Source organism: Stenotrophomonas sp. STEN030 (genome assembly GCF_056759995.1).
On the sequence record NZ_JBRREB010000001.1, the window covers coordinates 114,029 to 162,511 of the forward strand.

At 63.6% G+C, this 48,483-nt stretch carries 35 protein-coding genes, 1 rRNA gene and 1 pseudogene (1 of these 37 running past the window's edge); 24 read left to right on the plus strand and 13 right to left on the minus strand.

Annotated features, from left to right (window positions below; genetic code table 11):
- Both ACVOLR_RS00510 and ACVOLR_RS00515 read right to left on the minus strand, forming a co-directional pair.
- On the minus strand, positions 1–1,145 hold the 5' portion of the coding sequence (locus tag ACVOLR_RS00510; protein WP_481534702.1) for a M61 family metallopeptidase. It extends 757 nt beyond the left edge of the window; only the first 1,145 of its 1,902 coding nucleotides appear in the window; the start codon lies at positions 1,143–1,145; its stop codon lies off the left edge, out of view.
- Between the two features lie 48 nt (positions 1,146–1,193).
- Positions 1,194–1,829: a DUF938 domain-containing protein gene (locus tag ACVOLR_RS00515; RefSeq protein ID WP_481534703.1), complete on the minus strand. Its 636-nt coding sequence runs from the start codon at positions 1,827–1,829 to the stop codon at positions 1,194–1,196.
- Positions 1,830–1,982: 153 nt separating this feature from the next.
- Here ACVOLR_RS00515 and ACVOLR_RS00520 point away from each other — a divergent pair, with 153 nt between their 5' ends.
- The 10 genes from ACVOLR_RS00520 (at position 1,983) to ACVOLR_RS00565 (ending at position 17,275) form a co-directional block, all read left to right on the plus strand.
- Positions 1,983–3,611, plus strand: coding sequence for a TldD/PmbA family protein (locus ACVOLR_RS00520; RefSeq protein WP_481534704.1), 1,629 nt, complete (start codon positions 1,983–1,985; stop codon positions 3,609–3,611).
- 474 nt (positions 3,612–4,085) lie between these two features.
- Positions 4,086–5,720 (plus strand): TldD/PmbA family protein, encoded by a 1,635-nt coding sequence (locus ACVOLR_RS00525; RefSeq protein ID WP_481534705.1) that lies wholly within the window; start codon positions 4,086–4,088, stop codon positions 5,718–5,720.
- A 21-nt stretch (positions 5,721–5,741) separates the two neighbouring features.
- On the plus strand, positions 5,742–7,076 hold the full coding sequence (locus ACVOLR_RS00530) for a TldD/PmbA family protein (RefSeq protein WP_481534706.1): 1,335 nt from the start codon (positions 5,742–5,744) through the stop codon (positions 7,074–7,076).
- Positions 7,077–7,303: 227 nt separating this feature from the next.
- Positions 7,304–8,038: a DUF4159 domain-containing protein gene (locus ACVOLR_RS00535; protein WP_481534738.1), complete on the plus strand. Its 735-nt coding sequence runs from the start codon at positions 7,304–7,306 to the stop codon at positions 8,036–8,038.
- Positions 8,039–8,054: 16 nt separating this feature from the next.
- Entirely contained in the window at positions 8,055–9,038 is a 984-nt protein-coding gene (locus ACVOLR_RS00540) for an AAA family ATPase (RefSeq protein ID WP_481534707.1), read from the plus strand.
- A gap of 19 nt (positions 9,039–9,057) precedes the next feature.
- On the plus strand, positions 9,058–9,960 hold the full coding sequence (locus ACVOLR_RS00545) for a DUF58 domain-containing protein (RefSeq protein WP_481534708.1): 903 nt from the start codon (positions 9,058–9,060) through the stop codon (positions 9,958–9,960).
- Positions 9,957–11,105, plus strand: coding sequence for a BatA domain-containing protein (locus tag ACVOLR_RS00550; RefSeq protein ID WP_481534709.1), 1,149 nt, complete (start codon positions 9,957–9,959; stop codon positions 11,103–11,105). Before ACVOLR_RS00545 ends, ACVOLR_RS00550 begins: the two co-directional genes overlap by 4 nt.
- A complete protein-coding gene (locus ACVOLR_RS00555; RefSeq protein WP_481534710.1) occupies positions 11,102–13,261 on the plus strand; it encodes a hypothetical protein in 2,160 nt (719 codons plus the stop codon). Before ACVOLR_RS00550 ends, ACVOLR_RS00555 begins: the two co-directional genes overlap by 4 nt.
- Positions 13,258–14,988, plus strand: a complete 1,731-nt coding sequence (locus tag ACVOLR_RS00560) for a carboxypeptidase regulatory-like domain-containing protein (RefSeq protein ID WP_481534711.1) — start codon at positions 13,258–13,260, stop codon at positions 14,986–14,988. Before ACVOLR_RS00555 ends, ACVOLR_RS00560 begins: the two co-directional genes overlap by 4 nt.
- Positions 14,989–15,328: 340 nt before the next feature.
- Positions 15,329–17,275, plus strand: a complete 1,947-nt coding sequence (locus tag ACVOLR_RS00565) for an N-acetylmuramoyl-L-alanine amidase (protein WP_481534712.1) — start codon at positions 15,329–15,331, stop codon at positions 17,273–17,275.
- Positions 17,276–17,547: 272 nt separating this feature from the next.
- Here the strand turns inward: ACVOLR_RS00565 and ACVOLR_RS00570 are convergent, their stop codons facing one another.
- The 3 genes from ACVOLR_RS00570 to ACVOLR_RS00580 all read right to left on the minus strand — a co-directional run bounded on the left by ACVOLR_RS00570 (position 17,548) and on the right by ACVOLR_RS00580 (position 21,890).
- Entirely contained in the window at positions 17,548–19,428 is a 1,881-nt protein-coding gene (locus ACVOLR_RS00570) for a M61 family metallopeptidase (RefSeq protein WP_481534739.1), read from the minus strand.
- Between the two features lie 287 nt (positions 19,429–19,715).
- Positions 19,716–20,897, minus strand: coding sequence for an OmpA family protein (locus tag ACVOLR_RS00575; RefSeq protein WP_481534713.1), 1,182 nt, complete (start codon positions 20,895–20,897; stop codon positions 19,716–19,718).
- Positions 20,898–20,984: 87 nt separating this feature from the next.
- Entirely contained in the window at positions 20,985–21,890 is a 906-nt protein-coding gene (locus tag ACVOLR_RS00580) for a LysR family transcriptional regulator (protein WP_481534714.1), read from the minus strand.
- Positions 21,891–22,014: 124 nt separating this feature from the next.
- On the opposite strand from ACVOLR_RS00580, the gene ACVOLR_RS00585 reads away from it, so the two are divergent.
- The 5 genes from ACVOLR_RS00585 to ACVOLR_RS00605 all read left to right on the plus strand — a co-directional run bounded on the left by ACVOLR_RS00585 (position 22,015) and on the right by ACVOLR_RS00605 (position 26,465).
- Entirely contained in the window at positions 22,015–22,881 is an 867-nt protein-coding gene (locus tag ACVOLR_RS00585; RefSeq protein ID WP_481531031.1) for a pirin family protein, read from the plus strand.
- A gap of 172 nt (positions 22,882–23,053) precedes the next feature.
- Positions 23,054–23,743 carry an isochorismatase family protein gene (locus ACVOLR_RS00590; protein WP_481534715.1) on the plus strand — a complete coding sequence of 230 codons (690 nt, stop codon included), beginning with the start codon at positions 23,054–23,056 and terminating at the stop codon, positions 23,741–23,743.
- A gap of 89 nt (positions 23,744–23,832) precedes the next feature.
- Positions 23,833–24,129 carry a putative quinol monooxygenase gene (locus ACVOLR_RS00595; protein ID WP_481534716.1) on the plus strand — a complete coding sequence of 99 codons (297 nt, stop codon included), beginning with the start codon at positions 23,833–23,835 and terminating at the stop codon, positions 24,127–24,129.
- Positions 24,130–24,212: 83 nt separating this feature from the next.
- A complete protein-coding gene (locus tag ACVOLR_RS00600; protein WP_481534717.1) occupies positions 24,213–24,854 on the plus strand; it encodes a hydrolase in 642 nt (213 codons plus the stop codon).
- Positions 24,855–25,043: 189 nt separating this feature from the next.
- Positions 25,044–26,465: a short-chain fatty acid transporter gene (locus tag ACVOLR_RS00605; RefSeq protein WP_481534718.1), complete on the plus strand. Its 1,422-nt coding sequence runs from the start codon at positions 25,044–25,046 to the stop codon at positions 26,463–26,465.
- A gap of 155 nt (positions 26,466–26,620) precedes the next feature.
- On the opposite strand, the gene ACVOLR_RS00610 is transcribed toward ACVOLR_RS00605, so the two are convergent.
- Positions 26,621–27,553 carry a PIN domain-containing protein gene (locus ACVOLR_RS00610; protein ID WP_481534719.1) on the minus strand — a complete coding sequence of 311 codons (933 nt, stop codon included), beginning with the start codon at positions 27,551–27,553 and terminating at the stop codon, positions 26,621–26,623.
- A gap of 33 nt (positions 27,554–27,586) precedes the next feature.
- On the opposite strand from ACVOLR_RS00610, the gene ACVOLR_RS00615 reads away from it, so the two are divergent.
- Both ACVOLR_RS00615 and ACVOLR_RS00620 read left to right on the plus strand, forming a co-directional pair.
- Positions 27,587–28,036, plus strand: a complete 450-nt coding sequence (locus tag ACVOLR_RS00615) for a nuclear transport factor 2 family protein (RefSeq protein WP_481534720.1) — start codon at positions 27,587–27,589, stop codon at positions 28,034–28,036.
- Positions 28,037–28,207: 171 nt separating this feature from the next.
- Complete coding sequence (locus ACVOLR_RS00620) at positions 28,208–29,389, plus strand: DUF3667 domain-containing protein (protein ID WP_481534721.1); 1,182 nt, start codon at positions 28,208–28,210, stop codon at positions 29,387–29,389.
- A gap of 7 nt (positions 29,390–29,396) precedes the next feature.
- Here ACVOLR_RS00620 and rlmF read toward each other — a convergent pair whose 3' ends face one another.
- The 3 genes from rlmF to ACVOLR_RS00635 all read right to left on the minus strand — a co-directional run bounded on the left by rlmF (position 29,397) and on the right by ACVOLR_RS00635 (position 31,849).
- Entirely contained in the window at positions 29,397–30,386 is a 990-nt protein-coding gene (gene rlmF, locus ACVOLR_RS00625; RefSeq protein WP_481534722.1) for a 23S rRNA (adenine(1618)-N(6))-methyltransferase RlmF, read from the minus strand.
- Between the two features lie 181 nt (positions 30,387–30,567).
- Positions 30,568–31,230, minus strand: coding sequence for a dTMP kinase (gene tmk, locus ACVOLR_RS00630; RefSeq protein ID WP_481534723.1), 663 nt, complete (start codon positions 31,228–31,230; stop codon positions 30,568–30,570).
- Positions 31,231–31,306: 76 nt separating this feature from the next.
- Complete coding sequence (locus ACVOLR_RS00635; protein ID WP_481534724.1) at positions 31,307–31,849, minus strand: hypothetical protein; 543 nt, start codon at positions 31,847–31,849, stop codon at positions 31,307–31,309.
- Between the two features lie 158 nt (positions 31,850–32,007).
- On the opposite strand from ACVOLR_RS00635, the gene ACVOLR_RS00640 reads away from it, so the two are divergent.
- Together ACVOLR_RS00640 and ACVOLR_RS00645 are read left to right on the plus strand one after the other, a co-directional pair.
- A complete protein-coding gene (locus tag ACVOLR_RS00640) occupies positions 32,008–34,491 on the plus strand; it encodes a DEAD/DEAH box helicase (protein ID WP_481534725.1) in 2,484 nt (827 codons plus the stop codon).
- Positions 34,437–35,576 (plus strand): annotated as a pseudogene (locus ACVOLR_RS00645) (ribonuclease H-like domain-containing protein); the annotation flags it as partial. The gene ACVOLR_RS00640 and the pseudogene ACVOLR_RS00645, both read left to right, overlap by 55 nt.
- A 182-nt stretch (positions 35,577–35,758) precedes the next feature.
- Here the strand turns inward: ACVOLR_RS00645 and ACVOLR_RS00650 are convergent.
- From ACVOLR_RS00650 to ACVOLR_RS00660, 3 genes are all read right to left on the minus strand, one after another.
- A complete protein-coding gene (locus ACVOLR_RS00650; protein ID WP_481534726.1) occupies positions 35,759–37,594 on the minus strand; it encodes a M56 family metallopeptidase in 1,836 nt (611 codons plus the stop codon).
- A gap of 3 nt (positions 37,595–37,597) precedes the next feature.
- Positions 37,598–37,984, minus strand: coding sequence for a BlaI/MecI/CopY family transcriptional regulator (locus ACVOLR_RS00655; protein ID WP_481534727.1), 387 nt, complete (start codon positions 37,982–37,984; stop codon positions 37,598–37,600).
- A gap of 97 nt (positions 37,985–38,081) precedes the next feature.
- Entirely contained in the window at positions 38,082–39,197 is a 1,116-nt protein-coding gene (locus ACVOLR_RS00660) for a saccharopine dehydrogenase family protein (protein WP_481534728.1), read from the minus strand.
- A gap of 274 nt (positions 39,198–39,471) precedes the next feature.
- Between ACVOLR_RS00660 and ACVOLR_RS00665 the strand changes: the two genes are divergently transcribed.
- The 5 genes from ACVOLR_RS00665 to ACVOLR_RS00685 all read left to right on the plus strand — a co-directional run bounded on the left by ACVOLR_RS00665 (position 39,472) and on the right by ACVOLR_RS00685 (position 47,971).
- Entirely contained in the window at positions 39,472–39,792 is a 321-nt protein-coding gene (locus ACVOLR_RS00665) for a hypothetical protein (RefSeq protein WP_481534729.1), read from the plus strand.
- A gap of 203 nt (positions 39,793–39,995) precedes the next feature.
- Positions 39,996–40,382 carry an I78 family peptidase inhibitor gene (locus ACVOLR_RS00670; protein WP_481534730.1) on the plus strand — a complete coding sequence of 129 codons (387 nt, stop codon included), beginning with the start codon at positions 39,996–39,998 and terminating at the stop codon, positions 40,380–40,382.
- Positions 40,383–40,676: 294 nt separating this feature from the next.
- Positions 40,677–45,131: a glutamate synthase large subunit gene (gene gltB, locus ACVOLR_RS00675; RefSeq protein WP_481534731.1), complete on the plus strand. Its 4,455-nt coding sequence runs from the start codon at positions 40,677–40,679 to the stop codon at positions 45,129–45,131.
- Between the two features lie 135 nt (positions 45,132–45,266).
- Positions 45,267–46,712, plus strand: a complete 1,446-nt coding sequence (locus tag ACVOLR_RS00680) for an FAD-dependent oxidoreductase (protein ID WP_481534732.1) — start codon at positions 45,267–45,269, stop codon at positions 46,710–46,712.
- A 386-nt stretch (positions 46,713–47,098) separates the two neighbouring features.
- Positions 47,099–47,971, plus strand: coding sequence for a methylglyoxal synthase (locus tag ACVOLR_RS00685; RefSeq protein WP_481534733.1), 873 nt, complete (start codon positions 47,099–47,101; stop codon positions 47,969–47,971).
- 400 nt (positions 47,972–48,371) lie between these two features.
- Here the strand turns inward: ACVOLR_RS00685 and rrf are convergent.
- Positions 48,372–48,483 (minus strand): 5S ribosomal RNA (gene rrf / locus ACVOLR_RS00690); the annotation flags it as partial.

Below are 48,483 nucleotides of genomic sequence, written 5' to 3' on the forward strand. Positions count from 1 at the left end.
TAGTTGGCCTGCAGCTGTGCCAGCATCGCCATCGCGTAGTCCGGCTTCCACAGCCCGGAGCGCGCTGCCAGTACCACTGCCCAGTACTGGGTCTGGCCTTCGTACATCCACAACTCGTCGTTGTGCATCGGCGCGTTGTAATGCGGCACCCAGGTTGGGCGCGGGCGCCAGGCCTTGCCTACCCATGCATGGGCGTATTCGTGCGGCAGCAGGTCGTTGTCGAGGAAGGGCCGCTCGCCACGCAGGTAGCCGTCGTGCATGCCGTTTTCGCTGCTCTGCGCATGCTCAAGGCCGATGCCGCTGAACACGTCCGATACCGCCAGCAGGAAGTTATAGCGCGTGTAAGGACGCGAACCGAACACCGCGTCAGCTTCGCGAACCAGCGCGCGATGCGCATCCAGCACCTTGGCATCGGCCTGCAGGCCCTGCGGGTTTTCGCCGACCACGTCCAGCCACACCGGTTGCTTGGATGACTCGTCCAGCGCGAAGCGCTTGAAATACTGGCCTGCGAATACCGGCGAATCGATCAAGGTCATCAGCGACACCGGCGCGTACTGCTCATTGCCGCCGCTGCGCTGTGCAATATCCAATGCCGTGCCGCTCTGCCAGCCGTCGGGCAGGCGCAGGCTGGGTTTGACCTGGATGCCGCGTGCGTCATAGCCAGCCGGGTACAGCAGCACGCGATGCCACTGCAGATCGAGCATGTTCGGCGTCATCGCGACCCGGCCCTGATCGCTGGCGGTCGGTGACAGGTACTGGAACTCGATATCGAGCGTGCTGACGCCCTCGGGCACCTGCAGCTTGAACGCGTACATATCGCCGGAGTCGCGCGTCCACTGCAGCACCTGACCATTACCACGGATGACCAGTCCGGCCATCTGGTTGATCGGGCCGGTCGGCGCGTGATTGCCGGGGATCCACTGCGGGTACCACAGGGTCAGCGCACCTGCCGCTACAGGAATGCGCTGGTGCACGCGCTGGATACGGCGCTGGATGTCGCTGGCATCCACCTCCAGCTCGATCACGCCCGGGTAGCTTGCGTGCACCTGCATCGCTGCAGCCCGTGCATCCAGCGGCTGCGCCTGTACGCATGCCAGCGGTGCAAGCCCCAGCACCATCGCCACCAACCACTTACGTCCCTGCATCACGCCCCGCCCCTTGCCTGAAGTCTTCGCATCCTAGCCCGCCCGGCTTCAGCTGCGCATCCGTCGCCATACCAGGCAACGGTTGTTGGCCGGCATCGCCACGTCCTCATGCAAGGCCAACTGCTGCGCGCGTGCCAGGGCATCGACCGCCTCGAAATCGCGGATGCCCGAGCGCGGGTCCCGCGCCTTCAGCCAGCCGTCGAAGTTGCGGTTGCTGTCGCTGGTGTATGCGCCGTTGTAGTTGAATGGCCCGTAGGCGATGAACAGCGCATCGGGCGCCATCAGCGCCGGCAACCCGGCGAACAGCGCCTGCACCTCCTCCCAGCCCATGATGTGCAGGGTGTTGGCAGTGAATACGGCATCGAAGCCGGCCACACCGTCATGCACCGGCAGCAGCGGCAAGGGCTGCAGGCCTTCGCCAATCACTGCCTGCAGTTCCAGCGGCGCGGGCGTGTTCGGCAGCGCCGCCTCGTCCAGCCACTGGCGTATACCGGGCAGGTAGTCGCGGTGATCACTGGCTTGCCAGCGCAGCCACGGCATCGCAGCGGCGAAATGCACGGCGTGCTGGCCGGTGCCGCTGCCGATCTCCAGGACAGTGCGGGCCTGGCCCAGGTGCTGCTGCAGCACCTGCAGGATCGGTGCTCTGTTGCGTTCGCAGGATTCGGAGTACGGCTTGCTGGTCATCGTTCTGGGCCTTGGGACACGAAGCAGATTGTGCCGCAGTGCCTGTTTACCGCCATGCATGACCATGGTCACTTGTGCATGAACCCCCGCGCCGACGAGATTCAAGGGTCTTGTGCGATGCAGTGCGTCGCTGGCTCTGGAGTTTCGCCCGTCATGCAACGCCGTCAGTTTCTTTCGCTCTCCGGCCTCGGCCTCGCCGGCTTCATGCTGCCCAATGCCCAGCTGATTGCTGCCGAGGAGTTGCTTGCGCCGGCCGATGTGGCCAAGAAGAAGCTGCTGGCCGATACCGTGCTTGCCCTGGCCAAACAGGGTGGCGCCAGTTATTGCGATGTGCGCATCGGCCGCTACCTGAATCAGGCCATCGTCACCCGCGAGGACAAGGTGCAGAACGTCACCAACAGCGAGTCGGCCGGCGTCGGCATCCGCGTGATCGTCAATGGTGCATGGGGCTTTGCAGCCAGCAACCAGTCCACCACGCAGGGCGTGGCCAACGCGGTGGCGCAGGCGATTGCCATTGCCAGGGCCAACGCGAAGATCCAGACCAAGCCGGTGCAGCTGGCACCCACGCCGGGCGTGGGTGAGGTGCAGTGGAAGACCCCGATCCGCCAGAACGCGATGGCGGTGCCGGTCAAGGACAAGGTGGAGCTGCTGCTGTCGATCAATGCGGCGGCAATCAATGCCGGTGCCAACTTCATCAACTCTCAGCTGTTCCTGGTCAACGAGCAGAAGTACTTCGCCTCCAGCGATGGTTCGTGGATCGACCAGGACGTACACCGCATCTGGCTGCCGTTCACCGCTACCGCCATCGACAAGGCCAGCGGCAAATTCCGCACCCGTGCGGGGCTTTCGGCGCCGGCGGGCATGGGCTGGGAGTTCCTCGACGGCAATGCTGCCGACAAGCATCAGCTGCCCGGTGGAGTGGTTGCCTACGGTCATTCCTATGATCCGGTGGAAGATGCGATCGCCGCTGCCAAGCAGGCGCGCGCCAAGCTCACTGCGCCGTCGGTCAAGCCGGGCAAGTACGACCTGGTGCTGGACCCGTCCAATCTGTTCCTGACCATCCACGAAAACGTCGGCCATCCGCTGGAACTGGACCGCGTACTGGGCTACGAGGCCAACTACGCCGGTACCAGCTTCGCCACGCTGGACAAGCGCGAGGCCGGTTTCCGTTGGGGCAGCGACATCGTCAACTTCACCGCTGACAAGACCGTGCCGTACAGCCTGGGCGCGGTGGGTTATGACGATGAAGGGGTGAAGACCAAGCAGTGGGATCTGGTCAAGGACGGCATCCTGGTCAATTACCAGGCCACCCGCGATGAAGTGCATATCCTCGGTGAGAACGCCTCGCACGGCTGCAGCTATGCCGACTCGTGGAAGAGCGTGCAGTTCCAGCGCATGGCCAATGTATCGCTGGCGCCGGGCAAGACGCCGCTGACCCCGGCGCAGATGGTCAAGAACGTGGAGAACGGCATCTACATCCACGGCCGTGGCTCGTATTCGATCGACCAGCAGCGCTACAACGCGCAGTTCGGTGGGCAGCTCTGCTACCAGATCAAGAACGGCGAGATTGCCGGCATGGTCGAGGATGCGGCCTACCAGATCCGCACGCCGGAGTTCTGGAATGCCTGTAGCGCGATCTGCGATGAGCGCGATTTCCGCATGGGCGGTTCGTTCTTTGACGGCAAGGGCCAGCCGGGGCAGGTATCAGCGGTGTCGCATGGCTCGGCTACCACGCGTTTTGATGGGGTGAACATCATCAATACGGCGCGGTCGTTGGGGTAAGGCTTGAAGCAGGGGCAGAAGCAGGAGCTTGCCCTCACCCCCAACCCCTCTCCCGCGAGCGGGAGAGGGGCTTTCAAAGCAAAGCAACCGCTACCGCCAAAGGCGAAGGCAAAGCGAGAGCGAGAGCGAGAGCCAGAGCGAGAGCAAGAGCAAGAGCACACCCCTCCCCAGCCCTCCCTTTCGCTGCGCGAAAGGGAGGGAGCGGTCCGTGCAAGGGAGGGAGCAGTCCGTGCAATCGCGGGACTGCTGACGACCTTCGCTTGTGCTCCCTCCCTTTCGCGCAGCGAAAGGGAGGGCTGGGGAGGGGTCGCCTTTCGCAGGAAGTCTCAAGAAATTTGGCTCTTCCATGCCTAAAGTCACTACCGCTGCAAACACCTGACCGCAAAAATCGAACAGTTCGCAGATCACCGCGAAGCCACCGTCGTTTGTTGCCGTAGCGCCCGCCTCGCGGGCCTTGCCCCGTGGAGAGCAGCCTTGCAGAGACGTGACTTCCTAGCCCTGACCGGGCTTACCGCTGGCGGCCTGATGGTGCCGTCCTTTTTCGGCAAGGCCATCGCCGCCGAACAACTGTTGACCGCGCTCGATCCGGCCATCAAGAAGCGCCTCGCCGATGACGCGCTCAATGCGGCACGCGCCGCTGGTGCCACTTACTGCGATGTGCGCATAGGCCGTTACCTGCGCCAGTTCGTCATCACCCGCGAGGACAAGGTCCAGAACGTGGTGAACACCGAGTCCACCGGCACCGGCATCCGCGTGATCGTCAACGGTGCCTGGGGCTTTGCCGCCACCAATGACCTGAGCCCGGCCGGCGTGGTCAAGGCCGCGCAGCAGGCCGCCGCCATCGCCAAGGCCAATGCCAAGGTGCAGACCGCACCGGTGCAGTTCGCCAAGGCGCCGGGCTACGGCGAGGTCAGCTGGCGCACGCCGATCAAGAAGAACGCGATGGAAGTGCCGATCAAGGACAAGGCCGATCTGCTGTTGGGCGTGAACGCCGCAGCGCTCGGTGCCGGTGCCAGCTTCGTCAATTCGATGCTGTTCCTGGTCAACGAACAGAAGTACTTCGCCTCCACCGATGGTTCCTATATCGACCAGGACGTGCATCGCATCTGGGCACCGATGACGGTCACCGCCATCGACAAGGCCAGCGGCAAGTTCCGTACCCGTTCCGGTCTGTCCTCGCCGATGGGCCTGGGCTACGAATACCTGGATGGCGAAGCCTCCGGCAAGACCGTGCTGCCCAACGGCGTCACCGTCTACGGCCAGTCCTATGACATGCGCGAAGACGCCATCGCCGCCGCCAAGCAGACCCAGGAAAAGCTGAAGGCACCGTCGGTGAAGCCGGGCAAGTACGATCTGATCCTCGATCCGTCGCACACCTGGCTGACCATCCACGAAGCCGTCGGTCACCCGCTGGAGCTGGACCGCGTGCTCGGCTACGAAGCCAACTATGCCGGCACCAGCTTCGCCACGCTGGACAAGCGCGAAGCGCGCTTCCAGTACGGCAGCGACAAGGTCAACATCTTCGCTGACAAGGTGCAGCCGGGATCACTCGGCGCCGTTGCTTATGACGATGAAGGCGTGAAGACCAAGCGCTGGCCGCTGATCAGCGACGGCAAGCTGGTCGACTACCAGACCATCCGTGATCAGGCGCATATTCTCGGCAAGACCGAGTCCGACGGCTGCTGCTATGCCGACTCCTGGTCCAGTGTGCAGTTCCAGCGCATGGCCAATGTGTCGCTGGCGCCGGGCAAGACCCCGCTGTCGGTGGCCGACATGATCAAGAACGTCGAGAACGGCATCTACATCATCGGCGACGGTTCGTTCTCCATCGACCAGCAGCGTTACAACGCGCAGTTCGGCGGTCAACTGTTCTATGAAATCAAGAACGGCCAGATCACCCGCATGCTCGAGGACGTGGCCTACCAGATCCGCACGCCGGAATTCTGGAACGCCTGCAGCGCCATCGCCGACGAACGCGACTACCGCCTGGGCGGTTCGTTCTTCGACGGCAAGGGCCAGCCGGGCCAGGTCTCGGCCGTGTCGCACGGCTCGTCCACCGCCCGTTTCGACGGCATCAACGTCATCAATACCGCGCGCAGCCTCGGCTGATCGTCAAGGAGCTTTTGAACCATGATCATCTTCACCGAACAGGAAGCCAAGGCCATCCTGGACAAGGTCATCGCGCTGTCCAAGGCCGATGAATGCACTGCCACGCTGGCCGGCTCGGTCGACGGCAACATCCGTTTCGCGCTGAACAACGTCTCCACCAGCGGCATCGTCAGCAATGCCGAACTGGCCGTGCAGGTGGCCTTTGGCAAGCGTGTGGGCACTGCCTCGATCAATGAGTTCGACGACGCCTCGCTGGAGCGCGTTGTGCGCCGTGCCGAAGACCTGGCCAAGCTGGCGCCGGAGAACCCCGAGTTCATGCCGGCCATCGGCAAGCAGCAATACCGATCGAGTCCGACCTTCAGCGAATCGACTGCGGCAATCACCCCGGAGTTCCGCGCCCAGGTGGCAGCTGACTCCATCACCCCCTGCCGCGGCAACGGCCTGATCGCTGCCGGCTTCCTGGAAGACGGCAATGGTTTTGTCGCCATCGCCAACAGCAACGGCAACTTCGGCTACCAGAAGACCACCAACTTCAACTACACCTGCACCGTGCGTACCGAAGACGGTCGCGGCTCGGGCTGGGTGGGCCGCAATCTCGCCAATGCTGCCGACTTCAAGGCCGACCAGGACATCGAGATCGCCAAGCGCAAGGCCACCGAATCGGCCGAAGCCAAGGCGCTGGAGCCGGGCAAGTACACGGTGATCCTGGAGCCGGCAGCAGCCGCTGGCCTGATCAGCTTCATGATGAATTTCTTCAGTGCACGTTCGGCCGATGAAGGCCGCAGCTTCCTGTCCAAGAAAGGCGGCGGCAACAAGCTGGGTGAGCAGGTCTACGACAGCAAGGTCAACCTGTTCGCCGACCCTTGGCATCCGGATGCAGCAGTACTCCCGTGGGATGGCGAAGGCATGCCGCGCGAGCGCATCGCCATCATCGAAGACGGCAAGATCGCCAACCTGGATTACTCGCGCTACTGGGCGCAGAAGCAGGGCAAGACCGCCAAGGCCAGCGCTGGCAATCTGCTGATGGGCGGCGGTACCAAGTCGATTGCCGAGCTGGTGCGTGGCACCGAGAAGGGCATCCTGGTCACCCGCACCTGGTACATCCGCATGGTCGACCCGCAGACCGTGCTGCTGACCGGCCTGACCCGTGACGGCACCTTCTACATCGAGAACGGCCAGATCAAGCACCCGGTGAAGAATTTCCGCTTCAACGAATCGCCGGTGATCATGCTCAACAATATTGATGAGCTTGGTAAGCCGGTGCGTGTTGCTGGTGATGAGTCGAGCTTCGTGATGATGATCCCGCCGATGAAGCTGCGTGACTTTACGTTTACGTCGTTGTCGGATGCGGTGTAACTGCTTTTAGCTTTAGCTTTGGCTTTTAGCTTTGGCTTTTAGCTCTGGCTCTGGCTTCTAGCTTCGGCTTTGGCTTTGGCTTCTAGCTGTTTGCAGTTGCTTTATCCCTTCTCCCGCCCGCGGGAGAAGGTGCCCGAAGGGCGGATGAGGGGAAGCTTTTGCTCTACGTGTTTTAAGAGCGCCCTCACCCCAACCCCTCTCCCGTACACGGGAGAGGGGCTTTCAGCATTTCGAGACTTTCGCCTTTGTCCTCACCCCGTCTGACGCGAGCGCAATTCCTTCACCTGCTGCTGGGCGGCGCGGTGACGGCTGCCTTGCCGGGCTTGGCGCGGGCACAGGCCAGCCGTTACGACTTCTGGTTCACCCGCCTGCGCTACGACTCCGGTGACTGGGACGTGGACGCGCGCATGCCGTCCAACCTGATCACCTCGCTGGTCGATTACACCACCCTGCGCGTTGACCCCAAGGAACACGTCATCGCACTGTCCGACCCGAAGATGCTGGCCGCACCGTTCTGCTACCTGGCCGGGCACAAGCTGGTCGAGTTCAACCCGGAAGAGCGCCGCAACTTCGAACGCTACGTACGCAACGGCGGCTTTGTCTTCGTCGATGACTGCAACCACGACATCGACGGCCTGTTCGCCACCTCCTTCGAAGCACAGATGCGCAGCATCTTCGGCAACACCGCGATGAAGAAACTGCCCAACAACCACGCCGTCTACAACAGCTTCTTCAAATTCCCGGAAGGGCCACCCGCCACTGGCTTCGAGCTCAACGGCTGGGGCGACGACCTGGTCCACGACTACCTCAAGGGCATCGAGATCGATGGCCGGCTTGGCGTGCTCTACAGCAATAAGGACTACGGTTGCGAATGGGACTACGACTGGCGCAACAAACGCTTCCTGGCCGAAGACAACACCAAGTTCGGCGTGAACATCGTGATGTACGCACTGACGCATTGACCCCACAGGTGACCGCATGACCGCCCCCGATCTGGACTCTCTGCTGCCGCGCTTGAACGAGCTGCGCAGCGCGCTCGCACAGGCCGTGGTAGGCCAACACGATGTTGTCGAACAACTGCTGATCGGCCTGCTGGCCGGCGGCCACTGCCTGCTCGAAGGCGCCCCCGGACTCGGCAAGACCCTACTGGTGCGCTCGCTCGGCCAGGCGCTTGAACTGCAGTTCCGGCGCGTGCAGTTCACTCCCGACCTGATGCCCAGCGACATCCTCGGCACAGAACTACTGGAAGAAGACCATGGCACCGGCAAGCGCGCGTTCCGCTTCCAGCAGGGCCCGATCTTCACCAACCTGCTGCTGGCCGACGAACTCAACCGCACACCGCCCAAGACCCAGGCGGCGCTGCTGGAAGCAATGCAGGAGCGCACCGTCAGTTACGCCGGTACCACCTACACCCTGCCCTCGCCGTTCTTCGTGCTGGCCACGCAGAACCCGATCGAACAGGCCGGTACCTATCCGCTACCGGAAGCGCAGCTCGACCGCTTCCTGCTGCATGTCCGCGTCGACTACCCGACTGAAACCGAAGAGCGCGACATCCTTGCCCAGACCACCGGCAGCCATAGCGGGGTCGTGCCCAAAGTGATGGACGCCGAAGCAGTAAAGGCACTGCAGGCAGCGGTGCGAGAAGTACATATCAGCCCCGACCTGCTCAGCTGGATCACCCGCCTGGTCCGTGCCAGCCGCCCCGGCGATGCCGCACCTGCCGAAGTGAACAACTGGATCAAATGGGGTGCCGGCCCGCGCGCAGGCCAATCGCTGGTGCTCGCAGCAAAAGCGCGCGCCCTGCTGCAGGGCCGCTTCGCCGCCACCCGCGAGGACGTGCAGGCATTGGCTGCACCGGTGATGCGTCATCGCCTGCTGCTGTCCTTCGCTGCCGAGGCCGAGCACAAGAGTGCCGACGACGTGATAGCTGCCTTGCTGCGTGCGGTGCCGTTCCCGGCTTGATTCGCAACCTTCGAAGAACATGAGCGCTCCGACGCCACCACTGATTCCCGCCGACGTGCGCAGTCGCCTGCGCAGCTTGCGGCTGTGGCCGCAGCGGGCCAGCGGCAGCCGTGGCATCGGCGCGCACGCCAGCCGCAGCCGCGGCGCCGGATTGGAGTTTGCGCAGTACCGCGCCTACGAACCGGGCGACGAACTGCGCCAGATTGATTGGAAGCTGTACGCACGCTCGGACCGCTTTTTCGTGCGCGAGTCCGAACGCGAAAGCCCGATCACGGTATGGCTGCTGCTCGATGCCAGCGCCTCGATGGCTCAGGCAGATCAGGCACGTCCTGACTGGCAGCGCCTGGATGCAGCCAAGGCACTGGTCGCCTGCCTCGCCGAACTGGCGATGCAGCAAGGTGATGCTTTCGGCCTGATCGCACTTGGCGGCGATGGCGTGCAGCTGTTGCCTGCTGGCAACGGGCTGCGTCAGCGCGACCGTCTGCATCTGCAATTGCATGCACTGCGAGCCGCAGGACAATGGCCACCGCAGCAGCGCCTTTCACCATTGTGGGAACGCATCGCCAGCAATGATCTGGTGGTGATGATCGGCGACGGCTTCGATGCGTCGGGCGTCGAGCTGGCCGAGCGCCTGGCCAAGGCCGGCCGCGATGTGGTGCACCTGCAGTTGCTGACCGTTGAAGAGCGTGACTTTCCGTTCCGCGATGGTCACCGCTTCCGCGACCCGGAAACCGGCGATGAGCTGCTCAGTGATGGCGCAACGGTGCGCGGCGAATACCTCGCCCGCTTCAAGGAAGCACAGCGCGTGCTGGATGCACGGCTGCAGGCCGCCGGTATCCGCCATGACACCGCCTATCTCGATGAAGCCATCGATGCACCGTTGCAACGCCTGTTCGGGCGTCGCGCAGGGAGCTGCGCATGAGCCTGCTGTGGCTGTTCCCGGCCGGCTTCATCGCCCTGGCAGCGCTGTTGTTGCCACTGCTGATCCATCTCGCCCGCCGCAGCGAGCAGCGCATCATCGATTTCGCCGCGCTGCGCTGGCTGTCGGCCAAGCCGCGCCCGCGCCGACGCATCCGCTTCGACGAATGGCCGTTGCTGCTGCTGCGCCTGCTGCTGCTTGCCTTCCTGGCGGTGCTGTTGGCACGGCCGGCACTGATGGGTGTGCCTGATACGCAACAGCGCGTCGCCGTACTGCCCGGTGTTGATCTGGCCGCTGCCCAACGCGCTGTGGGCAATGCCGATGCGCAGTGGCTATGGCTGGCACCGGGCTTCCCGCGCACCGACAAAAGCACAACGCCGCTAGGCCCGCAGCCAGTATCCAGCCTGCTGCGTGAGCTGGACGCCTCGTTGCCCGCCGATGCAGCACTCACCGTAGTTGTTCCATCAGTACTCGATGGACTGGACGCGCAACGGCCACAGCTCTCGCGTGCAGTGCGCTGGCAGGTACTTGAGCAGAGCGCCGCTGCCACCAAGCCAGCCGTCATTGCCGCGCCTGAACTGCAGATCCGCCACGATGAAGCTGGAAAGCAAGGCTTGCGCTATCTCAATGCGGTCGCCAGCGCATGGCGTGCAACCAAGCCAGCGACGGCAGACGACAGCGCCGCCTTCAGCAATGACGGCAAGCTGCACGTCTGGCTGTCTGCCAAGCCGCTACCAGCCGATACCAGCGCATGGCTGCAGCGCGGTGGCCGCCTGCTGGTAGATGCACGTACACCGGTACCCGCCGACGCACAGCGCACACCACTATGGCGTGATGCCAACGGTGTGCTGGTAATCGAACACGTTCGCACGACGCAAGGCCAGTGGCTGCGTTTCGCAACACCATTGCAGCCGGCAAGCTTGCCGACGTTGCTTGACCCGGATTTCCCGAACGGCCTGCGCGCCGTGCTGCAGACTGCACCCACGCCGCGGCGCGCGCCTGCAGCGACGATGCAGCCGGGAATCGGCGCTACGCCGTATCCACAGCCTGCAACCGAGCTGAGCCATTGGTTGCTGTTGGCAATCGCCCTGCTGTTCCTGTTTGAGCGCTGGCTGGCCAGTGCACCGCGCCGACGGGACCAGGCATGAACGCGCGCACCTTGCTGCACGCCGCGCGTCGCCGCACCCTGCTGATTGCGCTGTTCGGCGGCCTGCCCTTGGCCCTGGCTGTCGGCTTGCTGGCAGCGCGTGTGTTCGGCTTCGATGCCGGCTACATCACCGCAACGCTCGCCTTGCTGGCGGTTTCCGGCATCGCGGTGTGGCGAGCGCGACGCTTGGATGCGCGCTGGCTGGTCGCACGCCTGAACGACCATCCGCGCTTCGAAGACAGCGCCGATCTGCTGTTCGCCGCATCGTCTACGCTCAATCCGCTGCAGCAGCGCCAGCGCCGTCATATCGAACAGCGTCTGCAAACCAATCCGCCTGACCTGCGTCCTCGCTGGCCTTGGGGCCGACTGCTGTTGTGCCTGTTTGCTGCCGTGCTGATGGCAGCTGCTACGCTGCTGTGGCCGCACGGTGCGGGCAACGCACCAGCTACCGCTGATGGAAGACCGACTACCAGCGTTGCGGCAAACAGCGCGCCCGCGTTACGTGGCAGCTGGCTGCAGGTCACGCCCCCGGCGTACAGCGGCCAAGCAGAAAGCTCCGGCGACAAGCTCGATGCACGCGCCCTGCAAGGCAGCCGTCTGCAGTGGCGTCTGCAGTTCGCGCCACAGCCGCAGCAGGCGTGGCTGCAGTTCCATGATGGCCGCCGGGTGGCGCTGCAGCGCGACGGCGACTACTGGCGCGGCAGCGAGGTGTTGCAGCGTGCCGGCCTGTATCGCATCCACACCACCCCGGCGATGGCAGCCGCCGGCCGCGCCTATCGTCTCGACGTGGTGGTTGATCGCCCGCCGCAAGTCAAAGTGATCGAACCAGCGCAGACGCTCAATCAAGCCGCACCGCGCCAGCGCTCGTGGCAGCTGCGCTTTGAAGCCAGCGACGACTTCGGCGTCAACAGCGCGGCGACGCTGGACATCACCACGGCAAAAGGAAGCGGCGAGAACATCAGCTTCCGGCAGCGTCAGTTGACGCTGAGTGGCAGCGGCCCGGCGACGGCGCGACGCTTCGCCTACAGCGCCGACCTGGCCGCACTAGGCCTGGAGCCCGGCGACGAAGTAGTCGCGCGGCTGACCGTCCGCGACAACCGCAGCCCGCAGCCACAGGAAGCGCGCAGCGCCAGCCTGATCCTGCGCCTGCCCAGCGAACAGCAGGTGCAGGCCAGCGATCTGGAAGGCGCGATCAAGAAGGTGATGCCGGCCTACTTCCGCAGCCAGCGGCAGATCATCATCGACGCCGAAGCCCTGCTCAAGCAACGTGGCAGTCTGGATGCGGACACCTTCATCAAGCGCTCCGATGCCATCGGTGTGGACCAGCGCATCCTGCGCCTGCGCTACGGCCAGTTCCTCGGCGAGGAAGCTGAAGGTGGCGCGAAGGCACCACCGACCGGTGATATGCCAACCAGCGATGCGGCCAGCGCCGATACGCATGCCGATCACGCCGATGATGATGGCCATGACCACAGTGGCGGTGGCGGCGCCGGCAGCGATGCCACAAGTGCACCGGTGTTCGGCAGCGCCACCGACGTGCTGTCCGAGTACGGCCACACCCACGACCACGCCGAAGCCGCAACCCTGCTCGACCCGCAAACCCGCGCCATCCTCAAATCCGCGCTCGACCAGATGTGGCAATCCGAGGGCCACCTGCGTCAAGGCCATCCCGATCAAGCCCTGCCCTTCGCCTACAAGGCGCTGGCCCTCATCAAACAGGTGCAACAAGCCGAGCGCATCTATCTGGCGCGTGTGGGCAGCGAGCTTCCGCCCATCGACATGGCTCGACGCATGACCGGCAAGCGCGAGGGCCTTGGCAATCGGACTGTACAGCTGAGCGCACGCCCTGCTGGTGATGCCGATGTCGCCAACGCATGGCACGCATTGGCATCCAGCGATGACAGCGTGGACCTTGATGCCTTGTCGCGCTGGCTGGAGGCACACCCCAATGCCGTGCCCGATCCGCTGGATGTGGTTGCTGCGATCGACGCACTACGACAGCAGCCCGACTGCCGCACATGTCGGAACGAACTGCGTGCACAACTGTGGCCGGCACTGCGTCGCGCTGAAGGCCCACCCGCACGCCGCAATGCCGCCGATGCCAGTGGTCGCCGTTATCTCGAAGCACTGTCGGCACCGCAGGAGCCAGCACGATGATCGCTTGGCTTCCTCTCGCGTTGATCGCACTGGCGGTGCTGCTGGGCAGCCTGCGCTTCGCGCTGTCACCACGGCCGCGCGCGATACGCGTTGCCGCATTGCTATCGCTGCAGCTTGTGGCTGGCGTGTTGCTGTACTTCACCCTGCAACCGCCATCGCGTCCGGGACACGCCGGCACCTTGGTCATCGCGACAGCGGGGGCGAGCGCAGCCGAGTTGTCGGCCATGCCCGCGGCCAACTACGTGCGCCTGCCTGAAGCACCTGCATTGGCGTCCGCCAAAGCTGTGCCGGATCTGGCCACCGCCCTGCGCCAGCACCCGGGTACGCGCGAACTGGTGATCATCGGCCAGGGCCTGCCCGCGCGTGACCGCGACATCGCACTGCCGCCGTTGCGGTTCCTCCCCGGCACGACACCGCGTGGTCTGGTGGAACTACAGGCTCCGCCGCTACTCGCGCCCGGCGCGGCTTTCACTGTTTACAGCCGCGTACAAGGCATGCCTGGTGTACGTGTGGAACTGCTGGACCCTGCTGGCCATCGCGTGGATATCGTCAACGCAGATGCGACAGGCCGCGTAGCGCTGAACGCCAACGCACGTGAGCCCGGCGATGTCAGTTTCGCGCTGCGCGTGCTCGACGGCAGCGGCAAGGTACTGGATCAGCTGCCGGTGCCGATACGCGTACGCACCACAACCGCACCGACGATACGAGTTTTGGCTGGCGCTCCCGGACCCGAACTGAAGTACCTGCAGCGCTGGGCCACTGATATCGGTGCCAAGCTACAGACCAGCATGTTGATCGGTGGCGGCCTGCAGTTGGGCGATGCACCGGCAGCGCTGGATACCACCGGCCTCGCCCGCCTGGACCTACTGTTGCTCGATGAGCGCCGCCTTGCCGCCCTGTCGTCCGCGCAACGTGTTGCGATCACCGAGGCGGTACGCGGTGGACTGGGTGTACTGGTCCGTACAAGCGGTGCCCTGGATGCAAACGCACGCCGCGCGTTGCGCGAATGGGGTATGGAAACACGCGGCGGTGACCAGACAAGTCCGGTCACTTTGCGCACTATGACCGACGCGGAGCAGAACAAGACACCGCTCACGGTCGAGCGCTTCAACCTGGAAATCAGCAACGCCGATGTCGTGCCGTTGTTGCGCGCCACTGACGGCAGCACGATAGGCGGTTGGCGCGCACTTGGCTTGGGCAGGGTTGGCGTGCTGCCGATCATTGACAGCTATGCGCTGGTGCTCTCGGGCCACGCCGACGTGCACGCCGAGCTGTGGAACGCGGCATTGGCGAGCGTTGCTCGATCACTTCCGTATCCACCAGCGCTGCAGTTGCCCGCCTGGGCCTGGACTGGTGAACGCATCAGCTTTTGCGGCCTGTCTGCTCCTGTGCAGATGATTGCCGAGGACGGCAGTCGAACCGAACTGCTGCCCGATCCTTCGGCTGACAACTGCGTTGCGGCGTGGCCACAGCAGGCCGGTTGGCACCGTGTTGAAGCGGGTGAACAGCTGCAGAGCATGCTGCTGCTGGATCCGGACAAGGCGGTTGCATTGCATGTGCAGCAGATGCGCGATGCAACGTTTGCATTAAGCGGTGCTGCTGCGCGCTCGGAGCCGCTACCTATCCCGGGCCCGCGCTGGCCTTGGCTGTTGGGGTTTGTGCTGGTCGCCTCCTTGCTTTGGTGGTTGGAGCGCAGGCGAATGGGTGGACCGGCAACACAAGACTGAAGTGATTGATGGCTTGAAAAGAGCAACATCAACAGCGCCCCCTTCCGCCCTTCGGGCACCCTCGCCTTCGCGGGGGCAGGCCCTTTGATCCCCCGCATGCGTGGGAAGGCAAGTCAGCACATAACGCGTCGGAGCCCATGATCAGCCCCCTCCCTTTGCCGCAGGCAAGGGGAGGATTGGGGAGGGGTGCCTTTCGCATCGGATTGCGGTCACACCCACGTGCAACCCATCCAACAACTCCTTGAACCCCATCACTGATTGACCCTCGCCTTCACCCGCGCGCGGAACAGCTACGGTAGAACCACACACGCAGGGGGTTCCAAGCTTGGGGGTCCTACCGATGATGCACCGTCATACCGCCGTGCTGCTGTCTGCCGTCATCACCAGTGCCGTAGTTGTTCCCGCACTTGCCCAAACCACGATCAAGGCACCTGTCGCCGACACCGAACAGGTGCTGGACATGCAATTGAAGATGGAGGAGGCACGCATGCTGCCCTTGCGGGCAATGTATGTGCGCTACTTCCAGCAGGGCTATCGACGCTACCCAAGTATTCCGCGCGGAACCCTGGAATCCCTGGCCTATGTACAAAGCCGCTGGTCGCCACTGCAGCCCGACGCGCACGACCAGAATGATGCACACCTGCGCATGCCGCCGTCCTGGGGCGTGATGGGCCTGTACGCCGGTGGCGGCTTCGAGGATCAGGTTGGCGAAGCGGCAAAGCTGCTTGGCGTATCCACCAATGCTGTGCGTACCGACGCAGCCATCAATATTCTTGCTGCCGCCGCACTGCTGGATGCGCAGATCCGCCAGGACCATCCCAACGTCAGTGCTTCCGGCGCACCCGAGCCCGAGGCGATACGCCCTGCCCTGATGCGCTATGCAGGCTACTCAGCACGCACCGCGAATGTAGCCGCACGCAGTGCCGTCGATGACTACGCACGTACCAGCTTTGCCTACGACGTGCTGCTGGCGCAGGACCGAGGCGTCAATGATCGTGGCATCGTCGTGCCCGAACGCGCGATCGCGTGGGAGCAGGCCTTTGATGCGCCGCAGCTGGTCACGCTGCGGGCGCCGATGGTGCGCCTTGATGTAAGCAGAGATCGGGTTGAAACCGATGCGTTCCGGATCGACCCGCTCAGCGAGACATTGCAGACGCGCAGCAACGGCACTGGCACAAACGCAGTCGGCCTATCGCTTGATGCCAGCATCCAGAGCACCGACTATGGCCCGGCCATCTGGAGTGCCGCGTCATCCTCCAACTACTCCGCCTCGCGCTCCGCAGCGGTCAGTGCGGTAACGATTCACACCACCCAGGGCAGCTATGCCGGCACCATCTCCTGGTTCAAGAACGCCTCCGCCCAAGTCAGCGCGCACTACGTGATCCGCTCCTCCGACGGTCAGGTAACGCAGATGGTGCGCAACGCCCATACCGCGTGGCACGTGGGCAGCCAGAACAGCTACACCCTGGGCATCGAGCACGAGGGCTTTGTAGACAACAGCTCCTGGTACACCAATGCGATGTATGACGCCTCAGCGGCGCTGGTACGCAATTTCTGCGCCACGTACAGCGCGATCAGCTGTGCCAGCGCCTACAGCGGTGCATCCAGCAGCGGCATCAACGTGCTGCCCGCCAGCGTCAAGATAAAAGGCCACCAGCATTACAGTGGCCAGACGCACACCGACCCGGGCATCAACTGGAACTGGTCGAAGTACTACGGTTTGCTGAATCCTGGCACGGGTGGCGGTACCGGCACGATCACCTATCTGGATCGCTTCGAGAGCAGCGTTGGTCATTTCGATACCAGCCCCAGTTACTCGGGCAGCACCACCGGCATCAGCACCGCCTCGACGGCTACACGTGATTGCGCCACGCAGAAGAATGGGAGCTGCTCGTTGCGGGTACTGCTGAAGGACAATACCGCCAGCACGGCGGACTGGGCTGTGCGGCTGCTGTCGGGCAGCGGGGTTCCGGCCAGCAATACCGCATTGACGCGCGCCAATGGTGTTGTCGGGTTCTGGGTATGGAGCGGTGGTACCGGAACCACGGTTGGCATTGGCATCGACGACAGTGATGGCACCGAGCGCTCAACCAGCAAGGCCATTGCGGCCAACACATGGACGTATGTGTCATGGGCCTTGAGTGATGCGACGCAGTGGAATGCGTGGGTGGATGGCAATGGCACGATCACTGGCAGCAGCGTCAAGCTGGATGCGATCTGGCTGTATCACGCCAGTACCGCGTACGAGCTGAATGTGTATATCGATGATGTGCAGATAAAGAACTGATCTGCACGGGTAGCAGTTGGCGTTGTGCCAATGGCGCCCCCTGTGGAGCGCAATCATGCTGCGCTGGAGCCTTGCTGGTAAAGCCCCTGCCGAGCATGGCTCGGCACTACATGACGCCGCTCGGCTAGCTTTTGGCTTTTGGCCTATTGCCCTTGCTATTGCTTTAGCCCTTCTCCCGCTTGCGGGAGAAGGTGCCCCGTAGGGGCGGATGAGGGGCGCTTTTGGTCTTGCCGGTAAGACCCTTGCCGAGCATGGCTCGGCACTACATGGCTTTACTTGCGGGCGGTGAAGATCGGGGTCAGGTAGTCGGTACTGCCATCGATCCGCTCCAGCGTCGGGTAACGCAGGCCGCCGTGGTAGTCGATGCTCAGCGTGCGGTACACGTCCACTTCCTTCACCAATAGACGCACTGGCTGTTTGCTGTCCTTGGCGGCACGCACAGCTTCCTCAAGCTCGTCGGCGCTGTACTGCAGATCGTTCACTGCCAGCACCTGCATGCCGGTGCCCACACCCGCGTTGAACGCGGCACTGTCCCAGCGCACTTCGTTGACGTAGCCGGCTGGGCTCAAGGAAACGCCCAGCGAGTAGATGAAGTTGGCACCGCGGCCCTTCATCATCGACTTGAAGTAAGCACTTGGCTTGTCCTTGTAGACCAGCTTCCAGCCAGCCGCTTCAATGCCGCCGACCAGGCCGGTTTTGCGCTCGAGACGATCACGCAGGAACTGCGACCAGTCACCAGTCGGCTGCACCTGCTCCAGGGTCGCCGCGACGTCGTCGTAGGTATAGGTATCCGGACGTTCCCACTGACCGTCGTTCTGCCCGAAGAAAGCCTTGGCGAAATCATCCAGGCTGCGCTTGCCACCACTGAGCTGGCGCAGGCGCACGTCGGCTTCCAGCCACAGCATCTGCCCGCCCTGGTAATAGTCCTCGCTCATCTGGTAACCGCGATACGGCTTGGGCTTGCGGCGCGCGATCACCGGATCGTTGGTGGTATCGCCCAGCGAACGCCACTCCAAGCCAGGGCGATTGTCCGCATAAGTAGCCGCAACCATCGCCAGCGCATCACGCGAAGCGTCCAGCGGACGGATGCCAGCGCGCGCGGTCAGTACATTGCCCCAGTACTGGGTCTGCCCTTCGTAGACCCACAGCAGACTGCCCTGCATCGGCACGTTGTAGTTCAGGGTGGCCAGGTCAGCCGGGCGACGGTACTTGCCGTCCCAGGAATGGGTGTACTCATGGCCGAGCAGATCGCTGCTGCCGACCTTGGCGTCCCAACCGCTGAAGTAATCGCGGTCTTCGCTGTTCTCGCTGGAGCGCTGGTGCTCAAGGCCGATGCCGCCAAGCTGGTTGGTCACGGCGAGCAGGAAATCGTAGTGGTCGTAATGCTCGGCGCCGAACAGCTTGCGTGCCTGCGTCACCAGCGCGCGGTGTTGTTCGATGTGCTCGGGCTTGGCTTCAAGATCCTTTGCCCGGTCGGCAAACACGTTCAAGCGCACCGGGCGGGTACCGGCCGGGGCCAGATCGAACATGCGGTGGTAACGGCCGGCGAATACAGGCGAGTCGACCAGGATTTCCAGATTGGTCGGCGCGTAGTTGACGGTATCGCCATTGCGGCTGGCCACCGTCAACGCGCTGGCCGCATCCCAGCCTTGCGGATAACGCGCACTGGCCTGGTAAGTAATGGCATGCGCGGCGTGACCGGCCGGGTACAGCAGCATCGCGTTCCACTGCAGGTTGAGCATGTTCGGCGTCATCACCGTGCGGCCCTGCGCCGAATCGGTGGGACTGAGGAACTGGAAGTCCATGCGCAGCTCATTGACGCCTTCGGGCACCTGCACGTTGAAGGTGTAAACGTCGAGCGGATCGCGTACCCATTCCAGGCGCTGGCCATTGGCGTTGATTACCAATCCGGCCAGCTTTTCGATCTGGCCACTGGGCGAATGGCTGCCCGGCAACCAGGCCGGGTAATGGAAGCGCTGCAGGCCCGGCTGCACCGGCACCGTCTGCCGCACTTTGAACACGCGCTGGCCAAGATCGGTGGCGTCGACTTCGAGGCGGATGGTGCCCGGATACGCGGCCTCGCTGATCTTTACCCCGCGTGCGTCCACGTCAGCCACCGCCGGCGCCGCATTGGCCAAACCCATGGCGGCCATCAGGGCCAACCCCAATACTGCAGGACGGAACACATGCATCACCAACCTCTCGCTTGTCTGAGAGGGCCATGATGCGGCAAGCCTGCGCTGCATGACACGGGCCGATGGTCATCTGCAGGGGTTTGTGGGTTTTGTTGATTTTGTAGGAGCGGCGTAAGCCGCGAAGCCACGAATGCCCACGGGGATGGCATTCGTGGCGATTGCAGTTGGCCGGGTTGGATTTGGCTGTCTGCTGCTTCGGTTGGTTCAGTGGCTTCGCGGCTTACGCCGCTCCCACAGCTCAGCCATCAGGTCCTTACGAATATCTCTACACGCCGATTCAGCTGCCTACCGCCCGGATTGTCCTTGCCATTGACCTCATTCGGCGCAACCGGCTGCGATTCACCGTAGCCATGTGCGGCCGCATCAGTCGCACTACCACGCTGGCGCAACGCGGCCAGCACGGCCTGTGCGCGACGCTCGGACAGATCCTGGTTGTAGTCGTCACTGCCCTTGGCATCGGTATGACCACGGATTTCCATAGCGCTGGATGGCACTTTACCCAGCGCCGTCGCCAGCACATCCAACACCTTGCCGGCATCAGGACGGATCACGTCCTTGTCGAAATCGAACAGCACCTTGTCGTTGAGGGTGATGACGTAGCCACACGGTGCACCCGCTGGCTTGAACTTGTCCAGCAGCGGAAATTTCCCGGCTGGCGGCAACGGCGGCAGCGGTGCCATCTTCACTTCACGCGGGACCGCGCCGATGGTGCCGGTGCCGTTGCCGCGATTTTCAACGATGCCTTCAGGACCACCGATCCACTTGCCAGAGCCATCGGCATTGATCTCGATGTTGCCATCGCTGCCAACCCAGCTGCCCGAGCCATCGCCGTGGTTCTCGATGCTGCCGAAGCCACCCACCCAGCTGCCGGCACCCTTGCCATCCAGCTCGATATTGCCATGCGCGCCCACATAGGTGCCGGAGCCATCGGCATTCACCTCGAAGGTGCCTGCCTCGTTGACCACGCTACCGCTGCCGTCCGGCTTCACCTCCACCACGCCATCTCCAGTCACCGCCTGGCCACTGCCATCGGCACCGATGTTGAACACGCCGTGCCCACCGACACGTTCCAGGTTGCCCTGCGCATCGACGTTGGTGAAGCCGCTTTCATTGACCAGTCCACCATCGGTGGCGCAGTTGGCCGGGCGCACACTGATGCCGGCGACCGGATCGATCAGCGATTGCATCGACAGCTCAAGGCGCTTCTGCGCCGGGCCGCTGCCGATGATACTGGGCACCATGATGGTCGGTATCACCGGGAACTCGACGCTGCCTGCAGTCAGCACTTCCGTGCTGGACGATGCCGGCGCTACGGCCGCCGCAGGCGCAGCCTCCGGTGCTGCAGCAGTTTGATCGGCAGGTGCATCGCGCCCGCAGGCGGCGACAAGAACGCTGAGACAAGCCAGTGACACAGCAGCAACACGCATGCAGCAACTCCGTTTGTGCGAGAGCAGGCATTGTTGCCAAGGCGCCGTTCAATTTCCGTGACCAGCGCATCAGCGGCGGTGCCTCGATCAGGATTCATCCAGCGCGGCGAACGATGCCGCAAGGTGATCGATGAACAAACGCACCGACGGCAATAGGCCGCGTCTGGAAGGAAACACCGCATGGATGATTTCCTTCGGCGGCGCCCAGTCCGGGGCGACATTAACCAACTGCCCTGCCTCCAGCGCATCGCGCACGATCATCGTCGGCAACTGCGCCACGCCAACGCCGGCCAATGCCGCGGCACGCAACGCCACCATGCCGCGGGTTATCAAACGCGGATGATGCGGTACTTCGGCGATCGCGCCATCCGGGCCGATCAAGCGCCAGACATGCTCACCCTGCGGCACACCCAAGGCGACGCTGGGCAATAGATGCAGATCCGCCGGGCCATGCGAATGGCCATGCGTTTCGAGCAAAGAGGGGGCCGCCACCAGGCATTGGGTGCGCTCGGCCAAAACCTTCAACACCAGTTCGCTGTCTTCCAACGGCGGCGGACGCACGCGGATGGCCACATCGACACCTTCAGCGATGACATCGACGCGGCGGTTGGTGGCATCCAGGTGCACTTCCACATCCGGGCAGTGCGCCATGAACTCGGCCACCATCGCCGCCACCCGGAAATCCAGCAGCATGGTCGGGCAGCTCACCCGCACCACACCGCGCGGCTGCGAGCGGGTCAGCTCGATGGATTCGGCCGCGGCCTCGGCCTCCACCAGCATCGCCCGGCAATGCGCGTAGAAGGTCTGGCCAACCTCGGTGACCGAGAAGTGGCGGGTGGAACGCTGGATCAGGCGCACGCCCAACCGTTCCTCCAGCAGGGCGATACGCCGGCTCAGCTTGGACTTGGGCTCGCCCAGCGCGCGCCCGGCCGGGGCAAAGCCGCCGTGCTCGACCACCTTGGCAAAGTAGTACAGGTCGTTCAGGTCCTGCATTGTGGCTCCAGCGTTCACCAAATAGGACTATCAGACCACTTTTTGCCATCTACCGGCGTGATCGTCCCAAATCTAATCTTTGCTCCAACGCCGACGCCCCCCGCGCCGCCCAAGGAGCAGACAGATGAAGAAGATCAGTGGCCTGTACAGCGCGCCCCGCCCGCATTGGGTCGGTGATGGCTTCCCGGTCCGTTCGTTGTTTTCGTACAACACCCACGGCCGCCAGCTCAGCCCGTTCCTGCTGCTGGACCACGCCGGCCCGGCCGAGTTCAGCCCCACCACCAGCCCGCGCGGCGTTGGCCAGCATCCGCACCGTGGTTTCGAGACCGTCACCATCGTCTATGAAGGCGAAGTGGCGCACCGCGATTCCACCGGCGCCGGTGGCGAGATCGGCCCGGGTGACGTGCAGTGGATGACCGCTGCCTCCGGCATCCTGCACGAGGAGTTCCACTCCGAAGCCTTCACCCAGCGCGGTGGCAAGCTGGAGATGGTGCAGCTGTGGGTCAACCTGCCGGCCAAGGACAAGATGTCGGCACCGGGCTACCAGAACATCAGCAACGCCGACATTCCGGTGGTGCCGCTGGCCGATGACGCCGGCAAGGTGCGGGTGATTGCCGGTGAATTCGGCGGCCAGCGTGGCCCGGCCCGTACGCATACGCCGATGGACGTGTGGGACCTGCGCCTGTCGCGTGACAAGCACACCACGCTGCAGTTCGCCGAAGGCCACACCGTGGCGATGGTGGTCATGCACGGCACTGTGTTGCTCAACGGCAGCCAGCTTGCCCGCGAAGGCCAGCTGGTGCTGTTCGACCGTGCTGCCGGTGAGGTGGAACTGGAGGCCAATGCCGACGCCACCGTGCTGGTACTGGCCGGTGAGCCGATCGATGAGCCCATCGCTGGTTATGGCCCGTTCGTGATGAACACGCAGGAAGAAATCCGTCAGGCGATGGATGACTTCAACTCCGGCCGCTTCGGCCAGATCGCAGCGTAATGCTCAAGCCCCTCTCCCGTCTGCGGGAGAGGGGTTGGGGTGAGGGCGAACGGAGTCAGTACCAAGCAAACAACAGCGTAGTCCCCGATGACAGGGCCCATCCCGGTCATCTCTTCCCCGCACCGCTGCTCTGCGCACGCTGCGATGTCATCCAGACCAAGAGAGTCTCGCCATGTATACCTTCCCTCAAGTTGCCAACTTCAACGGCGCAAAACCCGTCATCGATCCGAACAACGTCGCAATGCTGTTGATCGATCACCAGAGCGGCCTGTTCCAGACCGTGCACGACATGCCATTCACCACCTTGCGGCGATTGGCCTCGACGTTGGCCAAACTTGCTTCGCTGGCGAAGATCCCGGTGATCACCACCGCCTCCGTACCGCAGGGTCCGAATGGCCCGCTGATTCCGGAGATCCACCAGAACGCACCACACGCGAAGTACGTAGCTCGCAAGGGTGAAATCAATGCCTGGGACAACCCCGATTTCGTGCAGGCAGTGAAGGACACCGGCAAGAAGCAGCTGATCATCGCCGGCACCATCACCAGCGTGTGCATGGCGTTCCCGTCGATTGCAGCGGTGGCTGATGGATACCAGGTGTTCGCGGTGATTGATGCCTCCGGCACTTACTCCAAGCAGGCACAGGAAATCACCCTGGCGCGGATGATGCAGGCCGGTGTCGTCGTCATCGACGTGGCCGCGGTCGCCTCTGAACTGCAGAAGACCTGGAACCGCGAAGACGCCGCCGAATGGGCGCAGGCGTACACCAACATCTTCCCCAACTACCAGTTGCTGATCGAGAGCTACAGCAAGGCGCAGGAAGTGGTGACCAACCACGAACAGCTGGATTCACAGCGCAGCTGAGCCACATCGCGAGCTGGCTCCGTTACAGCCGCAAGGCGGAGCCAGCATCGCAATTGAACGTGCAACAGCCCATATCGCCGGGAGTTCCCGTGTCCGAGCTATTCATCAATGTTGTGCTCTACGCCAAGCAGGGCCGCGAGCAACAGCTGTACGACGCACTGAAGGTCGTCGTCGATGCATCGCGCAAGGAACAAGGCGCGCTGCGCTATGACCTGTATCGCGACCAGGCAGACCCACGCCGCTTCATCTTCGTCGAGCACTGGGCCAGCCATGAGCTGCGCGAAAAGCACCATCACCACGGCCCGCACATCAAGTACTTCGAAACGCACCACGCCGACGCCGTCGAGCGCACGGAAGCGGCGTACTTCATGGACCTCGTCAAGTAAGCCCCCCGTTTACCCCGCCGCGATATGCGGCGCGATGCCCAAGCGCGTGCTGCGCCTTCAGCACCCCAGAAAGGAACCTCGCCATGACCAGTGAAACCAAGCGTGACCCCAAACGTGACGACCTGCTGACCCCGGAAAACTCGGCACTGATCGTCATCGACTACCAGCCGGTGCAGGTGAACTCCATCGCCTCGATGGATCGCCAGCTGCTGGTCAACAACATCGTCGGCGTGGCCAAGGCCGGCAAGGTCTACGGCCTGCCGATCGTGCACTCCACAGTCAACGTAAAGACCGGCCTGAACCACCCTCCGATCCCGCAGCTGCGCCGCGTGCTGAAGGATGAGCCCACCTACGATCGCACCACCATCAACTCCTGGGAGGACGTGGAGTTCCGCAAGGCCGTGGAAACCACCGGCCGCAAGAAGCTGATCATGACCGCACTGTGGACCGAGGCCTGCCTCACCTTCCCAGCACTGGACGCACTGCGCGAAGGCTATGAGGTGTATGTCCCGGTGGACGCCGTGGGCGGCACCTCGCTGGCCGCGCACGATGCGGCATTGCGCCGCATCGAGCAGGCCGGCGGCAAGCTGATCAGCGTGCCGCAGCTGTTCTGCGAACTGCAGCGCGACTGGAACCGCGCCGACACCGCCAAGCAGTTCATGGAATTGTTCATCAGCACCGGCGGTACCGCTGGCATCCAGTTCTCCTACGACGCTGCCGAGTAAGCAGATAGCCCCCTTCCTCTCCGGCAAACGGAGGGGGAGGAGGCACGTGGCTGCGTCCAGGCCATCAGCAGGCATCGCGCCGGTTGTGACCTCCTGCATGAATACGCAGGCACTATCCAAAGGTCCAGTTCCACCCATCACCGCTGCCGCGCTACCGTCGCCCGGTTGTTTCCCCACGGTATCCGCCCCATGCAGCCCACAACCCAAGACACCGCCTCGGCGCGCTTCGCGATCCGCTGTGCGAATTTCGCCGAACGCTGGTTCCCCGATTCCTGGGTGTTCGCCGCCCTCGCCCTGGCCGCAGTCTCGCTGGCCGCACTGTCCATTGGCGCCGCGCCTACCGACACCGCCAAGGCCTTCGGCGACGGCTTCTGGAGCCTGATCCCCTTCACCATGCAGATGGCCTTCGTGGTGATCGGCGGTTATGTGGTGGCGTCTTCCGGCCCGGCCTCGCGCTTGATCGACCGGCTGGCGCGCGTGCCTAAGAACGGCCGCAGTGCGGTCGCACTGGTCGCCATCGTGTCGATGACCGCATCGTTGTTGAACTGGGGCCTGAGCCTGGTGTTCGCCGGCCTGCTGGTACGCGCATTGGCACGCCGCAGTGAATTGAAGATGGATTACCGCGCTGCTGGCGCGGCAGCGTATCTCGGCCTGGGCGCGGTATGGGCCTTGGGCCTGTCCTCATCGGCCGCACAGTTGCAGGCCAACCCGGCCAGCCTGCCGCCCTCGATCCTGTCGATCACCGGCGTTATTCCGTTCACCGAAACCATCTTCCTGTGGCAGTCCGGCGTATTGCTGGCCGCGTTGGTGGTGGTATCGCTGATCATTTCCTACGTCACCGCACCGGCCGCCAATTCCGCGCGCGATGCCGCTGATTGCGGCGTGGATGTCATGAGCGATGCGGCACCGGTCAAAACCAAGCCGACCCGCCCCGGGGAATGGCTGGAACACAGCCCGCTGCTGATCCTGCTGCTGGTTGCGCTGGCCGCTGGCTGGTTGATCCACGAATTCAGCACCAAACCGGCGATCCAGGCCATCTCCGGCTTGAACACCTACAACCTGCTGTTCCTGATGGCCGGTGCGTTGCTGCATTGGCGCCCGCGCAGTTTCCTCGATGCGGTCTCACGCGCCGTGCCCTCGACCACCGGCGTGCTGATCCAGTTCCCGCTGTACGGCTCCATCGCCGCCATCATGACCACGGTCAACGGCAGTGAAGGCCATAGCGTGGCCCACATCATCTCCACCTTCTTCACCCAGATCGCCAGCCACGATACCTACGCGCTGCTGATGGGCAGCTACTCGGCGGTGCTCGGCTTCTTCATTCCGTCCGGCGGCGGCAAGTGGATCATCGAAGCGCCCTACGTGATGCAGGTAGCCAACGACCTGCACTACCACCTCGGCTGGTCGGTGCAGATCTACAACGCCGCCGAAGCCCTGCCCAACCTGATCAACCCGTTCTACATGCTGCCGCTGCTCGGCGTACTCGGCCTGAAGGCCCGCGACCTGATCGGCTTCACCTTCGTGCAGCTGCTGGTGCACACCCCGCTGGTGCTGCTGCTGTTGTGGGCACTGGGTGCGACGCTGGCGTATACACCGCCCGTAATGCCCTGATCGATTGCTGCAACGATTTAAATAAGAACGCCACGCAATGCGTGGCGTTCTTATTTCTGCACCCTGTAGTGCCGAGCCATGCTCGGCAGGAGCTTTCCAAGCAATCAAAGCGACAACCGCACAGGCGCTTCAACAATGTAACCACAGCGCCGAAGTCAGCTGAATATCACCTTGGTGCCATCAACCTTCAATGTGCCCGCCTTCTTCAGACCCACGATCAGCGCATCAATCTCCTGAGTATTGATCTGATTTTGAAAATTGGACGCGATGTGTTTCTTCAGCGCCGCCAGAGTTCCAGGCTTACCACTTGTCATTTTTGCCAACAGCGCCTTCATTCGAGCGAGCTTTTCTGCCGCTGTCATCGCCTTCGCCTGTACAGCCTTCTTGGCCACGGCAACCGCAGGCTTCTTGGCGGGCGGTTGGGCCTTTTCAACTACAACCGTCACTTTCTTCGCATTCGCTTTTTCAGCGGCCTTTGACGCAGACACCACAGGCTTGTCGGCGAGTACGGGCTTGAACAGCGGCATATCACCAACCGCTGCCGATCGGCAGGCAAGAATCTTCTTCGTCTTCAGATGCTGTACCAGAGGATCGAATCCGGTGTCCTTGGAGATGATGTGGAAGAACCCACGTGGGTCGACTTTCGCCAACTGTCCGATATGGAAGGCGATATGGAAATCCAAGGCATTGGAACCATTGCCAGATATCCGCACATAGTCGGCGCGCTCGCGCATGACCTGCATCTGGATTGCCAGTTCTGACGACAGTTTGGTCTGCGCGGCACCAACGAATACCCAGAGACGGACGTCCTCTCGATCAAGCAGATTCAGATCGGTCGGCTGGACGTTCTCGTGATCGACCAACACGTAGTTGATGCGCCGGTTCTCCAACGGCACCGCCATCGCAACAGCTTCTATTTGCATTCCCTGCAATTCCCAATGCCGCCCCGTTTCGAATCTTCGCCCAGCATTGTCCGTTTGCCAAACCGCATCCTTGAACTGAACACATTCAGCCCATCGTTCCCAACGCAGTTTCAGCAAAACGGCAAATGACCTCCAGCCCATTGCATCCCCAGCTGCAACTGCCACGATTCCCTCACCACCACCCTTCTGGAACCGGCCATGCTGTCAGCTGCACTACGCGTGTTTGTTGTGGGAATGCTCTGCGTTGCCGGCAACGCCGCAGCGGCGCCACCGGACGCGGCCACCCTGCAAGCCATCGAGGCGACCGCATACGACTATATGGACGGCCAGCTGGAAGGCGATGTCGCACGGGTGACGCGGGCACTGCATCCGGATCTGGCCAAGCGCAATCTCGTTGCCAATCCGAATGAAACCCTGGGCCTGGGCCGGATGAGCTCGGATGAGTTGATCCGCTTCACCCGCCAGGGCGCGCTGAAGACGCCGCGCGAGCAGTGGCAGCGGACGGTGACGGTGCTGCAGGTGGATGAGGACATTGCCACGGTGCGGCTGGAGAGCCCTTGGTTCATTGATCACCTGCAGATGGGCCGGTTTGATGGGCGCTGGGTGATCGTCAATGCGTTGTGGCATCGGAAGGTGCGGGGTGGTTGAGTTGGGTGGTTTGGCCTTTGGGTCTACGTGCTAGGAGCTTTCCCCCACCCCAACCCCTCCCCCGTGAACGGGAGAGGGGCTCTACTTCGGCGAGTGTTTTTTTAACGGACACTGAACAGAGCTGGCAAACCCCGTTATCGTATGCGGCTTCCAACCGCCGCCGCGCCAGCCATGAGCCAGACCGAAGTCGTGCATTCCACTTCCGAACACGGTGCCTGCGAAAACTGCCGCACGCCGTTGCAGGGCCATTACTGCCATGGCTGCGGGCAGTCGGCGCATAACCCGCTGAAGAATTTCGGGCATGCGGTCGAAGAGGTGTTCGAATCGTTCTGGCATCTGGATGGGCGCATTTTCCGCACCCTGCGCGATCTGCTGGTGCCGGGCCGGATCGCCGTCAACTTCCTCAAGGGTCAGCGCGTCGGCTATGTGCAGCCGCTGCGGCTGTTCGTGATCCTTACGCTGTTCACCTTCTTCGTCGGCAAGCTGACCCTGCACAGCGATGACTTCGGCACCGGCAGCAACGCCGATCCGGCCTTCGCCAAGGCGCAGACCGTGGCCGAGGTGGAAGCCGTGCGCGCCACCCAGGTGGCGCAGATCGAACAACAGCAGAAGACAAATCCTGCGGCCGCGCCAGCGCTTGCCATTGCCATGGCAGCGATCAACACCTCAGCTGCGCAACGCAGCGCGGAACTCGAAGCAAACGCGCAGCCATCCGCACGCAGCGCTACCGACTCGGCGCTGGCGCGTTCTGACGAGGCTGCCGAGCGTGTCAGTGCGGAGAAAAAAGCAGTCTTCATCAATGTGCCGATCAACGGCAAACCCTGGGACCCGGAAACCAATCCCGTCGTGCTGGCTGGCTGGCCGAAGTTCGTCAGCAACTGGCTCAATCGTCGGCTAGCCAACGGCCAAGCCAACGTCGAACGCATGGGTAGCAAGACCGATCTGTATGTGCAGGCCATCCTGACTTCACTGCCCGGTGCGCTGTTCTTCCTGATGCCGATCTTCGCGCTGGTGTTGCGCGTGGCTTACATCATGCGACGGCCGATGGGTTACCTCGAACACCTTGTGGTGGCGCTATACAGCCACTGCTGGCTGATGCTGGTGCTGTTGACCACCTTCCTCATCGCCGGTATCAGCGGTGCAATCGGCAATGCGGTGGTCAGCTCGATTTGTGCCTGGCTGTATGTGCTGTTGTGGCTTGCTGTGCCGGTATATCTATTCTGGATGCAGCAGCGCGTGTATGGCGGCAACCCGATCCTGACCCTGCTGCGCTACAGCTTCATCGGTTTCATCTATTTCTTCCTGGTCACCTTCGTGGTGATGTACGCGGTGCTGGCCGGCGTGTCGGCTTGAACCCGGCCTAGGCCTGCGTTGCCTGCATCCAGCCCTTGCGTGCAGCGGCTGGAAGGAAGCTCCAGGCAACAAAGCGACTCTGCTTGTTGCCCTGTGACATCGCCACTTCACGCACCTCGGCCACACCGGCCTTGGTCAGTTGTTTGTGGATGTCGGCCAGGTGCTCGCTCTTGGCCACCAACGAGCTGAACCACAGCACCTGATTCTGGATATCCACGCTCTCGCGGATCATCCGCCGCAGGAATGAGGCCTCACCACCGGTGCACCACAGCTCGTTGGCCTGGCCACCGAAGTTCAGCGTAGGGGCCTTGCGGCTGCCTGCCTGCGCGCCACCGAGATTGCGCAGCTTGCGCTGACTGCCCTGCGCGGCCTCCTTGGCCGACGCATGGAACGGCGGATTGCACAGGGTCAGGTGGAAGCGCTCATCGGCCTGCAGCAGGCCAGCGAACAGATTGCCACGCGCATGCTGCTGACGCAGTTCGATGAGATGACCGAGGCCATTGGCCTGCACATTGGCATTGGCGGCCTGCAGCGCATCCGCATCGATATCGCTGCCAAGGAAACGCCAGCCGTACTCGGCCTGGCCCAGCAACGGATAGATGCAGTTGGCGCCAACACCGATATCTAGCGCGCGCACGTTCGGGCCGCGTGGAATCACGCCGTCGTTGTCTGCAGCCAGCAGATCGGCCAGACCATGCAGGTAGTCCACCCGGCCCGGCACTGGCGGGCACAGATAACCGTCCGGGATATCCCAATGCTGGATGCCGTAGTCGCTGGCGAGCAGCGCGCGGTTGAGTTCGCGCACGGCAGCCGGGTTGCTGAAGTCGATGCTGTCAGTGCCGGCCGGGGTGCGGACCAGGTGCGCGCGCAAAGCGGGATTCGCCGCAACCAGGCGCACCAGGTCATAACGGCCTTGATGGCGGTTGCGGGGATGCAGCAGCGGCTGTGCCGGTGTGGCAGCGGGCTTGGCGCGCGGACGTTGATACGAAGAAGTCATGTGCTTATTGGATGCCAAGAGCAACAAACCGGAGGCTTTGGTTGTTTGTGGGAGCGGCGTCAGCCGCGAAGCGCGTACATCATCAGATGGCACACGCTGCCTGCGCTTCAACAACCTCGGCTTCGCGGCTTACGCCGCTCCCACAAGGTGGGATGCGGGCACCGCCAGCTGCAACAGCCTTCTACAGCTCCAAACCATGCACGTTCTGCAGCAGCTGCGCGCCGTGCTCACCCACGCGCAGCGCGAGCGTCGCGGCAATCGCCGCATACGCATCACGCAGCACTTCGGCTTCGTTCTGGCTGGCGTCGATGACCTGCTTGTTGGGCAGCTCCAGCTGCTGGAAGATCAGCCGGCAACGCTCAAGGTTCTGCGCGGTCTCGAAGTGGTTGGGCTTGTCGCCACGGGCGCGGATGCGCTCCAGGCCCTGCTCCGGCTGCAGGTCCAGCAACAGCAGCAGGTTCGGGCGCGGCGCGAAATCGTTGGCCTGCAGCATCTCGTCCAGCGGCAGGCCGGCGGCGCCCTGATAGGCCACCATCGACGGGAAGTAGCGGTCGAGGATGACGACCTCGCCACGGGCCAGGGCCGGGACGATGACCTCTTCCACGTGCTGGCGACGGTCGTGCAGCAGGTATTCCACCTCCTGCTCCGGGCTCAGCCGGCCGGTGGCGGCGGTAGCGCGCAGGCGGGTGCCCCAGGGGCCGTTGGTCGGTTCCTTGCCCAGTACCACCTGTGCCCCTGCAGCGCGCAGGTGCTGGGCCAAGGTGTGGGCGAGCGTGGTCTTGCCAGCGCCATCAATGCCTTCGATGGCAATGAGCAGGCCGCCGGGAATCTGTTGGTTATCCATGGGCGCTACTTTAATCGGAACCGGCCGATATCGCGCGGCTTGACGCCGCTGCCGCCATGCCGGGAACAGTCGGTTATCAGCGCGTGGGCGCGATACAGCCGTGGATCGCGCAGTACTCAGCCGCCCGCTTCTGCTCGTCCTCGGTCAGCTCCGGCGGTGGCCGGGCTACGGCGGACTGGATCTGGTCGGGGCCGCCGGTCAGCTTGTTCAGCCCCTGCGCGGCCTTCATCAAGCCGTAGCCGATGCCCATCATCAGGTACCCACCGCTCATACCGACCTGTTCGGGCGTGGGGGGTTCGCTCCAGTTCTTGCTGAAGCGGTTGGGCGCGGCCTGGACCGGGTTCTTGAAGCGGTACAGGTCCAGCGGCTCGTCATCCTCGGGCTTGATGGCGCGTACTTCGCCCAGGGTGGTGACGTTGCCTTGTGCCGGCACTTCAACAGCATCGCTTGGCTCGGACTGCGCGTTGGCGGCAGGTTCTGGTTCGGCAACTACGGCACCGGGAGGCGCGGCAGGCGCGGCAGGCGCGCTTGCCGGCACGGCTTGCTGCGCCTGTGCCATCCCCGCCAGCATCATGCCGGCCAACAATGTGCTCCATTTTGCCGGTAATGCCACAGCCATCCACCCTGCCTGTTGCGTGTCGACGTCAGCATACGCAGGCGCTGCTTCAGTTTTTGTTGGAACCGCGCTGCTCGTTCAGCATGTCGTAATGCCAATGGGTCTCACGGCGTGAGACACCGTTATGCTTCCATGACACTCTTTGATCGGCAGTTGTGTGCATGGCGTTTTCCCTCGCTCCCCGCACCGAAGCCAGCGAACGGGCGCTGGCAACCACCGATGGCCTGCCATCGCGTGACGGCTCGCTGCTCGGCCAGCGCCTGGCCCGGCGCTACAAGGACCGGGTCACTGGCAGCTTCACCATCCCCGGCCGCGAAGGCAGCTATGCGCCGATTCCCGATGATGTGCCCGAGGCGCTGAAAGCCGCATTGAAGGCGCGCGGTATCGAGCAGCTGTACTCGCATCAGGCCGAGGCCTGGGACGCCACCCAGCGCGGTGAGCACGTTGCCATCGTCACCCCCACCGCCTCTGGCAAGTCGCTGTGCTACACGCTGCCGGTGGTAAGTGCGGCGATGCAGGGCAATGCCAAGGCGCTGTACCTGTTCCCGACCAAGGCGCTGGCGCAGGACCAGGTCGCCGAGCTGCTGGAGCTCAACCGGGCGGGTGATCTCGGCGTCAAGGCGTTCACCTTCGACGGTGATACGCCCGGCGATGCACGGCAGGCGATCCGCCTGCACGGCGACATCGTGGTCAGCAACCCGGACATGCTGCATCAGGCGATCCTGCCGCATCACACCAAGTGGGCGCAGTTCTTCGAGAACCTGCGCTATGTAGTGATCGACGAGATCCACACCTATCGCGGTGTGTTCGGCAGCCATGTCACCAATGTGATCCGCCGGCTCAAGCGCATCTGCGCGTTCTATGGCGTGCAACCGCAGTTCATCCTGTGCTCGGCCACCATCGGCAACCCGCATGCGCACGCCGAGGCGCTGGTGGAAGAGAAGGTGCATGCGATCACCGAGTCCGGCGCGCCCACCGGGCCCAAGCACGTGCTGCTGTGGAACCCGCCGGTGATCAATCCGGATCTGGGCCTGCGCGCCTCGGCGCGTTCGCAGGCCAACCGCATCGCACGCATCGCGATCAAGAGCGGCTTGAAGACACTGGTATTCGCACAGACACGCTTGATGGTGGAAGTGCTGACCAAGTATCTGAAAGACATCTTCGACAACGACCCGCGCAAGCCGGCACGCATCCGCGCCTACCGCGGCGGTTACCTGCCGACCGAGCGCCGCGAGGTGGAACGGGCGATGCGCGCTGGCAATATCGACGGCATCGTCAGCACCTCGGCGCTGGAGCTGGGTGTGGATATCGGCGCGCTCGACGTGGTCATCCTCAACGGCTACCCCGGCAGCGTTGCGGCGACGTGGCAGCGCTTCGGCCGTGCCGGTCGCCGCCAACAGGCCGCGCTGGGCGTGATGGTGGCCAGCAGCCAGCCGCTGGATCAGTACGTGGTGCGGCATCCGGATTTCTTTGCCAACGCCACGCCCGAGCACGCACGCATTTCGCCCGACCAGCCGCTGATCCTGTTCGACCACATCCGCTGCGCCGCCTTCGAGCTGCCCTTCCTGGCCGGTGAACCGTTCGGGCCGATCGATCCGCTGGTGTTCCTGCAGGCGCTGGCCGAGACCGAAGTGGTGCACCAGGAAGGCGACCGCTGGGAGTGGATCGCCGACAGCTATCCCGCCAATGCGGTAAGCCTGCGCGCGGTGGCCGATGGCAACTTCGTGGTGGTGGACCGCAGCGACGGCAAGCAGCAGATCATCGCCGAGGTGGATTATTCCGCCGCCGCGCTGACCCTGTACGAAGGCGCCATCCACATGGTGCAGAGCACGCCATATCAAGTGGAGCGTTTGGATTGGGACGGTCGCAAGGCCTATGTCACCCGCACGCATGTGGATTACTACACCGACAGCATCGACTACACCAAGCTGAAGGTGCTGGACCGCTTTGACGGCGACGGTGCCGGCCGCGGTGACTCGCACCACGGCGAAGTGCATGTGGTTCGCCGCGTGGCCGGCTACAAGAAAATCCGTTACTACACGCACGAGAACATCGGCTACGGCCCGGTCAACCTGCCCGATCAGGAGCTGCACACCACCTCGGTGTGGTGGCAGCTGCCGCAGGCCACGCTGCTGCGCAGCTTCGCGCAGAAGCAGGATGCGCTGGATGGCTTCCTCGGCGCCGCCTATGCGCTGCACATCGTCGCCACCGTCGCGGTGATGGCCGATGCACGCGATCTGCAGAAAGCCGTGGGCAATGGTGACGGCGCCTGGTTTGCGGTGGCCGACCAGACCGGCCGTGGCCAGCTGCGCGGCAATGAAGCCGGCGAAGCCACGGTGGAACTGATGCAAAGTTTCGTGCCCACGGTGTACCTGTACGACAACTTCCCCGGCGGTGTGGGCCTGAGCGAACCGCTGTGGCAGCGCCAGGGCGAGCTGGTGCAGCGTGCCTTGGAACTGGTGGAGCGTTGCGACTGCAATGCCGGCTGCCCGGCCTGCGTTGGCCCGGTATTGGCTGCACAGGAAGAAGAGAAAGGGCCAACACCACGCTCATTGGCGCTGACCGTGTTGTCGCTGCTTTCGGCCGAGCGTTGCGATCAAGTGCCAACCATCGTCGTCGACGAGGCACTCGACCTGCTGCCATGAGCATCAGCCTGGACAAACTGAAAGCCCTGCGCAAGCAGGCGGGGCTGGCGACGGCGCCGCCTGCAGGGCCCGCAGCGCCCATGCCTGTTGTGGGAGCGGCGTCAGCCGCGAAGCCACCAATGGAGAACGCTGCAGCAGTGTCTGTTCCGCTGGAAGCATCTGGTTCTTCTCCGGCTTCGGATGCAGCACCGGCTTCGCGGCTGACGCCGCTCCCACAAGAGCAGGGGCAGCAGTCTTCCGTATTCGGCTGGGTCGATCAGATCAAGCACAAACCTGCAGTCCCGCAGGACGGCGCAGCGTTACGACGTTTGTTGGCCACACGTAATCGCGCCATCGCACCGACACAGCCAGTCGAACGCGGTCCGGTTGATCGCGATCTACCCGGCACCGAGATCGCACCCGGCCTGCACCTGATCGAAACCTTCATCCCGCAGGCGATTCCAACGCAGCCGCTGTCACTTGCTTTCAGCAAGCGCCCTGAGGAAAGCGTCGCGCCACAGGACCTACTGTTCTTCGACACAGAAACCACCGGTCTGGCTGGCGGCACCGGAACCCGCGCCTTCATGATCGGCGCCGCCGATTGGCATCACGATGCAGCGCGCGGTGAAGGCCTGCGCGTGCGCCAGCTGCTGATGTCGACGATGGGCGCGGAGAGCGCGATGCTGGAGTTGTTTGCCAGCTGGCTGTCACCGGCTACGGTGCTGTCCAGCTACAACGGCCGCTGTTATGACGCGCCGTTGTTGAAGACACGTTACCGGCTGGCGCGGCGCGGTGATCCGATCTCCGCATTGGATCATGTTGATCTGCTGTTCCCCACCCGCCGCCGCTATCGCGGTACCTGGGAAAACTGCCGGCTTGCGACCATCGAACGGCAGTTGCTGTTGATAGCACGCGAGGATGACTTGCCGGGTTCGGAAGCGCCTGCAGCGTGGTTGAGCTATCTACGCGGTGGCAGCGCGCGCAATCTGCGCCGTGTTGGTGAACACAATCACCAGGACGTGGTGACTTTGGCGCTGCTGTTCCTGCGGCTGGTACAGGCGGAAGCGGATGAACGGGCGGAATTGGCGCTGGAGGCTGAGGGCTGAGTTTCAGTCGCTCGTCAGATTCTGCTTGAAGAGCTTACCCCTCCCCAGCCCTCCCCTTGGCTGCGCCAAAGGGAGGGAGCAGAGCTTGGCCCCCTCCCTTTCGCCGTAGGCGAAGGGGAGGGCTGGGGAGGGGTGCTTTTGCTGTAGCTCTAAAGCCAAGCTCAGCAAACCCTCCCAAAACATCACCCGCCAAGCGGCCGCGCAGTTCCACTGCTGATCGCTTCACGGATCAGCTGCTCCGCATCACGATTGGCCTTGACACTGACCGCCGCCTGCTGCCGGCCCAACTCAGCCTGCTGCTTGCCCAATTCCCTCTGCTGTGCAGCCAGGCTTTCCATCTCCGCACGCATTGCCGGGTTCTCCATTTCCTCGCGTGCCTGTTCCAGCTTGCGGCGCGCTGCTTCAGATGCACGGCGCTGCGCATCACTGCGTTCACCCGAACTCAGTGCCAGCTCCGCCTGTTCACTCGCCAGTTCACCAATCCGCGCGCCGATCTCGCCCATGCGCTCACCGATCTGCCCCTGACGATCACCCAACGCTCCCTGACGGTCACCCAGGCGGCCCTGCGCATCACCCAGACGCACGCTTTCGGCATACAGCTGCTCAAAGCGCGACAGGGTTGCCGCATCGCGCACCACATAGCGTTTGCCATCACGGCGCACCAGCAGCACCCCCTTGCCATCGTCCAGCTTCTTGGCTTCGCGCAGATCCGCAACGGTGCCATTCATGACGTTGTGGTTGCCCTTGATCAGCACATAGCCATCGTCGTTGTATCTGTTTGAAAGGTGAATCACACCCTGCGTGCGCAGCGGTTCGGCAGGGGCTGGTGGAGCCGCCGGCGGTGCGGGTGGCACCACCAACGCTGGTGGTGCCGGCGGCGCAGGCGGCGCGACTGGTACAGCGGCACCGGCAACCACCGTGCGTGTCACCGAACGTGCAACCGGTGCGGTTGGCGCCACCGGTGCGGCGGGCGCGGCCAGAGGGGCCGGCGGTGCGGGCGGCACAGGCGGTGCCGGCATCGCCACCAGACGCAGCGGTGCCACGCCGATCACGGCGACAGCAGCAATGATCAAGGCCGCACCGACGCGCGGGAAAGATGAAGTGTCCTGCAACATGAGCAATCTCCGCTTGAGGCTTAGGAAGGTCGGCGACGCGCTGGCCAAACCAGCGCCGGGCCTGGGAGCAACGCCCAACTGCAACAGCAGGCGTCCATAGTGTTGGCGGCAGTGCCGGTCACCGGCGACCACCGCGGCATCCACCGCTGCTTCGCGGGCAATGCCGTATTCGCGGGCGGCCAGATGCACCACCGGATGGAAGAAGAACAGGTGCTGAGCCAGTGCAGGCACCAGACCCAGCCACAGGTCATGGCGTTGCAGATGCACCAGCTCGTGGGTCAAAGCCATATCCAGCTGGTCATCGCCCATGCGCTGCAGCCCACGCGCAGGCAGCAGCAACACCGGGCGCCATGGACCGATCAACTGCGGCGAATCGATCGCATTGCTGAGCATCAGCCGTGGTGCGCGTCGCAGGCCGTGTGCTTCAGCAGCCAGCGCGAGCGCTGCGTTGAGCTTGTGATCGTGGCAGGGCTGCGCGACACGAAGCAGGGCGCGACTGGAGCGATACGCCAGCGCGGTGCGCAAGGCCATCACAAGTACACCGGCGGCCCACATCGCCATCAGCACCAGGCTCCATGACCAGCTGCTGTCCGCAGGCAAAGGCTGCATCACGATGATCGGCGCGGCTGTCACAGGTGCCGTTGTCACCGGTGCAGCAGTTGCGACGGCCTGCACCACTATCGGCGCAGCATCGACTGCAGGCAGCAGCGGCAGCTCCAACGGTGACGCCCAGAACAGGCCAACCACAGCCTGCAAGGCCACCAGCCACCACAGCGCGCATTGGGTGCTGGCCGGCAGACGTCGCACGTAGCGGCACAACAGCCACACAAGACCTGCCAACAGCGCGGTCTGCACGCTGGTCGCCAACAGGCGGCTGCCCAACAATTCAAGGGTCATCGACATGGCTCAATCCTCCCGGCGCTGCGACTGCAGCTTGCTGACCAGCGCTTCCAGTTCGGCCAGTTCGTTGTCGCTGACCTCGGCCTTCTCCGACATCCACGCCACGAACGGCGAGATCGAACCCTGCAGGGTCTTTTCGACGAAGCTGCCAACCGCGCCGTTGACCACTTCCTGCTGTTCGGCAGTGGAGCTGTAGCGGTACACGCCCTCGTCCTGCTCGCGCTGCAGATAGCCCTTGGTACGCAGGCGCTCCATCATCGTCAGCACGGTGGAACGAGCCAACCCGCGGGCCTCACCAAAGCGCGCGGCTACCTCGCCGACGCTGGTGGGTTCGTTCTCTCCGATGTACTGCAACAGGGCCAGTTCCTGGTCCCCGATGGTCTTGCGGCGCATGGCCGTCTCCGTGACTACATTTGTCGTCACGTTAGATCTGCCTACACTTGTAGTCAATAGCCCGAATGGCACCCTGACCGCTGCCGGGCTGAATGATTCAGCTCACCGCGCTGTCGATCTGCCAGCGCGCGAACTCGCTTTCAAACTCGGCCAGGCTGAGCAGGCCGAGACAAGCATGGGCGCCGACTGGCAATCCCTCGCCACGGGCAAAGCGGCGCGCCAGCAGCACGGCCGCGAGGGTGGGAATCTCCGGGCCGTGCAGCATTGGCGCGGTCAGATCCCAATGCACGGTGTGCTGCAGGCCGCCGCGTTGGCCACGCAGGGTGATGCGCATGCCGCCCAGATCGGTGCCAAAGCGATCAAACCAGCGTCCGGCGCGGGCAAACACGCCGGCCAGCGCTTCCATTGGTAATGGCAAACCGTGGCGGCGCAGCCAAGCCAGAGTCGCCAGACAACGTGAGAGGAACTTCAACTCCAGCGCCGCGCGAAAGCGTACCGTCGCCACGCCCGGATAGCGCTGCACCAACAACGTGTGGTCGGGCACATCGCAAGGCGAGGCCAATCGCGGACCGATGCGGGCGAAGCGCACCGGCTGCGGCTCGGCCCAGCCGATCACCGTCTGCCAGCGCCCATCCACCCAGCACTCGAACGGCTTGCCGCAGTACGACAGCACCGCGCGCACCGTAGCCATGCCCAGCGGTGTGGCCTGAGCCGGTGCGATCACCATGTCGATGCTGTGCAGTTGATCGAACTGCGGGGCGAGTGCATCCACGACCGCGCCGGACAGCGCCGGCAAGGTGCTGGCGCCGCTGATCGCGCTGCGCTGGGTCTGCTCTGCCAAGGCCTGCAGCTGCTGTGGGAAGTCGGCGACAAAATCGCGGCCATCGGCCAGATCGATGTAGTGCATGCCAGCGCGCAGGCAAGCCTGTGCAACGTCGTAACCCTGGCCCTGGAAGGGACCGGCGGTATGGATGACCAGTGCCGCCTGCGTATTGGCGAGTTGAGCCTCGAAGTCAGCCGCAGCGGTATCCAGCCGGCACAGTTCGATGGTCGCCAGATCCACACCCGGCAGATTGGCTGCCGCCTGCCCGGGATTGCGGCCGGCAGCGATCACCTTGATACCCGGCGTGATGGCCAGTGCACGCACGATGCGCGCGCCGAAATGGCCGTAACCACCCAACACTAGAACACGACAGCTTTCCTGCTGCGACATCGGATCTTCCTGCGTTGATTGCTGGGTGGATTATCAGCGAGGAACGAGCAGCTTTGACCCCTCCCCTTTGGCGCAGCCAAGGGGGAGGTTGGGAGGGGGTGGCTTTGGCTGCTGCTTGTACACGTTGTTCAACGCCCCGGTGAAGAGCACCCCTCCCCAGCCCTCCCCTGCGCGCTGCGCAAGGGAGGGAGCAGATTTGCAGCAGGCGGGCTCTTCATCCAGCTCTTACACCTGCGGCAGCACCCTGCATGCACACCCCCAGTTGGAGTCCGCCATGTATCGGATGCTGGTCATCGCCAGTTTCAGTGCCATCGTCGCCACTGCCTGCAGCACCACCCAAGTCAGTCAGGTGCAGCCCATCGATGGCGTCATCTCCGGCCAATGCCATACCGACATGGTGCGCGGTGCGGTCGGCCTCGCGGCAGCGCCCGGTACCGTAGAACGTGCGCGCGTGGACAGCGACAGCCTGCAGGTGAATGTGGTGCGTGGCAGCGGGGACAACACCAGCAGCGCCACACCACCCAGCAGCGGTGGCGAACGTCTGACCATCGAGGTGGGTCGCACCAACAACATCACCGCGCTGCGCTGCGGCTGAGACGACTGCTGTCGAAACGCGTGTTGAACCGCGCAGCACAGGCGTGGAACGGCCAAGGTCAGTTGCTTACAGCAAAGCCGTGCCACTCACGCTCGCAACAGACACAGCTACGCATGAGTGTCGCGCAATCTGGTGCGACGCAGCGTCAACACTTCCTCACTTGGCGATATGCTTGGGCTGACCCTCAATAGCTTGGAGTTCCGATGCAATTCCCGTCGACGCCGCGCGCCCTGCGCCGCCCCGCCGCCCTGATTGCCACCGCTGCACTGATGCTGGCCCTGAGCGCCTGCACAAAGCCGGCCCCGGAAGAACAGGATGAGGCACTGAACCAATCCCAGCAGGCCGCTGAAGCCGCCGCTGCGCCCGCTGAAGCAACGCCGCCGCCGGGCGCCTGCGATGCCAGCCAGGTGCAGGGTCTGGTCGGCCAGACCTATACCGATGCCATGCAGGCCCAGGCCAAGGAAGATGCCGGTGCCAGCGATGTACGCGTGCTCAAGCCCAACCAGCCGGTCACGATGGAGTTCATCGGTGAGCGCCTGAACATCGAACTTGATGAAAAGGGCACGATCAGCGGCGTCCGCTGCGGCTGAATTGGCATCGCCAAAGCCTTGCTGGGCAAGGCTTTGGTTGCGCTCGCAACGATGTATTGCGGCGTTGCAACAACTGTGATTTAGTCGAGCCATCCGGTGACCTCAAGGTGCGCTCCAGGTAGAGCACGTTGCGTCCATTGGATGGGCGCGAGGGCGCTTGGGTCGGGCGTATACGCCGCAACGGCGTACGTCGGGTCTTACCCCAACGGCACGACGCGATCCATCTGATGTGCATGACGTGCTCAGCGAGCGGGCAGGAGTGTCGCCGCTCACCTGAATCGCATCGAGGCACAGATGGCAGTCCGCACCCCGCAAGGGCTTTACGACCCGCAAGACGAACGCGACGCCTGTGGTTTCGGCATGGTCGCCCAGCTCGACGACCAGCCATCGCGCCTGTTGGTGGATACCGCCATCGCTGCGCTGTCGCGCATGACCCACCGCGGTGGTGTCGCCGCCGACGGCCTCACCGGCGACGGCTGCGGCCTGCTGCTGCGCAAGCCCACGGTGTTCCTGCGCCAGCTGGCCGAAGAAGCTGGCATCGCGCTCGGCCCCAACTTCGCTGCTGGCGTGGTGTTCCTGCCGCACGATGCTGACGCCGCGCAGCGATGTCGCGCCGAATTGGATGCACAGCTGCGCGCCGCCGGCTGCCATCCGCGCGGTTGGCGTGAAGTCCCAACCGATGACAGCGTTTGTGGTCAGTTGGCGCGTGACACGCTGCCGAAGATCGAACAGGTGTTCGTCGATGCCGACATCGAGCAGAGCGCCGAACAATTCGCGCTGGCGCTGTTCATGGCCCGCCGCCGCAGCGAACAGACCCTCCGCGACGTCGCCGACTACTACGTCACCACGCTCAGCGCCGAGTCCATCAGTTACAAGGGCATGGTGCTGCCGGACAAGCTGAGCACCTTCTTCCCCGACCTGCAGCGCCACGAACTGGCATCCAGCGTGGTGGTGTTCCACCAGCGCTTCTCCACCAACACGATGCCGCGCTGGCCGCTGGCCCATCCGTTCCGCATGCTCGCCCACAACGGCGAGATCAACACCATCGAAGGCAACCGTCACTGGGCGCAGGCGCGCAGCAAGGTGTGGAAGACGCCGAAGTTCGACATCGCCGAGCTCGACCCGGTGATCTCGATGCACGGCTCCGATTCGCAAAGCATGGACAACATGCTGGAGCTGATGGTGGCCGGCGGCATGGAGCTGATTCAGGCGCTGCGCATCCTGGTGCCGCCGGCAACGCAATCGTTGGAATTCAAGGACGCTGACCTCGCCGCGTTCTACGAGTTCTATGGCTTGAACAGCGAGCCGTGGGATGGCCCGGCCGGCATCGTCGCCTGCGACGGCCGCTATGCCGCCTGCACGCTTGACCGCAACGGCCTGCGCCCGGCGCGCTGGATGCTGACCTCCGACCGCCACTTCCTGGTCGCCTCCGAAGCCGGTGTCTGGGAAGTGCCGACCGAGCGCGTGGTGCGCAAGGGCAAGCTCGGCCCGGGCCAGATGATGGCCATCGACCTCAAGCGTGGCGACCTGCTCGACTCGGAAGCCATCGACCGCATCAACCGTGCACGTGCGCCCTACAAGCAATGGCTGCATCAGGGCGTGACCTACCTGCAGACCGAGCTGATCGATCCCTCGCTGGCCGAGGAACCGTTCGACGAAGCGACACTGCGCAGCTACCACAAGCTGTTCCAGCTCACGACCGAAGAACTCGAGCAGGTGCTGCGGCCGCTGGCCGAGACCGGCCAGGAAGCCACCGGTTCGATGGGCGATGACACGCCGATTGCCGTGCTCAGCCGCCATACCCGGCCGCTGTACGACTACTTCCGCCAGGCCTTCGCGCAGGTCACCAACCCGCCGATCGATCCGCTGCGCGAAGAGTGCGCGATGTCGCTGACCACCCAGCTCGGCAAGGAGACCAACATCTTCCACGCCGGTGCGGAGACGGTGAACCACGTCATCCTCAACTCGCCGGTGCTGAGCCAGCGCAAGCTGCGCCAGCTGCTGAAGATGGACCAGTACGTCGAGCGCAACCGTTTGATCGACCTGTCCTACAGCGTCGAAGAAGGCTTGAAGGCCGGCATCGAGCGCATCTGTGCCGAGTGCGAGCAGGCCGCGCGCGACGGCGTGGTAATGCTGCTGCTGTCCGACCGCTACCCGGTCGCCGACCGCCCGATGGTGCACGCACTGCTGGCCACCAGCGCCGTGCATCACCATCTGTCCAGGGTCGGCCTGCGTTGCGACGTCAACCTGATTCTGGAAACCGGCACCGCCCGCGACGCGCACCACATGGCCTGCCTGCTGGGCTTCGGTGCGACCGCGGTGTATCCGTACCTGGCCTACCAGACGCTGTTCGATCTTGGCCGGCGCGGCATCCTGCTGCTGAAGAAGGGCGGTGAGGTTTCACAGATCGGCCGCAGTTACCGCAAGGGCATCTACAAGGGGCTGAGCAAGATCATCTCGAAGATGGGCATCTGCACCGTCGCCAGCTATCGCGGCGCGCAGCTGTTCGAGATCGTCGGCCTTGATCCGGATGTGGTTGAACTGTGCTTCCCGGATACCGCCGCACGCATCGGCGGCGTTGGCTTGGCGCGACTGGATACCGAAGCCCGCGAGCTCACCGTGCGTGCCTGGAATGACCTGGCCGAGCCGGAAGTCGGCGGCCTGCTCAAGTACGTGCATGGCGGTGAATACCACATGTACAACCCGGACGTGGTGATGACGCTGCAGCGCGCCTCGCGCACCGGCGACGCCGAAGACTGGCGCAAGTACATGGACGCGGTGCATTCGCGCCCGACCTCGGCGCTGCGCGATCTGCTGCAGCTCAAGCCGGCAGCAACGCCGGTGCCGCTGGACGAAGTGGAACCGGCCGAAGCGCTGTTCAAGCGTTTCGATACCGCCGCTATTTCGCTGGGCGCGCTGTCACCGGAAGCGCACGAAGCGCTGGCGATTGCGATGAACCGTCTCGGCGGCCGCTCCAACTCCGGCGAAGGCGGCGAAGATCCCGCACGCTATGGCACCGAGAAGCGTTCCAAGATCAAGCAGGTTGCTTCCGGCCGCTTCGGCGTCACCGCCGAATACCTGGTCAACGCCGAAGTGCTGCAGATCAAGGTCGCACAGGGCGCCAAGCCCGGCGAAGGTGGCCAGCTGCCCGGCCACAAGGTCAACGAACTGATCGCACGCCTGCGTTACGCCAAGCCCGGTATCGGCCTTATCTCACCGCCGCCGCATCACGACATCTATTCGATCGAAGATCTGGCGCAGCTGATCTACGACTTGAAGCAGGTCAATCCGGATGCGCTGGTGTCGGTGAAGCTGGTTTCGCACGCAGGCGTCGGCACCATTGCTGCCGGCGTAGTGAAAGCTGGCGCAGATCTGATCACCGTGTCAGGCCATGACGGCGGCACCGGTGCCTCGCCGATCAGCTCGATCCGCTATGCCGGCGTGCCGTGGGAACTGGGCGTGGCCGAATCGCATCAGGCACTGGTCGGCAATGATCTGCGTAGCCGCACCATCCTGCAGACCGACGGCGGTTTGAAGACCGGTCTGGATGTGGTCAAGGCCGCGCTGCTGGGCGCCGACAGCTTCGGCTTCGGAACTGGCCCGATGATCGTGCTGGGCTGCAAGTACCTGCGCATCTGCCACCTCAACAACTGCGCCACCGGCGTCGCCACCCAGGACGAGCGCCTGCGTAGCGGCTACTTCACCGGCATGCCGGAGCGCGTGGAGAACTTCTTCCGCCTGCTCGCCGAAGAAGTGCGCGAATGGCTGTCGTACCTGGGCGTGCGTTCGCTGGATGAAATCGTCGGTCGTACCGATCTGCTGGAGCAGCTGGAAGTGTCGCCGCGCGAAGGCGTCAAGGTTGATCTGTCGCGCCTGCTGGCACCTGCCCACTACGACGGTGAGCATTGCGCCGCACAGCGCCTGTACCAGTCGCCCGACAGCCTGGCCACGCAGATGGATGTTCTGCTCGCCAGCGCCATCGCCAACAAGCAGGGCGGCGAACACCGCTTCCTGATCCATAACACCGACCGTTCGGTCGGCACGCGCCTGTCCGGCACCATCGCCCGCGCGCACGGCAACCACGGCATGAGCGAAGCGCCGTTGAGCCTGCGCTTCCGCGGCACTGCCGGGCAGAGCTTCGGTGCATTCAATGTTGGCGGTTTGAATCTGGAAGTCGAAGGCGAAGCCAACGACTACGTCGGCAAGGGCATGGCCGGTGGCCGCCTGGTGGTACGTCCGCCGCGCGGCGCCCGCTTCGAGGCACGCAACACCGCAATCATCGGCAACACCTGCCTGTACGGCGCCACCGGCGGCGAGCTGTTTGCCGCAGGGCGAGCCGGCGAACGCTTCGGCGTGCGTAATTCCGGCGCGCTGGCGGTGATTGAAGGTGCTGGCGACCACTGCTGCGAATACATGACTGACGGCGTGGTAGCGGTGCTCGGCAAGGTCGGCCTGAACTTCGGTGCCGGCTTCACTGGTGGCCTGGCCTATGTGCTCGACGTCGACCGTGATTTCGTCGACCGCTACAACCACGAGCTGATCGACATTCACCGCATCTCGACCGAAGGCTTCGAGAACCATCGCCAGCATCTGCACACCTTGATCAGCCGTCACCGCGAGTTGACCGGCAGCATCTGGGCGCAGCAGATCCTGGACGAGTTCCGCGATTACGTCGGCAAGTTCTGGTTGGTCAAACCCAAGGCCGCCAGCATCGAGTCGCTGGCCGAGTCTTTGCGCCGCGCCGCTTGACGGCTTGAGCCCCTCTCCCGCCAGCGGGAGAGAGGTTGGGGTGAGGGCAGCTTTAAAGCCCCCTCATCCGCCCCTTCGGGGCACCTTCTCCCGCCTGCGGGAGAAGGGCTCCTCCCCAGACATCACGAGTCCGCCATGAGCCGCAAGCAAGCCTTCCAATTCCTCGATCTGCCCCGCACCATGCCGCAGCGCATCCCTGTGGAATTGCGCACGTCCGGCGATTGGGGCGAGCTCTACGGCAAGTTCGACAAGGGTGACGCGCAGTACCAGGCCGGGCGCTGCCTGGATTGCGGCAACCCCTATTGCAGCTGGAAATGCCCGGTACACAACGCCATCCCGCAGTGGCTGCAGCTGGTGCAGGAAGACCGCATCCACGAAGCGGCGACGCTCTGCCATTCGACCAACCCGTTGCCGGAAGTCTGTGGCCGCGTCTGCCCGCAGGATCGTCTGTGCGAAGGCAGCTGCACGCTTGAAGAGTTCGGCGCGGTGACTATCGGCGCGGTCGAGAAGTACATCGTCGATACCGCGCTGGCCACGGGCTGGAAGCCTGATCTGCATGCCGTTGAGAGCACCGGCAAGCGCGTGGCAGTCGTTGGTGCAGGCCCCGCAGGTTTGGCCTGTGCCGATCGCCTCGCACGTGCCGGTGTACAAGCCGTGGTGTTCGACCGTTACGAACAGATCGGTGGCCTGCTGCAGTTCGGCATCCCCAGCTTCAAGCTGGACAAGAGCGTGATCGATCGTCGCCGCGAGATCCTCGAAGGCATGGGTGTTCAATTCCGTCTTGGCGTGGAGATCGGCCGCGATATCAGCATCGAGCAGTTGCAGGCCGATTACGACGCCGTGTTCCTCGGCACCGGCGCCTACCGTTACACCGATGGCGGCTTGATTGGCCAGGACCTGAAGAACGTGCTGCCTGCGCTGCCGTTCCTGGTGCAGAACAGCCGCATCGTCAGTGGCAACGACCCGAAGGGCCGGCCGATTGCCGGCTGGGAAGACCAGATCGCCCTACCCGACCTCAACGGCAAGCGCGTGGTGGTGCTCGGCGGTGGTGATACCGGCATGGACTGCGTGCGCAGCGCGATTCGTCTGGGCGCGGCCAAGGTGACCTGCGCTTACCGTCGTGATGAAGCCAATATGCCGGGCTCGGCACGCGAAGTTGCGAACGCCCGCGAAGAAGGTGTGCGCTTCCTGTTCAACCGCCAACCGCTGGCGATCGAAGCCGGCGCTGATGATGAAGTTATCGGCGTGACTGTGGTCGAGACCGAGCTCAGCCCGCCGGATGCCAATGGCCGGCGCAATGCGGTGGCCATTGATGGCAGCGAATCGCTGCTGGAAGCGGATGTGGTGATTATTGCTTTTGGCTTCTCGCCGACATTGCCGGAATGGCTTTCGTCGCAGGGCGTAGAGGCCAGCAGCAACGGTCGCATCATTGCTGGTGGTGCTACGCGCCTGCCGTTCCAGACACACAACGCGAAGCTGTTTGCCGGTGGCGATGCGGTGCGCGGCGCGGACCTGGTAGTGACGGCTGTTGCTGAAGGGCGTGACGCTGCTGAGAGCATTGTTGCTTTGTTGAAGCGGTGATTGCTGGACCGCGCTAAGAGCGCCCTCACCCCTACCCCTCTCCCGTTGAAACGGGAGAGGGGACCACATCGGTATTGTTTACCTGCCTGCTGGCTCACTGCTTCGGCCACCGCCCGCCAGTGAGCCCCGAATTCAAGCGCCAGAAAACGCGATGCGCCCTACGTGCGGTAGCTTTGGCTGCTGCTTTGGCTGCTGCTTTGGCTGCTGCTTTGGCTGTTGACTACCAGTTCGCGTAGTAGCGACCTACTCCCTTCTCCCGCTTGCGGGAGAAGGTGCCCGAACGGGCGGATGAGGGGAGCTCTTGCGGTAGCTTTGGCTCCAACGCCATCAACCAGCCGACACCCAGCTGCCCTACACTCAAGAACTCCGCATAAAGGAAAGTCGCAATGCGCATCGGTCTGGCCGCAAACCGTCTCCATCACGAAAGCGCCGACGCCGCGTTGTTCCGTTGGCTCCGCGCCAGCGAGAAAGGCATTCGCGAGCTTGGCGTCGAGTTGCACGCCGTTGGCCGCACCTACGACGCCATTGCCAGCACCCACCCGCTGCAGAACTACCCTGCACTTCAACGCTATCCAAATGGCCGCGAAGGCGGCTTGATGAAGCTGGTAGCTGAAGTGGTCGGCATGGGCACCCCGGAGCGCACACTCGACGGCGCGATCTACTTCATCGACCCGGTAGATCCCTCATCGGTGTTCCCTGAAGCAATCGCACTCAAGCGCCAGTGCGTCATCCACGGCAAGCCTTTCATCTCCACGGTAGCCACCGCGCGTGACTGGATTGAAATGGAGCGCATCCACGCAGGCTTCGCTCCGGATCCGGGCGCAGATGATCTGCACGACTTCAGCAAGCAGACGCTGGCACTGATCGCACACGATGCGCGCAAACCACAGATGCTGGCGTTCGCATCAGAGCACTTCGACCTGCTGTCGCAGTTTGAGCAGCGCATCGGCACCGGCACCACCGGTCAGCGCTTGAACGAGATGGCTTGGAGCCGCGGCTGGCCACGCGGTCAGGAATGGATCCACCGCTTCCAGAGTGGTCCGCTCGGTGGCGATGCGCAGATTGCAGATCGTGTGCTTGAGCACCGCTGCCAACGCGCGATCTTCTTTGAAGATCCGCATGTGGCGCGCCAGCATGAAGCGGACATCCAGCTGCTGGAGCGCGCAGTGACGACAGTCACTGATGAGGCTGTGTGCATCACCGCACCGAACATCGCTGCCCGTTGGGCAACAGCAGCACAGGCTCGCCAGAAAGCCTGACTGTAGTGCCGAACCATGTTCGGCAGGGGCATTCCAAGTAGCGCCGCAGTAACCCGATGCTTTGGCTTTTGGCTTTTGGCTTTTGGCTTTTGGCTTTTGGCTTTTGGCTTTTGGCTTTGGCTTTTGGCTTTGCCTTTGGCTTTGCCTTTGGCTTTGGCTTTAGCTTCTGCCTCGGTTTCTGCTCTAGCTCTTTCTTTCCCTTCTCCCGCCTGCGGGAGAAGGGTTGGGATGAGGGCAGCTTTTGGCTTCTGGCTTGGTACAAGCCTTTCTGCGTCGTTGCCTCTACGAGCTTCGCGGCTTACGCCGCTCCCACAAAAGCCTGCCATAGCTGCCACAAGCCTGTCTTTGCTCCAGGCAAAGAAAAACCCCGCTGCTTCTGGCAGCGGGGTTTTGGTTTAAATCCTGACGATGACCTACTCTCGCACAGCTTAGGCTGCACTACCATCGGCGCGGCTACGTTTCACTTCCGAGTTCGGGATGGGATCGGGTGGTTCCATAGCGCTAATTTCATC

What these genes read in the sequence shown, in the direction of transcription:
- ACVOLR_RS00635 (WP_481534724.1), bottom strand. Translation starts at nt 31,849, where the DNA reads ATGGCTGTGGCATTACCGGCAAAATGGAGCACATTGTTGGCCGGCATG.
- ACVOLR_RS00600 (WP_481534717.1), top strand. Translation starts at nt 24,213, where the DNA reads ATGACCAGTGAAACCAAGCGTGACCCCAAACGTGACGACCTGCTGACC.
- ACVOLR_RS00515 (WP_481534703.1), bottom strand. Translation starts at nt 1,829, where the DNA reads ATGACCAGCAAGCCGTACTCCGAATCCTGCGAACGCAACAGAGCACCG.
- ACVOLR_RS00570 (WP_481534739.1), bottom strand. Translation starts at nt 19,428, where the DNA reads ATGGCCGCCATGGGTTTGGCCAATGCGGCGCCGGCGGTGGCTGACGTG.
- ACVOLR_RS00530 (WP_481534706.1), top strand. Translation starts at nt 5,742, where the DNA reads ATGATCATCTTCACCGAACAGGAAGCCAAGGCCATCCTGGACAAGGTC.
- ACVOLR_RS00565 (WP_481534712.1), top strand. Translation starts at nt 15,329, where the DNA reads ATGATGCACCGTCATACCGCCGTGCTGCTGTCTGCCGTCATCACCAGT.
- rlmF (WP_481534722.1), bottom strand. Translation starts at nt 30,386, where the DNA reads ATGACTTCTTCGTATCAACGTCCGCGCGCCAAGCCCGCTGCCACACCG.
- tmk (WP_481534723.1), bottom strand. Translation starts at nt 31,230, where the DNA reads ATGGATAACCAACAGATTCCCGGCGGCCTGCTCATTGCCATCGAAGGC.
- ACVOLR_RS00540 (WP_481534707.1), top strand. Translation starts at nt 8,055, where the DNA reads ATGACCGCCCCCGATCTGGACTCTCTGCTGCCGCGCTTGAACGAGCTG.
- ACVOLR_RS00620 (WP_481534721.1), top strand. Translation starts at nt 28,208, where the DNA reads ATGAGCCAGACCGAAGTCGTGCATTCCACTTCCGAACACGGTGCCTGC.
- gltB (WP_481534731.1), top strand. Translation starts at nt 40,677, where the DNA reads ATGGCAGTCCGCACCCCGCAAGGGCTTTACGACCCGCAAGACGAACGC.
- ACVOLR_RS00660 (WP_481534728.1), bottom strand. Translation starts at nt 39,197, where the DNA reads ATGTCGCAGCAGGAAAGCTGTCGTGTTCTAGTGTTGGGTGGTTACGGC.
- ACVOLR_RS00590 (WP_481534715.1), top strand. Translation starts at nt 23,054, where the DNA reads ATGTATACCTTCCCTCAAGTTGCCAACTTCAACGGCGCAAAACCCGTC.
- ACVOLR_RS00670 (WP_481534730.1), top strand. Translation starts at nt 39,996, where the DNA reads ATGCAATTCCCGTCGACGCCGCGCGCCCTGCGCCGCCCCGCCGCCCTG.
- ACVOLR_RS00685 (WP_481534733.1), top strand. Translation starts at nt 47,099, where the DNA reads ATGCGCATCGGTCTGGCCGCAAACCGTCTCCATCACGAAAGCGCCGAC.
- ACVOLR_RS00575 (WP_481534713.1), bottom strand. Translation starts at nt 20,897, where the DNA reads ATGCGTGTTGCTGCTGTGTCACTGGCTTGTCTCAGCGTTCTTGTCGCC.
- ACVOLR_RS00580 (WP_481534714.1), bottom strand. Translation starts at nt 21,890, where the DNA reads ATGCAGGACCTGAACGACCTGTACTACTTTGCCAAGGTGGTCGAGCAC.
- ACVOLR_RS00550 (WP_481534709.1), top strand. Translation starts at nt 9,957, where the DNA reads ATGAGCCTGCTGTGGCTGTTCCCGGCCGGCTTCATCGCCCTGGCAGCG.
- ACVOLR_RS00665 (WP_481534729.1), top strand. Translation starts at nt 39,472, where the DNA reads ATGTATCGGATGCTGGTCATCGCCAGTTTCAGTGCCATCGTCGCCACT.
- ACVOLR_RS00585 (WP_481531031.1), top strand. Translation starts at nt 22,015, where the DNA reads ATGAAGAAGATCAGTGGCCTGTACAGCGCGCCCCGCCCGCATTGGGTC.
- ACVOLR_RS00560 (WP_481534711.1), top strand. Translation starts at nt 13,258, where the DNA reads ATGATCGCTTGGCTTCCTCTCGCGTTGATCGCACTGGCGGTGCTGCTG.
- ACVOLR_RS00615 (WP_481534720.1), top strand. Translation starts at nt 27,587, where the DNA reads ATGCTGTCAGCTGCACTACGCGTGTTTGTTGTGGGAATGCTCTGCGTT.
- ACVOLR_RS00680 (WP_481534732.1), top strand. Translation starts at nt 45,267, where the DNA reads ATGAGCCGCAAGCAAGCCTTCCAATTCCTCGATCTGCCCCGCACCATG.
- ACVOLR_RS00555 (WP_481534710.1), top strand. Translation starts at nt 11,102, where the DNA reads ATGAACGCGCGCACCTTGCTGCACGCCGCGCGTCGCCGCACCCTGCTG.
- ACVOLR_RS00655 (WP_481534727.1), bottom strand. Translation starts at nt 37,984, where the DNA reads ATGCGCCGCAAGACCATCGGGGACCAGGAACTGGCCCTGTTGCAGTAC.
- ACVOLR_RS00545 (WP_481534708.1), top strand. Translation starts at nt 9,058, where the DNA reads ATGAGCGCTCCGACGCCACCACTGATTCCCGCCGACGTGCGCAGTCGC.
- ACVOLR_RS00520 (WP_481534704.1), top strand. Translation starts at nt 1,983, where the DNA reads ATGCAACGCCGTCAGTTTCTTTCGCTCTCCGGCCTCGGCCTCGCCGGC.
- ACVOLR_RS00640 (WP_481534725.1), top strand. Translation starts at nt 32,008, where the DNA reads ATGGCGTTTTCCCTCGCTCCCCGCACCGAAGCCAGCGAACGGGCGCTG.
- ACVOLR_RS00605 (WP_481534718.1), top strand. Translation starts at nt 25,044, where the DNA reads ATGCAGCCCACAACCCAAGACACCGCCTCGGCGCGCTTCGCGATCCGC.
- ACVOLR_RS00650 (WP_481534726.1), bottom strand. Translation starts at nt 37,594, where the DNA reads ATGTCGATGACCCTTGAATTGTTGGGCAGCCGCCTGTTGGCGACCAGC.